Below are 55,730 nucleotides of genomic sequence, written 5' to 3'. Positions count from 1 at the left end.
CCGAAAATCCCGGCGTGCTCGAAAAGCTCCCCGAGGGCTGGCACGACACCGGCGACATCGTGGCGATCGACGCCGCCGGCTTCATCACCATCAAGGGCCGCGCCAAGCGCTTTGCCAAGATCGCGGGCGAAATGGTCTCGCTGTCGGCGGTCGAAGCCATCGCGACGGCGCTGTGGCCGCAGGCCGCTTCGGTCGCGGTGTCGATCCCGGACCAGCGCAAGGGCGAGCGCATCGTGCTGCTGACGACGGAGAAGAATGCCGAGCGCAGTGCGATGCAGGCCCAGGCCAAGACGATCGGCGCGTCCGAGCTGACCGTTCCCGCAACCATCATGGTGGTCGACAAGGTGCCGCTGCTCGGCACCGGCAAGACCGACTATGTCACCGCAACGACGATGGCCCGCGAGCAGGCATCCGCGCCGGACCGCGAGGTGGCGTAGACGAATGCGCGAGGCGCCTCAATCAGGCGACGCGCGATGCCCCGGAGTGGTTCTGCTTCACGGCATCGCGCGGACCTCGGCGTCCCTGACCAAGCTGGAACGGGCGCTCCAGGCGAGCGGGTTCACGACGCTCAACATCGACTATCCCAGCCGCAGCAAGCCGATCGCGGCCATCGCGGACGACATTCATCCGGCGGTCGCCCGTTTCGCCGAACGTGACGCGCCGCTGCATTTCGTCGCGCATTCGATGGGCGGCCTCGTCGCGCGCGCCTACATTGCAAGACACCGCCCGGGCCGGCTTGGCCGCGTCGTGATGCTGGGCACGCCGAACAGCGGCAGCGAGGTCGCCGATCTCCTCAGCGGATCCCGCCTCTACCGCGCGTTCTACGGCCCGGCTGGACTTGAACTTACGACTGCGATCCGTGCCCTGCCCTCTGTGGACTACCCCGTTGGCGTGATCGCCGGAAGCCGCTTCATCGATCCCGTCGCCGGCCTCTTGGTTCTGCCGAAGCCCAACGACGGACGGGTGTCGGTGCAGAGCGCGATGCTGGCCGGCATGACCGACCATATCGTCGTGAAGGCGTCTCACACCGGGCTTCCGCGTCACGCCGCCGCGATCGAACAGACGATCGCCTTCCTGCGCGACGGCCGCTTCCGCGCCGCCTCCGTCACTTGAGCAGGAGATAGCGGACCGGGTTGTCGTCGCACTGACCTGCGCCGCACTCCAGCACGGTGGACAGGAGATTTGCGGCAACCAGCAATGCGAAGATCGCGAAGACCGTGTTGGATGCGAGCCCGACCATGGGCGCATCCCCCTCTCGCTTGCCGGTCGCATCCTTCAGGACAAGGACCAGAGCGACATAGCACACGACGCCTACCGCGGCGATGAGCGCCCAGGTGTAGAAGTGCAGCCCGAACAACGCCGAGCCGTATCCGGGATCGCCGGGCGCCAGATGCAGAGACACCTGCCGGATCGCGATGAAGCCGGTGACGAGGCTGGCGATGAGGATCATCGCATAATGCGACGGACGCTCGCCGAGGCGCAGGTTGAACAGGAACCCCATGCCTATCGCGATGAACCCGGCCCGTTGCAGCAGGCACAGCGGGCAGGGCAATTCGCCAAGCGCAAGCTGATAGATGAACGCGACCGTCAGGATCAACGAGATCCCGAGCAAGCCAAGCGCATTCAGAATCGCGCCGACCGGCCGTTGCCTACTCGTATCAACGATGCTCATCTCGACACCGTCAGAAAGAGAATTTCAGCGGATCGGTCGCGTGATGGAAGAACGACGCGACGGTGACGGCAATTGTTGCGCTCCAGAGCAGATAGCTCAGTCCCGCGCGCGAACGCCAGACGCTCGCGCACCCCGCGAGCGCCAGCAAGAATGGCAAAAACATATACATGAGCGCGGGCTCCCAAGCGATTCGCGCTGTGCGCGCGCCGAGAAGACATACGTCAGCCCCATACGCCCCTCAAGAGCCCGCCTCGCTACGGCGCTCCTGCGCATAGCGCACCAAAGCCACGAAGCGGTAGATGCCGTGGACGAACTTGCCGTAGGGCATGGTGATGAACAATGCGAACACGGCGCCGAGGTGCAGCGCGAGCAGCGGCCCCATTGCGGCAGTCTCGCGCAGGATCAGCAACAGCATGCCGGTGAGACCGGTCAGGAACAGCATGGCGATGAAGCCGACATCCATGCCGTAGCGGTTCTCGTCGAGCAACGCCGGATCGCGCTGCATCTTGGCCGCGAACAGGCCGATCGGCCCGATGATCAGACCGATGCCGCCCAGCGTGCCGAGCACGACCGGCAGGTCCCACCAGGGATACGGCGCCTCGCGCCCCAGCAGATAGTGATAGAGCGTCGCGACCGAGGTTGCGGCAAAGCACAGCAGGAAACCGTAGAAGGTCAGGTGATGATAGAGCTTGCGCCGGTCTGTCGGCCGATCGTCCTCGTTGTAGCAGCCGACGCCGCCGCCATGGAGATAGCGCAGCTCGCCGGCATCGCGGATCGCCTGGAAGATCGAGCCGCCATCAGCGCGGCCGCCAATCGGGGACCCGATGTCGCGCCAGAAAGCGCGCACACTCATGGCCAACGCGAGAATGGCATAAAGAAACGCGACGCTGAACAGCGCAGCCATCGCATTGTGCGGCATCAATTTGTAGAACGCACCCGGACCGGTGTGAACACCGAACAGCACGCTGCGGTCGTTGAGAGCGGCAAAGCCGAGGATAAAGGCCGCCATGCTGAGCGCGGCGATGATGCTGATGACGAGACCGTTGCGCGCGAAGGCACCGGACAGCGCCGGCGGCCAGGCATAGGCCGCGTAGGACTCGGCGCGCGCCACCGCAAGCGTCTTGGGAACGTTGACATTGAACTCGTGCGGCGGCGAGAACTGGCAATCGACGTAGCAGGCGCCGCAGGAATGGCAGAGATTGGCGAGGTAGTTGAGATCGCCGTCGGAGAAGGCCCGCCGCATCTCCATGGCGGGAAATACCGCGCACAGTCCCTCGCAGTAGCGGCAGGAATTGCAGACCGTCATCAGACGGTCGGCCTCGTCGAGGATTTGGGTTCCGTGCATGGCTTTACTTCGTCAGGCCGTTTGCCTCGAGCCATTTCTGGATCAGGCCCGCGACCTCGAGGTTGTTCTTGTCCATCATCACCATATGAGAATTGCCCTTAATGCCGGCCTGCGGGAGGTCGACGACGTCGACGCTGCCCCCGGCGACCTTGATGGCGTCCGCAAAGGCGATGCCGTTGGCACGGATCTTGGGCCAGCGCGAGTCGCGCTCGATATAGTCGCCATAAATGATGAGGGTCGGAATGTTCTTCAGCACATCCGCCTTGGCGGGGTCGCCGATGCCGGCCGGCTCGATCGCGATCAGCGCCTTGACCTTGTCTGGCCGTGCCTGCGCCACCTTGAAGCCGAAGCTGCCGGCCTGGCTGTGGAACAGGATCACCGAGGGGCCGACGCGATCGATCTCGGCGATATAGGCAGCGACGGTCGCATCATCAGTCGTGGTCCAGCGCGGCACGTTCTGCTTGACGAAGTTCTCGTAGCCCTCGACCGGAAACTGGTTGCCCGGCAGCACTTTCCGCTTGGCGGGATCCATGTCGTAGGAGTTGGGTCCGTCGCCGATGCGGAAGCGCTCAAACGGATTGGACGTGGTGAGGAAAACCGGCTCGCTCTTGAAGATGTCAGGATATTGCGCCCAGCCTGCGCGCCCGCGCTCCACGGCGTCGGAATTGTAGACCGCCCATCCCTTGCGCAGAAAGTAGTTCAGCCAGCCTTCGCGGCCGTCGGGCGTGGTCTCGTAGGTGACTCCGGTCAGTCCGCCGCCATGCCACATCAGCAGCGGATAGGCCCCCTTCTCGTTGGCCGGCAGGAAGTACTGCACGTACATCTGCTCGACCTGATAGGTGCCGTTGGGATCGACCTTGGCCGGCACGCCGCCGGGCGTGAACATGACCTCCTTCACCGGCTTGCCGGAGATTTCGACCAGACGCCCACCGACGTGGAACGACCCCATGTCGCGCAGCGTGATGGGCTCGGCAGCGCGGGCGTGGCCGGCGATCAGCAGCGCTGTGATCGAAGCGATGGCAATGCGTGACATGGTTTCTCCCATCATCTTTCTTCTTGATCCCTAGTTCCTGGCGTTGCGCGCCGCTTCGCGTCCCGCAATCCGCCCGAACACGCTGCCGATGGTCATGCCCATGCCGGCCGCATAACCCTTGCCGAGCACATTGCCCGCCATGATCTCGCCGGCCGCGAACATGTTGGCGGACGGCTTGCCGTCAGCCATCAGCATGCGCGCCTCCTTGTTCACGCGCGTGCCGAGATAGGTGAAGGTGATGCCGGGCCGCACCGGATAGGCGAGATAAGGCGGCGTCTCGATTTTGCGCGCCCAGTGCGTCTTGGGTGGCGTGATGCCCTCGGTCACGCAATCATCCAGAATCGTGTGGTCGAAGGTGCCGGGCCGCACCGCCGCGTTGAACTCGGTGATGGTCTTCTCCAGCGCGGCCGGATCGAGCTCCAGCTTGCGGGCGAGCTCGGCAATCGTTTGCCCGGCGATCGGCGGAAACAGCGTCGGCATGAAGCTGGTCACGACCGTGGAATCGAAGATGATGTAGGCGATCTGGTCGGGCTGCGCCGCGACCAGCCGGCCCCAGATGGCGTAGCGCTTCGGCCAGATGTCCTCGCCCTCGTCGTAGAAGCGCTGGGCGTGCTTGTTGACGACGATGCCGAACACGACGGAGTCGTGACGCGTGATGATGCCGCCGTCGAATTTCGGCGCGCGGGCGTCGATCGCGACCGCATGACACTGCGTGGGGTCGCCGACCTCCTGCACGCCCTTGTCCAGCAGCATCTTCAGGATCGAGCCGCGGTTATATGGCGTGCCGCGGATCAGGAAATTATCGGCGGCCTCGCCCCAATATTGCTTCAGCCATTCGATGTTGGCCTCGAAGCCGCCGGCGGCGGCAACCAGCGACGTGGCGCGGATCTCGGTCTCGCCCTTGATCGGTCGCTTGAGGCGCGCTGCGAGGAACGTGCCGTCCTCGATCACGAGGTCGGTGACCTCGGCGTCGTATTCGACATCGACGCCGAGCCGCTCCGCCGTCAGATACAACGCATTCAGCATCGCGCGGCCGCCGCCGAGGAAGAAGGAGTTGGTACGGCCGAGGCTCAGCGTGCCGCCGAGCGAGGGCTGCCAGCGCACGCCCTGCTCCACGATCCAGTTCAGGATATCCTTGGACTCCCGGATCATGTGGCGCGCGAGTTCCTCGTCGGTCTGCCCGCCGGTGACCAGCAGCAGATCCTTCCAGAACTCCTCCTCGGTGTAGGGACCAGTGAGGATTTCGGTCGCGGCGTCATGGGCGCAGCGCATGTTGCGGGTGTGGCGGGTGTTGCCGCCGCGATAGAATTTTGGCGCGCCTTCGAGCACGAGGACGGAGGCACCGCCGCGCCGGGCGCTGATCGCCGCACACAGTGCCGCGTTGCCGCCGCCGATCACCAGCACGTCGTATTTATTGCTCATGCCGTCTGCCCGATGCGACGAAGTTAGAGATATTCTGCCCGCCGGCCGGCACGGATCAACAGCGCCCGCCATTGCGTACTTTTGTATACAAAGATATACAGAGACGTCGCAAGCGACATCTCTGCATGGGCAGGATGCGCCTGGCGGTCGACGAGGATGCATGGCCAAGCGCCCGGCAAAGACAAGCGGATCAATCGGGCGCGGCGGCGGCGTGGCACTGGGCGAAGCCGTGTTCCGCTCGCTGTGCGAGGCGCTGCAGGCCGGCAACTATCGCGCCGGGGACCGTCTCCGCGAGGAGGAGGTCGCGCAGCGGCTCAAGGTCAGCCGCACGCCGGTGCGGGAAGCGCTGGGGCGCCTTGCGGCACGCGGCTTCGTCGAGCCCGCCGGCGGCCGCGGCCTGATCGTCCGCAACCTCGACATCTCGGAGGTGCTCGAGCTCTACGCCATGCGCGAGATCATGGAAGGTGCCGCCGCGCGTCTTGCCGCCGGGCATGCCTCGGCCACGGAGATCGACGCACTCAGGGATCTCGAGCAGGCCTTTGTCGAGGCGTCAGAGACCGACGCCGCCGAGATGGCTCGGCTCAACCGCGCCTTCCACGAGGCGATCTGCCGCGCGGCGCGCAACCGTTATCTCGACAACGCCTCCCGCGAGTTGCAGGACTGGATCGCCCTGCTCGGCCCGACCACCTTCACAGTGACAGGCCGCCCCTCGACCAGCCACGGCGAGCATCAGGCGATCATCGACGCAATCGCCGCCCGCGACGGCGACAAGGCCGAGCAGCTGGCGCGCGCGCATATCCGCGAGGCGCTGCGCTGCCGGCTGAAATTGTTGCAAAAGCAATAGGCCGATCGCCGACGCGATCACGCCTCGAACACACGTATCAGCAGCCAGTAGCCGCCCAGAAGACCGATCACGGCGGACATCGTGTAAACCAGCCGCGCCGCCCGCGCCGGCTCCGCCCGGTCGACCGCAGTCAGCCTGTCCAACACGCCAAGCGCCGGCACCATCAGCGCGACGATCGCGATCTGCCCGATCTCGACACCGATGTTGAAGGCGGCCAGCGCCGGGACGATCGCATCCGGCGGCAAGCCGATCTCGCGAAGCGCGCCGGCGAAGCCAAAGCCGTGGATCAAGCCAAACAGAAAAGCCACGCGCCAGCGCTTGTCGACGTCACGCGAAAAGAAGTTCTCGACCGCCACGAACACGATCGAGACCGCGATCGCGGGCTCCACGATGCGGCTCGGGATGATCAGGACATCCAGCGCTGCCAGCGATAACGTCAGGGAGTGAGCAATAGTGAAGGCGGTGACGATCTTGATGACCGGCAAGAGCCGGCGCGCCCACAATACGACTGCGATCAGAAATGCGATGTGATCATAGCCGAGAAGAATGTGTTCGATGCCGGCCAGGAGATAGCGCCGCATAGTCGAGAGCAGCGACGGGGGCAGCGTCGAGAGCGTAACCGTCGTATTGCCGGCGTCGAGCAAGGCCTGCGTCTCGGACTTGCCCAGCGCGATCAGCACCACCTGGCGCGCGGTCTTGTCCTTCTCGGTCAGCACCGTGGAGCGATAAACGATGTCGCCGGCCAGGTTCGCGCAGGCGAATTTGTTGCGATAGATGAGGCCGTCACCATCAGGCAGGATCGCGGCATCATCCGGCGGGCAGGCCGTGCCGCCGCCTGTCACGGCCAGGTGCCTGTCAAAGTAGGCAAGGATGACGGCCCTCACCGCTTCCACCGCAGCCGGATCGACCGCATCCTGCCTCACATCATAAGTCTTCGCGCCGATCAGGCGATCGACATCGCTGCCCTTCAGCCCGAGCTCGACGGTCACCATGCGGTCGCCTGTCAGCGCGACACGAGCCGTCACGAGGTTGATCTGATGCGCCTCAGCCGGAAGGCAGAGCAGGGCCAGGAGCCACGGCAACAGCGGCCACCTCACGATCCCGCTCCATCGCCTTCACGCCAGCACATCCGCGACGACCGCCTTCAGGACATCCCGCACGTCGGTGGGCTTCAGCCGCACCTGCAACCCACGCTGGCCGCCATTGAGGTAGACCAGGTCGTGCAAGAGCGCGCTCTGCTCGATCACGGTGCGCACCGGCTTGCGCTGCCCGAACGGGCTGATGCCGCCGACCTTGAAGCCGGTGACACGCTCGGCCTCGGGCGGCTTCATCATCTGCGCCGACTTGCCGCTCGCCGCCGCCGCGAGCTTCTTCATCGAGACCTCCTGGTCCGACGGAACGACCACGCAGACCGGCTTGCCGTCCACCAGCGCCATCAGCGTCTTCAGGACACGTGCCGGATCTTCGCCCAGCGCGGCGGCCGCCTGCAGCCCGATGCTCTCGGCGTCGGGATCGTAGTCGTAAGCGTGGACGGTGAAGGCAACACCGGCGGCGTCAAGCGCGCGGGTGGCTGGGGTGACTTTGGACATGGGCGATGTCTAGCATCGGTGCGGCACGGCGCGAAGGGATGGCAGCGCGGGGTTTATGCACGCCATATCCTCAGGTGTCGTCCCGGCGAAGGCCGGGACCCATACCGCGTGATCTTTCCATTGCGGATGGTCGCAGTCCCGAACGACTACCCTCCGCCAAACTGCTCCCTGGGGTTATGGGTCCCGGCCTTCGCCGGGACGACACCGAATGTTTGGCGGCCTTGCGCCACCCAAAGGCGGCGAGCCAGCCCCCTACTCCGCCGCGTCGCGCATCTCCGCGCGCTCGGCCCTCGCCGCGCAGAACTTGAACTCCGGAATCTTGCCGAACGGATCGAGCGCGGGGTTGGTGAGCAGGTTCGCCGCCGCCTCCGCGTAGCAGAACGGCATGAACACCATGTTCTCCGGCACGTCGCGGTCGGAGCGGACCTTGACCTCGACGGCGCCGCGGCGGGTCTCCAGGCGAATGAAATCGCCCGGCGCGAGCTTCTTCTTGCGCATGTCCTTCGGCGACATGAAGGCGACCGCCTCGGGCTCGATCTGGTCGAGCACCTGCGCGCGGCGGGTCATCGAGCCGGTGTGCCAGTGCTCCAGCACGCGGCCGGTCGACAGCACCATCGGATATTCGGCGTCGGGCAGTTCGTCCGGCGGGACGACCTTCGCCGGCACGATCTTGCCGCGTCCGCTCGCGGTCGGGAATCCCGTGGTGAAGATGATCTCGTTGCCGGGCTTGTTCGGATCGTCGGCTGGATAGGTGACGGCGCCTTCGCGCACCAGCCGCTCCCAGCTGATGTTCTTCAGCGACGGCATCAGCTCCGCCATCTCTGTATAGACGTCGCCGGGCCCGGCATAATTCCAGGGCAGGCCCATGCGCTTGCCGATCTCCTGGATGATCCAGAGGTCCTGGCGCGCATCGCCCGGCGGCTTGATCACCTGGCGCGCGAGCTGCACGCGGCGGTCGGTGTTGGTGAAGGAGCCGTCCTTCTCCGCAAACGCGGAGGCCGGCAGGATGACGTCGGCGTGGAAGGCGGTCTCGGTGACGAAGAGATCCTGCACCACGAGATGATCGAGCATCGCGAGCGCATGGCGCGCATGCTGCAGATCCGGGTCGGACATCGCGGGGTTCTCGCCCTCGATGTACATGCCCTTGATCTCGCCGGCATGGATCGCGTTCATGATCTCGACCACGGTCAGGCCGCGCACGGGATCGAGATCCTGCTGCCACAACTTCTCGAAAGCCCCGCGCATGTCGTCGCGGCCGACCGGCTGGTAGTCCGGCAGGAACATCGGGATCAGGCCGGCGTCGGAGGCGCCTTGCACGTTGTTCTGGCCGCGCAGCGGATGCAGGCCGGTGCCGGGACGGCCGACCTGGCCGGTGATCAGCGCCAGCGCAATCAGGCAGCGCGCATTGTCGGTGCCGTGGACGTGCTGGCTGATGCCCATGCCCCAGAAGATGATCGAGGATTTTGCCCGCGCATAGGTGCGCGCGACCTCGCGCAGGGTCTGCGCCGGGACGCCGCAGATCGGCTCCATCTTCTCCGGCGTGAACTCCTTGATCTTCTCCTTGAGGTCCTCGAATCCCTCGGTGTAGCCGGCGATGTACTGGTCGTCGGTCAGGCCCTCGGTGATGATCGTGTTGATCATCGCGTTCAGCATCGCGACGTCCGAGCCCGGCTTGAACTGCAGATGCCTGGTCGCATGACGCGACAGCGACTGCCGGCGCGGATCCATCACGAACAGTTTTGCGCCGTTCTGTTTGACCGCGTTCTTGATGAAGGTCGCGGCGACCGGATGGTTCACGGTCGGATTCGCGCCGATCACGATGATGACTTCGGCATCCATCGCGGCGGAGAACGGCGCCGACACCGCACCGGAGCTCAGGCCCTCGAACAGCGCCGCGACCGACGAGGCGTGGCACAGGCGCGTGCAATGGTCGACATTGTTCGAGCCGAAACCGGTGCGCACCAGCTTCTGGAACAGATAGGCCTCTTCGTTCGAGCCCTTGGCCGAGCCGAAGCCGGCCAGTGCCTTCACGCCCTTCTCGTCGCGGATCTTGACGAGACCCTTGGCGGCGATGTCGAGCGCCTCTTCCCAGCTCGCTTCACGGAAATGCGTGAACGGATTGGCCGGGTCGACCTGGTCGTTGGCGTCCTTCTTCGCATTCGGCAGCCGCACCAGCGGCTTTGTCAGGCGATGCGGATGGTGGATGTAGTCGAAGCCGAAGCGGCCCTTGACACAGAGGCGATTGTGGTTGGCGGGACCGTCACGGCCTTCCGCATAGATCACCTTCTCGTCCTTGACCTCGTAGGTCACTTGGCAGCCGACGCCGCAGAACGGACAGAGCGAGTCGACCTTCTTGTCCGCGTAAGTCACGCGGGTCTGGTTCTCGTCGAGCATCACGGCCGGCATCAAGGCGCCGGTTGGACAGGCCTGCACGCATTCGCCGCAGGCGACGCAAGTGGACTCGCCCATGGGATCGTCGAAATCGAACACGATCTTGGCGCCATGGTTGCGGTAGGCCATGCCGATGACGTCGTTGACCTGGACCTCGCGGCAGGCGCGCACGCACAGGCCGCACTGGATGCAGGCATCGAGATTGACGCGCATCGCCGGATGGCTGGCATCGGTCTCCCAGCGCTCGGCGGCGGGGAAGCGGCTTTCGGTGACGCCCGTGGTCTCGGCCCAGTGCCAGAACTTCGAATCCGGATCGTGCGAGGTCTCGCGCGCCGGTTGGTCGGCGACGAGCAGCTCCATCACCATCTTCTGCGCGGCGGTCGCGCGGGCGCTCTCGGTCTTCACCTTCATGCCGACCGACGGCGTGCGCTTGCACGATGCAGCCAGCACGCGCTCGCCCTCGATCTCGACCATGCAGGCGCGGCAATTGCCGTCGGGGCGATAGTCGGGCGCGGGCGAATAGCAGAGATGCGGGATGTCGCGGCCTTGCCGTTTTGCGACCTGCCAGATCGTCTCGCCAGGTTTGGCTTCGACCTGTTTGCCGTCGAGCTCGAACGTAATCTTCGTCATTCGGCCGCTTCCTTGAACTCGTCAGGGAAATATTTGATCACGGAGGACAGCGGATTCGATGCCGCCTGTCCGAGCCCGCAGATCGAGGCGTCGCGCATCGCCTGGCTCAATTCTTCCAGCAAGGCACGGTTCCAGACCGGCTTCTGCATCAGCAGCGCCGCCTTCTGGGTTCCGACGCGGCACGGCGTGCACTGGCCGCAGCTCTCATCCTCGAAGAACTTCATCAGGTTCAGCGCAGCCGCGCGCACGCTGTCCTTCTGCGACAGGATGACGACCGCGGCCGAGCCGATGATGCACCCGTATTTCTCCAGCGTGCCGAAATCGAGCGGAATGTCATCCATCGATGCCGGCAGGATGCCGCCAGACGCGCCGCCCGGCAGGTAAGCATAGAACGTGTGGCCGTCGGCCATGCCGCCGCAATATTCATCGATCAGCTCGCGGATCGTGATGCCCGCGGGCGCGAGCTTCATGCCGGGATTCTTGACGCGGCCCGAGACAGAGAAGCTGCGCAGGCCGTGACGCTCATGGCGGCCATGGCTCTTCCACCAGTCGGCGCCCTTCTCGACGATGTCGCGCACCCACCACAGCGTTTCCACGTTGTTGATGAGCGTCGGCAGGCCGAACAGGCCGACCTGGAACGGATAAGGCGGCTTGTGCCGGGGCAGGCCGCGCTTGCCCTCGATGCTCTCGAGCAGTGAGGACTCTTCGCCGCAGATGTAAGCACCGGCGCCACGCCGCATATGCAGCGTCGGACCGCCGGCGGGCAATTTTGCGATCTCGCGCTCGAGGATCTCGCGGGAGGCCGGATATTCGTCACGCAGATAGATGTAGATGTCGGAGGCCTGCACCACATGCGCGCCGATCAGCATGCCCTCGATGAAGCGGTGCGGATCGGTTTCCAGATAGTAGCGGTCCTTGAACGTACCGGGCTCGCCCTCGTCGCCGTTGATGGCCATCAGCCGCGGACCGGGCTCGCCCAGCACCGCGCGCCATTTGCGTCCCGTCGGGAAGCCGGCGCCGCCGAGGCCGCGCAGCGAGGCGTCGTCGAGCGCCTTCAGGAGGTCATCCCTCGACAGCTCGCCCGAGCGCAGGCGGCCCAGCAGCTTGTAGCCGCCGTCCGCGACATAGGCATCATAGCCGATATATTTGGGCAGATGCGCGTGGGTGTCGCCGGCCTTCGCCGCCGCCATCACATTGGTGACGGTCGCATGATCGACGAAGTTGTGTCCGACTTCCGCGGCCGGCGCAGTGTCGCAACGGCCGACGCAGGGCGCGCGCACGACGCGGATGCCGGGCCCCGATGCGCTCTGCAAATCCTCGAGCAGCTTCTCGCCGCCGAGCATCGCGCAAGTGAGAGAATCGCAGACGCGGATCGTCAGCGGCGCGATGTCGGGCTCGCCTTCCTTCACCACGTCGAAATGCGCATAGAACGTCGCGGTCTCGAACACCTCGGCGAAGGAGAGCTTCATCTCGTCGGCGAGCCCGGCAAGGTGCGCGGCCGAGATCTGGTGATACTTGTCCTGGATCAGGTGCAGATATTCGATCAGGAGGTCGCGCCGCCGCGGCCTGTCGCCGAGCAACTGCTCGATCTCGTGGGCGGCGGTTGGATCGACCTGCCGCCCCTTGGGCGTGGCCTTGGCTCGCTTCCGTCCCTCGCCCGGATGCTCGAACGAACGGACCTGCTGCACGTCGTGGCTCATCGATTCGTCTCGATCTCGTCTTTTAGAACGGCTCCAGTTCTAGCTTCTGGCATGCCAGATGCCAAGCGAATTATCATGCTCGCGGAAGCATTTAAGCGCAGCTCAAGGGCAACCCTGGATCGCTGCCCGGACACGGCATTGCCGTTCGCCCAACGCGCCAACTGATCAAACGAAGCCTGAATTGGTCTGGAGATCAATAAAGGCTTCCTATGCTGCGATAGCGAAATCGTATCGAGCTCCCGCGCCGAGGCTACAGGTGACCCTCCATGCCCCGATACTGATGGGTCAGCTCTTGCCCATGCACTCCTCGATATAGAACCAGCGATCGTCGCCCGCGAGGCCCTTGGCCTTCACATCCTTGCGGCACTCCTTGAGCTTCGGCTTGTTGGCACTCCACTTGGCCTTCATGTCCTTGAGCTTCTGCACGGTCAGCTTGATCTTGCCGGGCTTGGCCTCGGTCGCGGCGGGCGGCGTTACGGCCGGTGCTGCGGCGGTCTGTGCGGATGCGGATTGCAGGGCGCCGGCGACGAGCAGCATGGCGGCGGCACAAACGAGTTTACGAACCATCGAATTCCCCCAGGGGTCATTTTGAAACAAGCGAAACGAGCGGCGGGAGCGCGCGCATGGTGCGCTCCCGCTCGCGATGAATGGGCGATCAGAAAATCTTGACCGCGCTCTCCAGCGTCTTCCAGACACCCCAAGCCAAGGGAACGCCGACGAAAGCCCAGAACAGCGCCGCCTTGGCGTCAAGCCCGCCGAAGCCGATGCCGTAGGAGCCATGTGGCCCCGCGGCCGCCGCGCTGGCGCTCGCCGCCTGCAACTTGGCGACGTCGGCATCCTTCATGTGCCACTTCGCATCGACCGGCTTGACCAGATAGTTGCAGATCAGGCCCGCGATCAGCATCGCGCACAGGATGTACATCGTCGTGTTGTAGAGCTGGTCGCGCGGCACGCCGGCCGCGAGCTGGAACTCGCGGATGTAGTTCACGACGACCGGGCCGATGATGCCGGCCGTCGACCACGCCGTCAGCAGCCGGCCGTGGATGGCCCCGACGAACTGGGTGCCGAACATGTCGGCGAGATAGGCCGGCACGGTGGCGAACCCGCCGCCATACATCGACAGGATGATGCCGAAGCCGAGCACGAACAGGAGCTTCGAGCCCATCGCCGCAAAGGTCGGCGCCAGCGCGTAGAGCACGATGCCGAGGATGAAGAAGGTGTAGTAGGTGTTCTTGCGCCCGATCTTGTCAGACAGCGACGCCCAGAAGAAGCGGCCGCCGATGTTGAACAGCGACAGCAATCCGGCGAAGCCGGCGGCGATCGCCGCGATCTGCGCCTTTTGCCCGGCATCAAGCGCGTTGAAACCGACGTCCGGCAGGCCGATCAGCTTGCCGCCGAAGATTTCCTGGAGCATCGGCGAGGCCATGCCGATCACGCCGATTCCCGCCGACACGTTCAGGCAGAGCACCCACCAGATCAGCCAGAACTGCGGGGTCTTGTGCGCGTCGTTGAGATGGACGTTGTTCTTCGAGATCATCGCATTGGCCTTGACCGGCGGGGTCCAGCCCTCGGGCTGCCAGCCGGGCGGCGGCAGGCGATAGCGGAATGCGCCGATCATCATGAACACGAAGTAGATGACGCCCATCGCGACGAAGGTCTCCCAGACGCCGACCGAGGTCGGGGTCTTGAAATAGTTCATCAGCAGGTTCGCCAGCGGCGCGCCGATCATGGCGCCGCCCCCGAAGCCCATGATGGCCATGCCAGTCGCCATGCCGCGGCGATCCGGGAATCACTTCACCAGCGTTGACACCGGCGAGATATAGCCAAGGCCGAGGCCGACGCCGCCGATCACGCCCGACCCCAGCCACAACAGCCAGAGCTGATGGGTGTAGACGCCGATCGCACCGAGGAACAGGCCACCGCACCAGCACAGCGCCGAAACGAAGCCGGCCTTGCGCGGACCCACGCGCTCCAGCCAGCCGCCCCAGACCGCGGCCGCGATACCGAGCAGCACGAAGAACAGCGTGTACATCCAGCCCATGCTGGCGACCTTCCAGTCGCAACTGGTCGTGAACAGCTCCTGCAACAGCGAAATGTCACCGCAGGTCTTCGGCGCAGTCACGCCGATCGCGCGCGACAGCGGCAGCCAGAACACCGAGAAGCCATAGGCCATGCCGATGCAGAGGTGGATGCACAGCGCCGCCGGCGGCACCAGCCAGCGATTGAAACCGGCTGTCGCGATCGTGCGTTCACGATCGAGAAAGCCGGAGGCACCAACAGGTGCAAGAACGGTATCGGCAGTTGACATAAGCATTACCTCCAAAGCGTGGCCTTACTGGCGCATCGGTTTGAGACCGGTCGCACGCGCGCTTGGCAGCCGCGCATGACCGGTCGAACTTCATGCCGAAGTGGAATCGTCTGGTGCGCATCTCGTCATGTGCACCGAGCAAGCAGCTGAGCGCGGGTGATGTCCCTTCGCCTCGCGAGCAGCGTTGCAGTGACGGCTATCGCGCCCTCATCCCCCTCAACACCCTGTCTTGGGATGAGCAACGCCCGTGCCAGAAGTCGCGCTGTGATGAATCAATGACTTCCCGCAGCGCAAAGTACTGCGCGGGACAAAATGTCCTGAAATCCCCGGACAAAATGTCCAATCAAGCCGCCTCGGGCAGCCACACCGTGAATGTACTGCCGGAACCGACGCGGCTCTCCGCCGTGATCTGTCCGCCCTGGCGCTTGATCAGCGTCTGGCTGATGGAGAGGCCCAGCCCGGTGCCTTGCCGCCGTTTCGTCGTGTAGAAGGGATCGAAGATCTTTTCGATCACCTCAGTGCTCATGCCGATGCCGGTGTCGGCGACCTCGATGGCGACGCCTTGATGGCCGTCGCGCTCGGCATCGAAGGCGCGGAGCGTCAGGGTTCCGCCATCCGGCATGGCGTGGATCGCGTTGACGATCAGATTGACCAGCACCTGCTGCAGCTCGTTGCGGTTCATCAGCACCAGCCGGCTGGCGCGGTCGTCCCTGACGACGGCAATCTCGGTCTTGTTCAGGAGATGCTGCACCAGCGGCAGACAGTCCGAGATGATGCTTGCCGGCGCATGGCGCTCGACATAGCCGGCATATTCCTCCGGCCTTGCAAACTGCAACAGCTTGGTCACGATCTGGCTGATGCGGTGAATCTGCTCGTCGAGCAGGCGGAACTCGACCCTCGCCTTGTCGGCATCGGCCCCGAACACGCTGCGGATGACGTCGAGATTGCCCTGCATCACCGCGATCGGATTGTTGATCTCGTGTGCGACGCCCGCGGTGATCTCGCCGATCGCAGCCAGCTTCTCCGACATGATGAGCTGCTTGGTGGTTGTCTCGAGCTTGAGATTGGCGTGCTCGAGGTCCCGGGTCCGCTCCCGCACGCGGACGTTCAGCTCCTCGTTCCATTCCCGGAGCTGCCGGTCACGTTCCTGGATCTGGTCGAGCAGGCTGTCGAGATGAACCGCGACGCGGCCGATCTCGTCACCCGAGACAGGCATCTTGGTGCGGGCGGAGAGGTTCCCCCGCTCCACCTCGCCGATCGTCGCGGTGACGCGCTCCAGCGGCATGAAGATCGAGCTCGCCCAGCGCAGAAAGATCGGTACGGTCGCGGCCGTGATCGCGATGAACGCCGCGATGACGATCACCAGCGTCTGGTATTTGGCTTCGCTGAAAGGCTTTTCCAGAAAGCCGACATAGAGCATGCCGACGCGTTTGCCGTAACTGTCGACCAGCGGCTCGTAGGCGGAGATGTACCAGTCATTGACCACAAAGGCGCTGTCGAGCCAGGTGCGTCCCTCGCCCAGCACGGCCGAGCGTACCGCCGCCGAGACGCGCGTGCCGAGCGCGCGCCGTCCCTCGAACAGACGGACGTTGGTCGAGATCCGCACGTCCTCCAGGAACAGCGTCGCGGTGCCCTGGCTGCCCTCCGGCAGGCTTGCCGCGCGATAGACGAGGTCGTTGATCGTGTCGATGAATTCGAGATTCTGGTTGAGCAGCGTGCCGCCGACCAGCGCCGCGGCGCCGCCGTCGGGCAGCATCGCGCGGCTCGCCGCATGCACGACCATGCCGCGCGTCTCCGTGCTGCGGTCGGTCGGCACCGCGTTCGGCGTCGGCACGAGGTCGAGGCGCGCGCGCTCAGCCAGGGTCGGCGAGATCGCGGCGAGCTCGTCATTGCCGAAAATGTCGATGCCCGTCGCCGGGACCTGCCCCGACAGCGCCGACATGATGATCGGCCAGTCATTTCTCGGTTGGTGCTGCAACGGCGGCGATGAGGCCAGGATGTCGCCGCGGACGTTGGTCAGATACAGGAAGTCGAGACCGATTTCCTTGCGGGTCTCGTCGAGCAGATCGCGCAGGGAGCCGCGCGCATCCGGCGCCAGTACCTCCTGGAAGCGGGCCGACAGGCTGAGCGCCCGGAGCTGGACGCCGGTCTTTTCGAGGATGCGGGCGAGATATTGGTGGGCGATGGTGAGATCGCCGTTCACCTTGGAGATCAGGGTCGCGTCGAATTTTGCGTTCCAGCGATAGATCGCAACGCCGAGCAAGAGCGGCAGGATGACCAGCATCGGCAACAGCGCGATCGCGAGCAGGCGGAAGCGGACGGAGCGCCCCCGCACGGGTTCATCGCTGCGGCGGGCCGCATCAGACATCCCACAACGCGCATTTGCGGTCGATGGTCTTGCGCGAGATACCGAGCCGCCGCGCCGCCTCCTCGCGATTGCCATTGACCTCTTTCAGCACGCCGAGAATGTGACGGCGCTCGAGCTCCGCGAGACTGTCGGCGGGCGCGGACTGGCCGTCGTTGCGGGGACCGGCGAAGTCGTCGGGGAAAGCGCCGAGAATCAGCGTCCGCTCGATCAAATTGCGCAGCTCGCGCACATTGCCCGGCCAGTCATAGCTTGCGAGCGCCGCGCGCACCGAAGCGTCGATCGGGACCGGCGGCATGCCGAGCTGAGCCGACAGCTTGCTCATGAAGATGGCGGCGAGCTCCTGCACGTCGTCGCCGCGATCCTTCAGGAGCGGCAGGTGGATCTGCATCACGTTGAGGCGGTAGAACAGATCGGCTCGAAAGCGGCCCTTCTCGACCTCCTTCTGAAGCTCGGCATTGGTTGCGAAGATGAAGCGCAGGTCGACCGGAACCTCGCGCTCGGAGCCGACGGGACGGACGCGGCGATCCTCGAGCACGCGGAGCAGCTTGCTCTGCATCGGCAACGGCAGCTCGCCAATCTCGTCGAGGAACAGCGTGCCGCCATGCGCATACAGGAACAGGCCTTCGCGTCCGGAATCGGCGCCGGTAAAGGCGCCCTTGATGTGTCCGAACAGCTCGGCCTCGATCATCTCGGGCGGGATCGCCGCGCAATTCACAGGCACGAAGGGCTTGTCGGCGCGGTCTGACAGCGAGTGGATCGAGCGCGCTGCCACTTCCTTGCCGGTGCCGGATTCGCCGGTCAGGAGAACCGAGGTCGGCAGGCGCGCGACGCGTGCGATGGTCTCGCGCACGCGCAGCGTCGGCGCCGACTGTCCGATCAGGTTGTCGCGCAGGAAGGTGCGGTCGGACGAGGCGCGCAAAGCATAGCGCAGCACATAGTTCTCGCGCTGGAGGCGGACACGGTCGAGGCATCTCGCCACCGCGTTGAGGATCTGGTTGGAGCGGAACGGCTTGAGCACGAAATCGGCCGCGCCGGCGCGCAGGGCCTGGATCGCAGTGTCGAGGTCGGCATAGGCGGTGATCAGAATCGCGTCGGCGAAAAAGCCGACAGCGCGCTGCTCTGCGAGCCAATCGACGCCATTCTTGCCCGGCATGATGTTGTCGAGAATGACGACGTCGTAGCGATTGGAATCGAGCTTGCGCGATGCCTGATCGGTGTCGGCCGCCTCGTCCACCAGCTTGCAGCGCGGCGCAAGCGTGCGCACCAGGAAATTGCGCATGCCCGGCTCGTCGTCGACGATCAGGATGGAGGCCTGCGACAGTGCGCTGAACTCGGGACCCGTGGCCGTCTTGCCGAGCTTGACGGCAGGCTCGCGGGCGGCCGCGGAACCTGCAGCTGCGCTCGCCTTCGATGTTGAGAGATTCATGCCCGACGTCTTAGGTTTGAGATCATCCACCGCAACCGGCCTTATCGCACTGCAGCGAAGCTCCGGCCGTTCCCCGTGGGAGCACCATAGTCAAGCGTTGCGGCGGTGAACATTCGCCTTTCTACGGGCCGTCGCTCTTTTCGACCAGGAACACGATGCGCGCCTCGTTGCGCTCGGTGATCTCGACCTTGTCGCCGGTTTCGCGGATCAGGTTGGGGATGTCGATCACCGAGAGGGGATCGGTGCAGTGGACCTCGAGCTGGTCCCCTGCCTTGAGCGGCTTGAGCGCCTTGCGGGTCTTGAGGGCCGGTAGCGGGCATTTCAGCCCGGTGAGATCGAGTGTCGTCCTGGTCATCGCGGCAACATGGCGGGGCGGGCCGGCGGCGTCAACGCGTGGGGCATCAGATCAGGCCGGCATAGGGCAGGAAGCCGACGCTCTGCCCAGGCTCGACGCCCGTGACGGCTTCACCGAGCTCGACCAGGCCGTCGGTCTCGACCAGCGACGACAGGAGCCCCGCACCCTCGCGCGGAAACTTGGTTACCTCGAGCGCACCGTCCTGCCCCTTGCGCAGGAAGACGCGGACATATTCGCGCCGGCCTTCCTTCTTCCTGTAGGTGAAGGCGGCACGGACAGGGATCGGAACGATCGGCTCCGGGAGAGCACCGGCCAGCGCCAGCACGGTCGGCCGCACCACATGGACGAAGGTGACGAAGCTCGCGACGGGATTGCCGGGCAGGCCGATCAGCGGCGTGCCCCCGATGATGCCCATCGCCACGGGACGGCCCGGCTTGATCGCCATCCGCCACAGCACGAGCGAGCCGACGCTCTCGACCGCCGCCTTGACGTGGTCCTCCTCGCCGGTCGAGACGCCGCCGGTGGTGAGGATCAGATCATGACCACCTGCCACCTGCTTCAGGCCGCTCGCAAGCGACGTTCGCTCGTCGCGCAGGATGCCGAGATCGCTGACCTCGCAGCCGAGCCGGCGCAGCATTGCCATCAGCATGAAGCGATTGGAATCGAACAGCTGCGAGGCCTCGCGCGGCTCGCCGGGCGAGGCCAGCTCGTCGCCGGTCGAGAACACCGCGACGCGGAGGCGCCTCACGACGTCGAGCCCGACAAGGCCGAACGCCGCAGCAAGGGCGACATGCTGCGGCCGCAAGCGCTGGCCGGCGCGCAGTGCCACGTGTCCCTTGGGAATGTCCTCGCCGGCAGGACGGACATTCGCGCCCGGCTTCAGCCCCGGCGGCAGCACGATCCGGCCTGAAGCATCGATGCGGACATCCTCCTGCATGAAGACGGTTTCGGCGTCCGGTGGCATCGGCGCCCCCGTGAAGATGCGTGCGGTGTGGCCAGGCTTGATCGGTGCCTGCGCAAGACCGCCGGCCTGGATGCGGCCGTCGAGCGGGAATGCCTGCTCCGCAGCTTGCGGAAGGTCCGCGTTGCGTACGGCGTAACCGTCGACCGCGGAGTTGGTGAACGGCGGCAACGGCAGGGGCGCCGCGATATCGCGCGCCAGCACGCGCCCGTCGGCATCGACGAGCCCCACGGTTTCCAGATCGACGATCGCGTTGACGCGCGTCGTGATCAGGCCAACGGCCTCGTCGACCGACATCATCGGTCCGCCGAAGGCAAAGCAATCGTCTGACAGTTGCGCCATGGTGCCTCGTCAGCGTATCGCGGCGCTCTTCGCCACCGCTTCCTCGACCGGCATCGCCGCGCGCAGCAGCAGCGCGGCCACAGCGGGGATATCATCGAGATGGACGGTCGGCAGCCGGGTTTCAATGGCGGTGTCGGTCGCGATCCCGGCAATTCCGGGATCGTCCGGAAACAGCAGCGGCTTGCCATTGGCGGCGCGATGCACCTCGATCTTGCGATGCGGCTCGCGCTTGAAGCCTTCGACCACGACGAGATCGACCGCCGAGAGCTTGCTCAATAATTCCGGCAGCCGCGGCTCCGCCGCGCCGCGCAATTCATGCATCAAGGCCCATCGATTCGACGAGGCAACCAGGACCTCCGCCGCCCCGGCCTCGCGATGCCGCCAGGAATCCTTGCCGGGCACGTCGACGTCGAACTGGTGATGCGCATGCTTGATGACGGAGACGCGCAGGCCTTGCGCGTTGAAATGCGGGATCAGCCGCGTCAACAACGTGGTCTTTCCCGCACCGCTCCAGCCTGCAAGGCCGATGACGTTCATAACCGTTCGATCTCCGCCAACGGCTCGCTAGCCGATGGAACCCGCCGGCCTATCCCCGTCATTGCGAACGAAGCGAAGCAATCCAGACTGTCACCGCGGATATAATTCTGGATTGCTTCGCTGCGCTCGCAATGACGACGAGGCGGCATTTCGTTCTCTCCCCGCCATGCTTATATCGGCTTGACCCGAATGTCATGCTAACGTCGCGGCCATGATGAAGATCGACAAAGCCCCGGTGCCCCTGATCGTCCCCAACCCGGACGACCCGCGCCTGACCCAGAGCGTGGCCGGCACCGACCAGACCGGCGCCAGGGTCGAGATCAAGGTGCCGATGGAGCGGCCGCTGACGCTCTACCTGAACTCCCAGGAGATCGTCACCATGATGACGATCGGCGACTATCCGGAATATCTGGCGCTCGGCTACCTGCTGAACCAGAACATGCTGAAATATAATGACGTGGTCACAGAGGTCGAATACGACGACGACCTTCAGGTGGTGGTGGTGCGCACCGAGCACCACACCAATTTCGAAGCCAAGCTGAAGAAGCGCACGCAGACTTCGGGCTGCGCGCAGGGTACCGCCTTCGGCGATCTCTTGGAGGCGGTCGAAAGTGTCGCGCTGCCGAAGGCGGAGCTGCGCACCTCCTGGCTCTACCAGATGACGCAGACCATCAACACCATGCCCTCGCTGTACCTCGAGGCCGGCGCGATCCATGGCTGCGTACTGTGCAAGGCGGGCGAGCCGCTCTGCTACACCGAGGATGTCGGCCGCCACAACGCCGTCGACAAGATCGCGGGCTGGATGTACCGGCACGGCGTCGATCCCTCCGACAAAGTCCTCTACACCACGGGGCGCCTCACCTCGGAGATGGTGATCAAGACCGTGCGAATGGGCATTCCGATCCTGGTCTCGCGCTCCGGCTTCACTGCCTGGGGCGTCGATCTCGCGAGACAGGTCGGGCTGACGCTGGTCGGACGTACGCGCGGAAAGCGCTTCATTGTGCTCGCAGGCGAGGAGCGCATCGTCTACGACCAAAACCTCGCTTATGTCGAGGAAGAATCAGCCAAGCACAAGCGCAAGGGTGAAGGTGGTGACGACTGAGATTCCGCCAACGAATGTTCCGCCGACTCTTGGCGTGCTGCTCGCCGGCGGCCTCGCGCGGCGCATGGGCGGCGGCGACAAGCCGATGCGCACGATCGGCGGCCGCACCATTCTGGAGCGCGTGATCGCGCGCCTGAAACCTCAATGCGGCGGGCTGATCCTCAACGCGAACGGCGATCCCGCGCGTTTCGCGGCCTTCGGCCTGCAGGTCGTCGCCGACGATGTGCCCGGCTTTCCCGGCCCGCTCGCCGGCATCCTCGCCGCGCTCGACTGGACCGCGGCGAACCGGCCCGACATCGCATGGGTGCTCAGCGCCGCCGGCGACTGCCCGTTCCTGCCCCGCGATCTGGTCGCACGCCTGCACGAAGCGCGGAGCCGGGAGAACGCGCAGCTCGCGGTCGCGGCTTCAGGCGAGCAGACGCATCCCGTGATCGGCTTGTGGCGTGTTGCCCTGCGCGACGAGCTGCGCCACGCGCTGGTCGTCGAGGACCTCCGCAAGATCGACCGCTGGACCGCGGGCTATCCACTTGCGACGGTGACCTGGCCGGCCGAGCCGCTCGATCCGTTCTTCAACGCCAACACCGTCGACGACATCGCCGAAGCGGAGCGGCTGGCCGCGCTGGATGACGTATCCTAGCGAACTTACGAATTGGGAAACTCGTTGAGGAGCTGCATCCAGATGATCGCGAACGCGATCAGGCCGCAGAGGCCGACGGCTGTGGTGAATCGCGGGAGACGCCCGATGGCGACCAGCAGCCAGGCCGGCAGGAAGAACAGTCCGAAGATCATGCCGAGCGGGAACACCGCGAGCCATTGAAAGCCGGAGCCGTCGCCGGGCGGGACATGGGCGATGAAATAGAAGGTATAGAGCCAGAACAGCGTGCCGGCAGCCGCGACGACCGCGGCGATCTTGCGGAAATTGATGGGTGCTGACGCGGTAATGGCCTGGCTCATGCCCCTTGGTCGCGGCGACGGCCGTTGGCGTTCACGGGCATCGAACCGGGCCGAGGCCGGCCGCGACTACTGATCGGGACATCCCCCCGGATGAGCCATGGCCGATTCTCTTCTGAATGCCATCTTCGCAGTCGTCGACTTCGTGTTTGACGTTTCGACGGCGATCGATCGAACGAAGCGGCTGAGCCAGCAGGCCACCGGCAGCGACAAGATTATCGAGGTCCCTCCTGATCCGAAGCCGCTGCCGCCGGCCGCCCAGCGCGCGCTCGCCGAAGCCGAGGAACGGGAACGCGCAAGAGAGCGCGCCGCTCAGGCCGCCAGCGGCACCGACCAGGCGTCGTAGCCGTAGACCCAGCTCGTATCGGTTCGCTGCTTCAGCCAGATATTGGCGCGCGAGGTCTCCTGCACCCGCGTTGTCCGCCCTTTCCGCGTCGCCTCGAAGCGGCGGAAGGCTCTCGCAACACCGTCGCGATCGACACCGTCGAGGCAGCGTGACAGCACGGCCGCGTCCTCGATCGCCATGGCCGCGCCCTGCGCCATGTAGGGCGTCATGGGATGGCAGGCATCGCCGAGCAGCGCCACCTTGCCGTCGGCCCAGCGATCGAGCGCCTCGCGGTCCATGATCGCCCATTTGTGCACGTCGGGACACGCCGCGAGCACTTTTCCGACCTGCGGATGAAAGCCTTCGAACGATGCGCGCAGATCGCGCACATCGCCCTTCGCCGACCATGACTCGATGCGGAAATCCGGCTCGGGCTGGCTGGTGACGAGATAGACCTCGCTGCGGTCCGGCTTGACGTAATAGATCACGATGTGACGATCCTCGCCCCACCACTTCGTGCAGTCGTCGATCTTCTCCCCGCCGAGCAGTGCGGCCGGATATGTGGTGCGATAGGCAATGCGGCCGGTGAACCTGGCCGGCGCGGTGTCGAACAGGATGTCGCGCACCGTCGAATGCACGCCGTCCGCGCCGACCACGGCATCGGCAACGACGCTGGTGCCATCGGCAAAGGTCAGCCGGACGCCATCGCCGGTGTCATCCAGGCCGACCAGCTTGTGATTGAGCCTTATCAATTCATTTGGCACTATGCTCGCCAGTGCCGCGTGCAGATCGCCGCGGTGGGCGAGCAGATAGGGCGCGCCGAACTTCTCTTCCGCGCTCTCACCAAAAATCATGTCGAACTTGATGTCACCGCTGCGCCAATCGCGATTATTCCAGGAGCGCGGATAGAACGACTGGCTGCGCATTCGCTCTTCCAAGCCCAGCGCGCGCAACACCTTCATGGCGTTGCAGCCGATCTGGATGCCGGCGCCGATGCGGGCGAACTGGGAGGCCTGCTCGTAGACCATGACGTCGACGCCGACACGGCGAAGTGCTGCGGCAGTTGCAAGCCCGCCCATGCCGGCACCGACGATCGCAACCGAAAGCGGCCTTGCCATCGCGTCCCCCACCCTCTATCGCGCAGCTTGAATGCCGCGTCGTCGATCTAGAGCATGATCCGGAAAAGTGTGAAGCGGTTTTCCGAACAGATCATGCTCAAACAAGAATCTAAAGCGCGTTCACGCGCTTTAGGCCGGCCGGAAGCCCGCCCGCTCCAGTGCCGCACGCGCCTTGTCCGAGCCCAGCGCATCCAGAAAGGCCTGCACCGCCGGTCGCTGCTTGCGCGCCGTCACCAGCGCGAAGTCATAATGCTCTTCCGCGAGCGGAATGAAACCGAGGCCGGTCGCATGGGCGACCGGCGCAATGGTCATGCCCCAGTCGGCGCGGTGCTGCGCGACAGCCGCGGCAACGGCGTTGTGCGAACGCGGCTGGTTCCAATAGCCTTCCGGGCGCGCACCGCCGAGCAGCCGGTCGATCAGGATGCGCGTGCCCGCGCCCTGGTTGCGGTTGACCATGATGCAGGCGGGGTCAGTGAGCGCGGCGGCGACAGCCTCCTTCGCACCCAGGCCCTCGAACCGCGTGTCGCCCTTGCGGAAGACGATGCCCTGCATGCGCCGCCAGCCGGGGACGAGTTCGAGCCCCTCGACGAGATAGGGCGTGTTGTAGGTCTCGCTCTTGTCGTCGAACAGATGGATCGGCGCGAGATCGCATTCGCCGCGCTTGGCCGCCGCAAGGCCGCCAAGGCTACCGACCGCGATCGAGCGCACCGTCAGGCCGGCATGCGCAAGCTGTGCGGTAACGAGATCGAGGCCGGTGCAATGGCTGCCGACGATGACGAGATCGGGCACCCGCACATGCGGCGTGAACAGCGTCACCTCGGTTTCGGTCCCGGCCGGCATCTGGTCGGCGAGCGCGTCGATGCGCAGGAATCCGTCCGCCTGTGCGAAAGACGTGATCGCACCGGAGCCTTTGCCGGAGGGATAGGCGATCAGGCCATTCATGCCCTCGACCAGCGAGACCATGACGAATTCGGTGCGGCCAAGCTCGGAGGCGATGCGAACCGGCACGGTCGCGCCGACCTTGGCATCGGAGCGCGGCGGCAGGCCGGCCATCCTGCGCAGCACCGGCACGATCATGTCGTGGAAGGTGAACATCGCCGAGGTCGGAAAGCCCGGCAGGATCACCACCGGCTTGCCATCGCACACCGCAAGGCACAGCGGCTTGCCGGGCTTGAGCGCGACGCCATGCGCGATGATGCCGGGCTGACCGAGCCGGCCGATGATGCGATGGGACAGATCGCCCGCGCCCTTGGACGTGCCACCGGAGAGCACCAGCATGTCGGCATCCGCCAGCGCGCTGCGCATGGCGGCTTCGAGCTTGGCCTCATCGTCGGGAATGGCGCCGAGGAAGATCGCCTCGCCGCCGTTCTCGTCGATCGCGGCCGCGACGATCGCGCCGTTGGTGTCGTAGATCGCAGCCGGCGCGAGCGCCTCGCCTTGCTGGACCAGTTCGTCGCCGGTCGAGATCACGGCGACCCGCGGTTTTCGCGCGACAATCACTTGCGCGATGCCGCAGGCCGCCAGCATGCCGATCTCGCGCGAGCCGATGATCGTGCCGGCGCGCAGCAACGCCTCGCCGCGCGCGATGTCGGAGCCGGCATAGGACACGAACTGCCCGGGCGAGACGGCGCGACGTACGTCGATCGCATCGGAGCCGGCCGGCTGGGTATGCTCGACCATGACCACGGCATCCGCGCCGCGCGGCAGCGGGCCGCCGGTGGCGATCGGTGTGGCGGTGCCCGTGGCGACCTGCATCCTCGGCGCGGTGCCGCACTGAATGGTCTCGGCGTTCAACGCAAGGCGCCTCGGTGCACCTTCGCCGGCCGTCGCAAGATCGGCCGAGCGGACGGCAAAACCGTCGACGTTGGAACGATCGAACGGAGGAACGTCGATCGGCGCAGTGATGTCCTCGGCGAGTGCCGAACCGAGCGCAGCAGCGAGCTTGCGCGCCTCGCTGGGAAGCGCCCGCGGGAACAAGGCCGCCTCGAAGCGCGCCAAGGCTTCCTCGCGCGAAAGGATCGTGAGGAATTGCTCCTGTTCGAGCGCGCTGCGGTCGGACGGTTTTGGGATCATGGTCATGCCGGAACCCATATCACTCCCGCATCAGATAGGCATCGACGGACGTAGCCGCTGCAAATCCTTCGTGGCTGGCGGGAATGATCAGCCATGCATCCGCACGGGCCATGGCCTGGAGCGGCCATTCGCCCACGGCAAGCGGCATCCAGGCATGATGTTCCTCGGCCAGCAGCGCGATTTCGGCGATGCCGACCGTGGACGCGATTTTTCGCGCGAGCGGCAGAGTCGTTTGCCGGCGCGGCTGCCGTGCCGACAGACGATCGATGAGCGGAAGCACCAGCGCCAGCCATGCCGCCAGCGCATGATCCGGCGAGCCGGGCAAGGCAACGGCGGGAACCTCGCCAAGCCGTCCGACCGCAGCGGTGCGGCCGGGCTGAAGCGCAATGCCATGGGCGAGCAACTCGCCGCGCCCGGCCAATGCCGTCACCGCGGCATCGTGGCGACCGAGGCCACTGCCGCCGACCGTCAGCAGCAGGTCGCAAGCGGAGGCGTCGAGCACATCGGCGATCGATGCTTCATCGCGCGCACCGGCTTCATGCGTCCGCACATCAAGTCCCGCGGCATTAGCCATCCCGGCGATCATATGCGCCGTCGTCGTCGCGCCCGGCACGTTGACGATGCACAGCCGCGGTCGGCGCACGCTCAGCCCGTTCACCGCCGCGACGCCAGCAAGCGACAGGTCCACCGGACCGACCGGGTATCCCTCCGCGCCGGCCGTCGTGCCGGCGGCAATGTCGCTTCCAGCGCGTCGGATGCCCTGCCCCGGCAACCCCTCCGCCAGCACCTGCGCAAGCGGCCCCGATACCTCCACAGCGTCGGCATCGAGCACACAGTCGCATCCCTGCGGCATGGCATCGCCGGCATCGACCCAGACAGGGGCCGTCGCCAAAGGCAGCGGCGCATAGGCGGATGCACCGACGAGATCGTTGGCGCACAGCGCCCAGCCGTCTGCGGCCGCAATGTCGTGAGGCGGATAGGCCACCAGCGGCGGCGCGCCCGCCGCGACGCAGCCAATAGCCTCGGACAGCGGCAATGCGATCGGCGCGACCGGATCAACGCCTCGCAGCAACGCAGCGAGCGCGGTGTCGAGCGGCGTCAGCGATGGCGGCAGGCGCTGGGTCATGCGCCATGATGGACCATGCCTCGCCCGGTTTGGCAACCGCGGGAGAGGATCTCAGCCGCCCGTCTTGTCCGCATTTGGAAAGAACAGCTGCTGGCCGTCGACCTTGTAGGCGGCGATCGCGGCCTGTCCCTCCGGCGAGATCAGCCAGTCGACGAAGGTTTGCCCCAGCTCCTTCTTCACGTTCGGGAACTTGTCGGGGCTCATCAGCATCACGCCGTATTGGTTGAGCAGCCGCTTGTCGCCTTCGACGACGACATTGAGATCACCGCGATCGCTGAAGCCGATCCAGCTACCGCGGTCCGACAGCACATAGCCGTTCGCGGCGCGCGCGGCCTCGAGTGCCGCGACCATGCCCTGCTTGGCCTCGCGATACCAGGCGCCCTTGGCGGCAGCGATGTCGATGCCGGCGACGATCCAGAGCGCGAGCTCCGCAGCGTGTGTGCCGGAGCGATCGCCGCGCGTCACGAACGGCGCGCCCTTGGCCTCGATCGCCTTCAGTGCGGTCGCGATGTCCTTGCCCTTGACGCCGGCGGGATCGCTCTTCGGCCCGACCAGCACATAATCGTTGTACATCACGTCAAAGCGCTTCACGGCAAAACCGTCGGCGACGAATTTTTCCTCCTGCGGCCGCGCATGCGTCAACACGACGTCCGCCTCGCCCTTTCGCGCGCCGTCGAGCACTTCGTCCGCACGCCGCGCGATCACCCTCACGTCGATACCGGTCTTGTCACGGAAGATCGGCAGCAGATGATCGAGCAGGCCGGACTCCTGCGTCGATGTCGTCGTGGCCAGCACGATCGCACGATCCTCCGCGAAGGAGGCCGCAACGCCCACAGCAAGGCCGCAGAGAAGCGCGAATGCAACGGACAGGCGGCGAGCGGCCATGAGCTGGTTCCCTTCGATACGGCGGGATCATGATGATCGATTGCGCCGCACTCGTGACGCCATCGCGCTGTCGTTCGGGAAATTTCGGCAAGGCACGACGCGGCATGGCGATTGCAAAACCGCCGATCGCATGCACGTTCACGACAGCCGCAAGGCCCGCACCATTCGCGCGCTTCAGGATCGTTCACCAAAGCAGAAATCGCGCGCGCGGATGTGTTGCAAAGCAACGAGATGATCGGGCATGGTTCCCGCGGACACTAATTGAAATGCAGAATTCCACCTGCGACGAACGTCCAAAAAGAAGCAAGAATTTGCATAGGAATGCAGGATGGAATTCCTGACGACCAGCGAAGCCGCCGACTATCTCCGGCTCGGCGAACGCAAGCTCTACGAACTCGTCACCACCGGTGCGATCCCCTGCAGCAAGGTGACCGGTAAGTGGCTCTTCCCCCGCCACGAGCTCGACCTCTGGGTCCTCTCGGGCCTCGCACGTCCGGCGGGCATGCTGACCACGGAGCCGCCGCCCGTCATGGGCGGCAGCCAGGACGAGCTGCTGGATTGGAGCCTGCGCGAATCCGGCTCGGGCCTCGGATCGATGAGCGAGGGCAGCGCGCGCGGGCTCGAGCGCCTGCAGCGCGACGAGGTGATGGCCGTGGCCATGCACTTCCACAGCCTCGATGCCACCGGCAATCTTGGCACCGACGCCAGTGTGACGGCGCTGCAAAACGCTCCGGACCTGCATGACGCGCTGCTGGTCGCCTTCGTGCGGCGCGAGCAGGGTCTCGTGCTGCCGCCGGGCAATCCGAAACGGCTGCGCGGCCTCGCCGACGTGCTCGCGGCCGGCGCCAGGATGGCGATGCGACAACAGGGCACAGGTGCGCAGATGCTGCTCGAGGCGCTGCTGAAGCGCGCGGACGCCACGACGCGCGATTTGCGGCGGGTGGAGACGCCGGCCCTCACCGGGCCGGATCTCGCCGAAATGGTCCGCGCCGGACAAGCCGATTGCGGCATCGCGACGCGCGCGGCGGCGCGCTCGGCCGGCCTCGATTTCGTGCCGCTGGTCTGGGAGAACTTTGATCTCGCGATGCGGCAGCGCAGCTATTTCCGCCCTGCGATGCAGGCGCTGATCCGGCTTCTCAGCGAAAGACGGCTGCGCCAGCGCGCGGAGGAGCTGACCGGCTACGACCCCTCGCCGGCGGGACAGATCCGCTTCGCGGCCTGACATTGACGCCCGCCCCAAAATAGTTGCAAAAGAAACCAATTCAGCCGGGCCGTACCCGGCAAAAGCAACGCCCGGCCAACGCGCCGGATCAGGGGAGGACAAACGTGAAGCGAGCGAGATTTGGACTGCCGGTCGCGGCCGCCCTGACGGCGGCCCTGCTGCCGGGCGCTGCCATGGCGCAGGTGTCCGACAACGTCGTCAAGATCGGCGTGCTCACCGACATGAACGGCCCGGCCTCCGCGCCGACCGGCCAGGGCTCGGTGACGGCGGCGCAGATGGCGATCGACGATTTCGGCGGCACCGTGCTCGGCAAGCCGATCAGCGTCGTGATCGGCGATCACCAGCTCAAGGCCGACATCGGCGGCACGATCGCGCGGCGCTGGTATGACGTCGACCAGGTCGATCTGATCGTCGACGTGCCGGTCTCGGCCGTCGGCCTCGCGGTGCAGAACGTCGCCAACGAGAAGAAGCGGCTGTTCATCACCCACTCCACCGGCACCGCCGATTTCCACGGCAAGTTCTGCTCGCCTTACGCGATCCAGTGGGTGTTCGACACCCGCGCGCTCGCGGTCGGCACCGCGGATGCCGTGGTCAAGCGCGGCGGCGACAGCTGGTTCTTCATCACCGACGACTACGCCTTCGGGCACTCTCTTGAACGCGATGCCTCCAGCGTCGTCACCGCCAATGGCGGCAAGGTGCTGGGTTCGGTGCGGCCGCCGCTGGCAACGCCTGATCTGTCCTCCTTCGTGCTGCAGGCGCAGGCCTCCAAGGCCAAGATCATCGGCATTGCCGCCGGTCCCCCCAACAACATGAACGAGATCAAGACCGGCTCGGAGTTCGGCGTGTTCAAGGGCGGCCAGCAGATGGCGGCGCTGCTGGCGCTGATCACCGACATCCACGGCCTCGGCCTGCAGGCCGCGCAAGGCCTGCTGCTGACCACCTCGTTCTACTGGGACATGGACGACAAGACGCGCGAATGGTCGAAGCGCTATTTCGCCAAGATGAACAAGATGCCGTCGATGTGGCAGGCCGGCGTCTATTCCAGCGTGATGCACTATCTCAACGCCATCAAGGAGACCGGCACCGACGACCCGCTCAAGGTCGCGGCAAAGATGCGCGAAAAGCCGATCGAGGATTTCTTCGCCCGCAACGGCAAACTGCGCGAGGACAATCTGATGGTGCACGACCTCTGGCTGGTGCAGGTGAAGACACCGGAGGAGAGCAAATATCCGTGGGACTATTACAAGATCCTCACGACGATCTCCGGCGACAAGGCGTTCGGGCCGCCGGACCCGGCGTGTCCGCTGGTGAAGAAGTGATTCCATTGTCGTCATTCCGGGGCGGTCCGCAGGACCGACCCCGGAATCTCGAGATTCCGGGTTCGCGTCTTCAACGCGCCCCGGAGTGACGATCGCTTTAAGCGATCGTCACTTCACCACGCCGATCTCGCGAAAATACTTCATCACGCCCGGATGGATCAGCTCCACCTTCGGCGCGGCCGCGACGGTGTTCGCGGCCGTGGTCTCGCAGGCCTGCGCGAGTGTCTTGCAGAATGTCGCCTCATTGCCGTGCAGGGTCCTGGCGAGGCGATAGGCGATGTCGTCGGGCAGATCCTCGCGCGTCAGCACAAAGCTCCACGAGCCGAGCGAGGCGATCGGCTCGGACTGCTTCGGGTAGCTGCCGGCCGGAACGGTGAGCGGCTTGAGGAACGCATGCTTGGCGCGGATACGTGCGATCTCTTCAGCACTCGGCGCGATGAACCGCGCGCCTGATGCGCTCGCGGCCACTGCGGCAAAGCCGGGCCAGCCGATGCCGGCGCCCCAGAGCGCAGCGACGCGGCGGTCCTCGACCATCGCGGGGCCGTCGCCGGCGCGGTCGAGATAGACAGCCTTGAAGTCCTCGTCCTGCTTGAGGCCGAGGCCATCGAGCACATAGCGCGCCAGGATCGGCAGGCCCGAGCCCTTGGCACCGAACGCGACGGGCTGTCCGACGAGATCGGCAATCGTCCTGTAGGGACTGTCGGCGCGCACCACGAACATGCCGGGGTTGGAATAGATCGCCGTCAAGATCTTCAGCCGCACCGGCGCGCGGCCGATGCCGGCGAAGGCCTCATAGGCCGGCTCGCCCGCGACCAAAGCGAGATCGAGCTCGCCCTTCTCCAGGAGCGGAATGTTCTCGTTGCTGCCCTTGGTGTTGCGCGGGGCGATGGTGATGACCGGATCGGCTGCGTTCATCACCTCGGCGAAGGCGTTGCCGTAAAGCGGGAAGCCGCCGCCGGGCGTCGCGGTGCCAAGGCTGAGTGTCGTGGCGGGAATGGCGTTGCCTCAGGTTTGGGCGGCGGCGGGGCTGGCGAGCAGCGCCGCGGCGAGAAGAATGGGAAAAGCGAATCTCATGGTCGTTCCCGGCGGGCTTGCGTCAACACCGACTTGCGGCGATGTAGGCAGCCGCCTGTTTTTGTGAAAGCATGCAGCCCAACGACAATAGAACAATGGGAGGCGTCATGTTGCGAATTTTGCGTCACGGTTTGTTTGGGCTCGCGGCCCTCTTAGGTCTTTTCAGCACCACCCCTCCCGCCGCCGCGGCCTATCCCGACCGTCCCGTGCACTGGCTGATCGGCTTTGCCGCCGGCGGCCCGGTCGACATCGTGGCGCGGATCATGGCGCAGGCGCTCTCGGATCGCCTCGGCCAGCAATTCATCGTCGAGAACCGCACCGGCTCCGGCGGCAACATCGCGGCCGCGGCCGCGGTCAACGCAGCCCCCGACGGCTACACGCTGCTGTTCGTCGCGCCCAACAACGCGATCTCGACCTCGCTCTACAAGAAGCTGCCGTTCGACTTCCTGCGCGACACGGTGCCGGTCGCGAGCATCATGCAGCTCACCAACATGCTGGTCGTCTCCAACGCGTTTCCGCCGAAGACGGTTCAGGAGTTCATCGACTATTGCAAGGCCAATCCGGGCAAGATCTCCTATGCCTCCTCCGGCAACGGCACCTCGGTGCACATGTCGGCCGAGCTGTTCAAGGCGATGACCAAGTGCGACATGATCCACGTGCCCTATCGCGGCTCGGCGATCGCCTTCCCCGACATCATCTCCAACAAGGTGCAGCTGATCTTCGACAATCTGCCGTCCGCGCTGGAGCAGGCGAAGGGCGGCAATGTCCGCGCGCTCGGGGTCACCTCGCCGCAGCGCTGGCCGATCGTTCCCGACGTGCCCGCGATCGCCGAGACCGTGCCGGGCTTCGAATCGGTCGGCTTCTACGGCATCTCGGCGCCGAAGGGCTCCCCGAGCGAGGTGATCGAGATCCTCAACAAGGCCGTCGGCGAAGCGCTGAAGGACCCGAAGGTGATCGCACGGCTGACCGAGAATGGCGGCATCCCGAGGCCGATGACACCCGCCGAGTTCGGCAAGCTGGTCACCGACGAGACCGAGAAGTGGCGCAAGGTGGTGGAGTTCGCGGGGGTGTCGGTGGATTAGGGCGCGGGCCCACCGCAGGGTCCGTCGCTCGCCGGCAAGATGTTTGAGGGGGCCAACAGGCCCTCTCAAACAAAAAGTGCGAAAACAACCCCATGCACAGTAGAAGACGTGAGCAATCACAGGGGCTTAAGGAAGCGCCAAAATGGGCACCGGCCGGATGATCGTCAGGTCGGTTTGACTCGTCGGGCAAAACCGTGGCAAAATGCCATTATTCCGAATCCAGCAATCATCCGGCGAGCAGCGCTTTTGCGCGCAGCGCCCCGCGTTCCCCTCGTTCGCAGCACTGTGTTTGACGCGTTGTCCTGACGCGAACCGAGGACCACTTCGCTTTGAAAACGCTTGAGGATTGCACCCCCGCCTCAGGCCCTGTAAACGAACCGCGCACCGTTGCCGGCCGCACTCCCGCGGCCGTCCCGCGGCGGGGCCTGTAGCTCAATGGTTAGAGCCGGCCGCTCATAACGGTCTGGTTGCAGGTTCGAGTCCTGCCGGGCCCACCAATGAAATCAATAACTTACAACAGGTTTTATTTCCTTGAAAATTTGGGGCACAGTTTGGGGCACAGCTTTTGTTCACGAAATGTATAGCTCGCTTAAGTTGCGTTTTTTCTCTTTTGCGCCTTTTTCTCTCGCCGAATTGCGTCGCTCTTTTCTCGCCTTCTCCTTATGAGTCTTTCCAATTCGGACTCGCCCTCGCGATCTTCGCAATCCGGCAAAACATCACTTTGACGAACCTCATCGGACCGAAAGTTCTTTGGTGCGACCTTGCACAGCGCACGCATCCGCTCGATCGCAGCGAGAGTGGTGAAGTGCTTATTGGCGATCAGCTCTACCTCTAAGCGCCCCTTCTCGATTTCCTTCCGGAGTCCTTTGACCGTTAATCCCCCGGCGGGAAAAGCCAACTTCAGAGCGACGTCCAATCTCAGAGGGGCGTCCCGAGAAATCTTCTCCGTTTTTTCGTCCATTGTCTCGCGCCTTCCGGAACGGCCGTGTCCAAGCTGGAGTGGAGCCATCCATTGTTCACTCCGCGCGGATCGGGCGACCCGCTTGAATACTATAGTCTGTAGCTCTTTAGTCTTCGGGGCAAGACTATGAATGCGTGAAAAAACCAAACGCCTCCTTCGGACAAATCATTGCTGACTTGAGGCTAGCTGCCGGGCTCTCCCAAGAAGAGCTCGCTGAGCGCGCAAACATTCACCGAACGTACGTCAGTCAGATTGAACGAGGTTTGAAATCGCCGACTCTTGTGATGATCTTTCGGCTCGCGAAGGCACTGGGGACCATCCCTAGTAAGATCTTTAAGCAGCTCGAAAGCGATCTCGGTATGTCCTAGCCCCGGGCACAAACGATCGTGCGAGCGATCGGAGTTGATATAGCGCCGATGTGCTAATACTACTTGTAGTTCAAGAGTTTATTTGATTCGCCAGACCACGGCGGCAACTGGGGCTTCTCGTTTCCCGACAATCGGTGCCATCGCAACACAACTTAATAGCCGCCGGGTAAGTCTGCCGTGGAACTCAGTTATCTTACGAGCCGCATCCGCGAGGTCGCAATGGATCATGGAATAGCCACCGCTGCGCTTGGCCCCGATCTAGCGCAAAGCCTTCGAAGTATCATTGCAGACATGCGTGAGGCCATGTACTTAGGCGAGCTAGCTGACTTGCCGGAAATCATAATGGAAGGCGAAACTGTCAAGCTGAGGTTTCTTCTTGGACCAGGCACATGGCTCGTCGTGGAGCCCATCGGCATCAAAGCAATGACCATCGAGAGCTGGCGGCAATCTCACCGCGTCAAACTTCTTCAGATTGCAGGTAGGGGTTGATCTCGAGATGAAGACAGATCCCAACTGGGCCTCACCACCAGGCGAAACGATCCGAAGATTGCTTGCGGCCCGTGAGGTCTCCTCCGAGGAGTTGGCTGATCGAATAGGCCTCCGGAGTGAGCAGTTTGAAACTTTGATCTCGGGACAATCGAGGATCACGTTAGCAATCGCTGAAGCGCTGGCGGAAACCCTGGGCTCCTCTCCCCGCTTTTGGCTTGCGCGTGATAAGAGCTATGTCCGAGAACTTGCACGGTTGGGCGCTACTAAGCCCGCCGATGAAGAGTCTTGGGCAGCGACCATGCCGACCAAGAGTATGAAACGATACGGCTGGTTGCCGCAAACAGCTCGCGGACAAACGCTGCGCTCACACTTGCTGGCGTTCTTTGACTGCGCAAGCATTCAAGAATGGGGCGTTAGATATTCGAGCGGCGTTGGCGAGGTCGCCTTCAGAACGTCATTGGCTTTCCCGGCTGACGGTATGGCAACCTTGGTTTGGTTGCGCGCTGGCGAAAAACAGGCCGAGTTGCTGGGCCTTCGTAAATACAACGCGCAGGGCTTCAAGAAACTCCTGCCCGCACTGCGAAGGCTCTCCGTATTCAAGCATCCGAAGAGCTACCTCGCCCGTCTCCAGTCGGCCTGTAGCGAGGTTGGCGTAGCGGTCACCAGTTCACGCTCACCCGATGGATGCCGCGCCAGCGGCGCGTCTTGGTTTAACCGAAACGGGAACCCAGTTATCCATCTTAGCTTTCGTCACCTGTCAGAAGATCACGCTTGGTTCACGTTCTTCCACGAAGCCGGGCACGTTGTGTTACACGGACAGAGCCACATCGATGGTGAAGGCGCTAGCATCATAGCTGCCGATCAAGCGGACCAAGAGGCCGAGGCAAACGCTTTTGCCCAAGATATATTGTTACCGCGCGAGGTTCGCGAGCGCTTGATAGCCGACCGGCCTTCTCGTTCGGCCATACTTGCTGCAGCGAAGGAATCCCAAGTGACGCCGGGCATCGTCGTTGGACAGTTAGAGAACGCTGGAGTTCTACGCCACGGCAAGATGTCGTTCCTGAAACGGCGATATCACTGGGAGTCGGACCCGTACATACCAATAGTCCGCGGTTAGCCCCGAAAGTACTCGTACGTGCCGGGACTTTTCTGCCAATTACACAAGCTGTCTTCGATCACTTGCTTTCCGACCTTTAGATAGTCGTCAAGTGCGTCGGCCTTTGCTTGGAGCGCTCTCGCCGATACAGACTGGTTTCCATCGGCAATCAGCATGGACGACTTTTTCAAATCCAGCTCTGGCGAACCTGTTGGACCAAGAGCTGGCTAGAAGAGATGTTTTGCGACCTTTTTGGCGTAACTGCAGCGGGTCCGGCCTATGCTTGGTCCCACTATCATCTTTGCGTAAAGCGAGGCATTGACCCGTTCCAAACTCCGCTCACCATTGGGACTACGCATCCGGCGGACGATGCTCGGATGCGAGCTCTCATAATGATGCTCCGTAGAACCGAAGCCTATAGGGTGGATGCCGCCATGATCGACCGAGCCTGGCGAGAGTTTTGCAACGTGATGAATTACCGCGCTTTCGCGGAATACCGCCAATGCTACGCGGACGGCTTACTCGCACAAATCGTCGATGCGGCCTACCAAGGCATTCGAGCTATCGGCGTGACCCCGGCCTCCGACAATCCCAAAGCGCCGATTGTTGGGCTGCTCAATAGTGCATGGACCACATTCTGGAAGTCCCCTGCCGACTATCAAAAGTGGGAGGCGGAACGTGTCCAAGAGCTTAAAGACACGCTCAGCGAGAAGCGTTGGGCCTCCTGAGCGGCCAGACCTAGCGAATCGGCAGCGGCGACGAGTGAAGAATTCGCACTCGTTGTGTGGGACGTGAACAGCACCGCTAGGCCTCGCGCATCTAATCCTTAGTTCCGGATTGCTAATCCGGGAGCAGGTTTTCGGCATTTCACCGATTTCCGTGACCCGACCGTGACCCGAGCCGCGCAGCCGACGAGCGTGTCATCAAACCGACAGACGCGTTGGGCTGCTGCTTGGCGCCGAGGCAGACTCCGATTGAGGCAGACTCTTATCGAACGAGAAACCACAGAAGAGACTGCGAGACCAGTTGTCTAACATCAGGCAATGTGATTGGAATTGGGATGAAAGCGCACTCTCACCGCAATCCGGATTCGCGTTTTGCGTGCGCGAGCAGCAAGATCACCGCGGCTTCTTGCTGGAATAAAAGACTATCGTCGTAGGCCCTAGCTGGTCGCTGCACCCCTGCAAAGCGGAGCCCTAGAAAACTGCGCTCCACAAGTTTTAGTCGCAGTGCAGGGCTACCCGAAATCATTCGCCGGCAGATCGACGACGAGCACACCTCCCCGGATTCACAAACCTGGAAGCCGCCGGTCCGCAAACAGCGCGCGGCGCACCTTTTGCGGGACAAGGTTGCCACCATTGGACTTCCCGTGCTCAATGGCGAGCCAGAAGGATCGCGCCCCTTCATATTGGGCCGTTGAGACGGATCATATGATCATACCCTCATTTCAGCTTGCTCCCCAGCAGGAAGGGTTCCTGAACAGCTTTCTTGAGCGAAATGATGCACGAACTCTGCTCGTGGCAGCGCCCGGCATGGGTAAAACGGTAACATCCATTATGGCTGCCGGCCGGATGTTGGCACGAGGATTAGTAGACCGTGTGTTGCTCGTTGCTGGCCACCGTGCCCTGATAGACCACTGGCAGAGCCTCCTCCAGAGCGGTGCTTTAGGGCACGAGACTGCCCCGGGATCCGCATTCGTAACCACAACGTACGCTGCTTTGAATAGAGACCCAGATAGGATTTGGACGGATGTCGCACCAAGAACCCGATGGCTGTTTCTCTTTGAAGAAGTAAATCTAGCCGGTCCTGACGTCGAAGCCATCGCGGCTGACGCACTTAACCGCTTCCCCGGTTCACGGGCGCTTTTTGTCACGAACGAGGCACCGCCGATTGCGGTGGACACCCAATTCACATTCCAGTTCTTTGGGCGCGACGCACTCTCTGAACCAAACACGCAATCGAGGCTGGAGCAGTCTGCTCCTAGCGTCGGGTTATTGCAGAGGGTTCAGCAGAAGCTAATCCACCTAGATGATCTTTCCTGGCGAGAGTTCGAGCAACTGATAGCCAATATGCTCGAGGCCGAGGGCTATTGTGTTGAACTAATGAAGGGGTCAAAGGATGGCGGCGTTGACGTCGTTGCAATTAAAGACCTAGGCGACACTGGACTATTCAAGTCCGTTTGGCAGGCGAAGAAGCATCGTCTTGACCGGAAAGTTGGGCTCTCGCTCGTGCGCGAGTTGGCCGACACGCGGCAGGAACATGGAGCGAGCAAGGGTATCATCGTAACCACATCGTTTCTGACCAGTGGCGCTCTTGAGCGCGTTGAGCGCGATCAGTATCAACTCGGGAAAGTTGACCGGACCGATCTTGACCGGTGGATAGAGAGAACCCTTCGAGCTGAATGACACAAGCGAATGAACCTGATCGAACGGCTGCTTGATTTGGCGCTGTACGGGATTGCGGTGATAGTGCACTCACTCAGCCCCTTTTTGCACGTTCAAATGCTCATGATTCAGCGCAATGCATTAGGTACACTGGACTGCCCCCTTTAAGTGAGACACGGTAATTGCGGTGACATTGATTACGGTGACGGTGCAATCCAGCACTGTCACCGTATTTACCGTCACCGAGCGGAAGCCTGCTGCGCGGTATCCTCTCGACTTGGGCCTCTCGCGCGATTGGATCGAGGCAGATGGGTAAAGACGGTCTAACCCTTGCGTGTCGGATCGTGGGATGGCCGGCTGCGCTTCATTGCCGGCAGGGACGGAATCGCTTACGCTGCAGAGCCTATCTCGATCGTACGGCTTACCGCGATGGAGAAAAATATGACGACAAAGCATCCAAATTCAAGCCTTGTTGAGATGCGCGATGACCTCAGCGAAGTCACCGCGGTGAGCGAACAGTCATTGCCACGCTTATCTCGCGTGCTGTTGCGGCTCAGATCCAAGCCCGTTCGTTCTCAGAGGCAAGCATCCGTTTTGGCGCGATTGTCCAGGGCAGCCGCATTTGTGCTTGTCGGGTACGCGGTTCTTGAGGTCGTGCCGGGGATATTTGACTCGACCCAGCAACGCGCGCTGCACCGAGCTGCCGTGCACCGCGACGACAGCGTCATCCGCACTGGTGTGACCACACAGTTTAAGCGCTCTATCCTTCTCCACTATCGTGACGTGCACGGTACGTTGCACCTACTCTTGGCTGACGAGGACCGCGTCAGCAAGTTCGTCAACGACACGCTGATCTACCTCGATACGGAGAGTCAGCGAATAAGGGCGAAGACGGCGGTTCGGATTAATGCGCTTCTTGCTGAGGCCTTCGTGGATCGCGATGCTTGCATTGCGGCCTATGCGGATTGGTACTTCGCGTGGAGCCGATCCTGGGCTCTCCTCAAGGAAGCGTCCGTAGGCGGCTTGTCGGGCGCTCTACCCAGTAACGTGCAAGGGATCCTTGAGGGAAGTCGTAACGCGGTCGAGGCTTATCTGATCCGGAATTATCAGCGGTTCGTGCTTAGGCCTGAGTTCCGAAATCCCGTCCTCGAAGCCGGTCTCGCCCGCTTTCTGGCCGGGGCACACGAAGAGTATCTCACCGTCATCACGACGCTTGATGACCGCGTTCAGGATTATCTGAATCGCGAAACCCAGCACCTTGAACGTCTCGGTCCGCTGGCCAAGTTGGACGTTTCGCTGGCATGGGACCAGCAAAAATGGAAAGCACCGCGCGCCGCGGTGGATGACGAACCATTCTGGACGGCTCTTAGGGGAGCAGGGGCCGCTTCCGTCTCGGCCCTTGTCGCCCGGAGCACCGTGCCGGCTGTTGAACGGGCCGTCTCTACCATCTTCGCCAAGGCCGCGACCAAAGCTGTTACGGCGATGCGGCCGCAGATCATTGGGGCCGCCGCAGGGACGATGGTTGAACCAGGTCTCGGTACGGCCGCGGGCTGGGCTCTGGGGGCGGCGGGCGGCGTTGCCATAGACTATCTGGTGAGTAAGGGGCAGGAGTGGCTCGATCGACCCGAGTTTGTACGTGCAAATGGTCAGGCGTTGGACGCGACGGTTCAGGAATGGTCGCGTGTCATGCAACGGGACCTGTTCGTGGCAGTCGATGCGTGGTTTGAGGACACTCGCGGCGTGGTTGCCGAATTCAAGATTCAGAGAAAAATCCCGACCGGTTAACGAGAACCTCTGCTCTGGACTCTTCGCCAAAGGCACCCGATCGCTCTACCTTCGTGCTGCGTGGAGCCGCTGACAGCGCTTGGGAGTCGTTGAAATTGAACAGGACTTTTTGCGTATCCGCGCGCGGCGAAATGCGAATCCGGCAATGCGGCGGATTCATTCTGGCCGCAGGCGAGATGAGTGCGCGGACCGGGGGAATTGATGCAAAGGCTGTAGCCGCATCCGAACGGATGTAGCCGATGTTACGGATGCCAGACGAGCGCTATATCCGAACTGACGGCTGGGCATTCGACCTTCCCGGGACGACATTCTCTCCGGAGTGCAGAACCCGTCCGATCGCGCGGAGCGATTGCGATGAGGGAGGCTACGATGGATTTTACGCGGATGTCGGATGCAATCCGGCTGCATCACGCCTCTCGTCACCACGATGGGTACGATGGCGCGGACGATTTGGGCCCTGCATCGAGAGCTCCGTTCGTGGCTGACCCGGTCGGCGGTGGCGCCCTGTTCCATCGTCCCGGCCCGTTTGCTGGTCCTGGAGCATATGCCGCGAGCGCGAACAGCCAGCATAAAGACTCCGACCCGGTTCAATCCAAACATCCCCCATCGGGGGGCGAGATGGGCGGCCACGCCGGCAACCACGCTGCAGCGGGCCCGGATGTTTCGTCCACGAAGCCTCCTGCCGGCGCATCCCTTCCCGAGAAGGGCATTGCTTCGGTCGAGAGTGGGGCGAATACGGCAGGGAACGGCGGGGATGGCCATTTCTACGGAGGTATCATTCACGCGTCCCTGTTGATCTACGAACCGATCAACATTTCGATCAGCATGGAATACGGCTCGGTCGCCCTGGCCAACCAGTCCAACAATTTGAATGTCGATCAATCCGCTTTTCAAATGGCCGGCGTCGGCGGCCATGGCGGCAATGACAACATTGCAGCGGGTGGGAGCATCAGTACGTTTTCAGGCTCCGGCGTGATCGCGAGCGGCGACAACAGCGCCGGAAACGGCGGCAGCGGCTATTTCTCGGGTGCGATCGTGGACGCTCCCGTGGTGATCTATCATCCGATCAATATTGCCTTGGCGAGCTCGGGCGGCACTGCACATGCAAGTCAGTCGAACACGGTCGACATCGACCAATCGGCTACGCAGATCGCGGGCGTCGGCGGAAGTGGCGGACATGGCAATGTGGCCGCCGGCGGCAGCGTCATCACGCTCGACCCCAGTTGGGGATCGAGCATCTCTGACGTTCAAACGGGCGGAAGCCAGGCCGGCAATGGCGGTGACGGCATGTTCTACGGGGAACTCGTCCATACCTCGTTTGTCGTGTACAACCCGATCAACATCGCCATCGCGGGCTATGGCTCCAGCGCTTACGCGGTCCAGATAAATGATGTCTCCGTGGATCAATCCGCGGTTCAGATCGCTGGCATTGGCGGGCACGGCGGCAACGACAACGCCGCAGCGGGCGGCCATGCAAACCTTCTCTCCCATCATCTGTGGGGCGGGTCCGATACGATCGCGACCGGTTCGAACAGCGCAGGCAATGGCGGCAACGGCTATTTTGCGGGCAGTCTGGTCGACGTCAGCGTCGCGATCTATGCACCCATCAACATAGCAATCGCAGGTCCACATTCGACGGCCGTGGCCGATCAGGTCAACAACGTGCACATCGACCAGAGTGCGACCCAGATCGCCGGCGTTGGCGGGGACGGCGGTTACGGCAACCTCGCGCTAGGTGGCGATGCCGCGCATCTCCTGTCGGATCTTCACCTGGTGGCATAGCGAAACGCCGCATCGCTCGCATTGCCGATCGCATCGCGGCACGCGCCGTCGCCGCTCTCCGCATGCAAAGCCCGCGCAGAGGCGCCCTCCCCTGACGGAAATGTCGTACTTTCGTACGTAGGCCCACCAAACCGGATGGTGTTCGATTTGACATCTATCGCTCTCGCGCACGGGCGGATCAGACTTGCCGTGCGCGTCCGCCTGATCGGGATGGATGTTGCACGACAGCCAACAAAACGACGGAGGCCTCAAATGATGCCAAAGGCAATCAACATCTCGGATACGATCAAATTCAAATCGATCGACACCGGTGGTCAAAGTGCCGGAAATGGCGGCGACGGTACCTTCAAGGGAGCCATCATCAGCAAGCCGACTGTCAACTACGATCCGACCAACAAGGCGGAAGGCGCCGACGTGCACGTGAGCACCGGCGATCACGTCAAACAGACGGCGGATTGGGATGCCGGCGGCGCCAACGCCAAGGCCTCGGTGTTCTCCAAGGCTCATGGCGGAGACGCCGAGTCGAACGGCAGCCAGAAGTCCTACAGCGGCTACGATACCTCCAAGGTCTACGCCAATACGGATGCCACCCAGATCAACAAGCTCGCGGTGGACCAGCACCAGGAAGTTGTCGCCGGCATCGGCGGCGATGGCGGAGACGGCAACTTCGCATGGGGTGGCGGAGTGACCTTCCATCTCGACACGCTCTGACGAGCCGCTCGTCCGACTGGCGGGACCGGCTGCCGCGGCCGCCGGTCCCGGATTTCGCGCCAAAGATCTACCGATGCGGTTGCCGGATTGCGTTGACCAGCAGTCAAGTGCGCCGGACCTCGATTTCAGGCGGTGACGATCATGTTGATGCCGCCCATTCGGTTGCCCATCCTGCCGCAGATCCGGACGCCACTGCACACAGCCCTCCGGTCCTGCGTGGGACCGCTGGGTCTCGTATTCGCATATAGCTGCAGTTACAATCTGCTACTGTTTGCGCCCTCCATCTATCTTCTTCAGATCTACGACCGGGTGTTGTCGAGCCGGAGCGGCGACACGTTGCTCCTGCTCACGCTCATAGTCGCGATCACAGTGGTCGTCGGCGGCGTGTTCGATGCATTGCGGCGCGCCGTCCTTGGACGCCTCGGCGCCTGGCTCGACGATCGCCTTCGTCCATGCGTGCTTTCGGCCGGCCTCGAATCGGCGTTTCGCAGCGATTGGACGCAAGCGTCGGGCGCATATCGGGACCTCACCGTGCTGCGCCAGTTCGTCGAGTCCGGTTCATGTACGATGCTGTTCGACGCGCTCTGGGCGCCCTTGTTCCTCCTTGTCCTCGTTCTGATCCATCCCCTGCTTGGCGTGGTGGGCGCCTGCTGCGTCGCCTTCCTGTTCGCACTCACGGTCGCCGGAGAGCTGGTCACGGAAGACGCTTTGCTCAGGTCCAGCGCCGCGCTCTCCAGAAGCTACGGTCGCCTTCAGACTGCCGCGGGCAACATCCACATGATCCGCGCCATGGGAATGTTCGATAGCGCTGCGCGCATGATCCACCGTGACGCGCAGCACGCGCGCAGAGAGCACGATGTGGCGCTCCGGCGAGGCGAGATCGTCTCACTGGCCACCAAGCCGGTTCGCGCGCTGTCGCAGGTCTTGATCATGGGGGCTGCCGCGTGGCTCGTCCTCGATCACGGGAAAAGTCCGGCAATCATCTTTGCTTCGACGCTGATGTTCAGCCGGGCGCTCGCGCCGGTCGAAAGTGCGGTCGCAGGCTGGAAATCACTCGTGACGGCCGTGAACGCCTGTCAGCGGCTCGGCGCACTTCTCGCCGCATTCCCCGTCGCCCGGCAGGAGAGCGCGGGGGTTTTCCCGCCGCAGGCGCGAAGCGGCCTCGTCGTCGACAATGTGGGCGTATGGCTTGCGGGGACCGACCATCTTCTGCTGAACGGCGTCTCCTTCAGCCTCATGCCCGGAGAATGCCTTGGCATCATCGGTCCGTCCGGGTCAGGCAAGTCCTTGCTCGGCCAGGTGATCGCCGGGCTGTCGATGCCGACGCATGGCCGTGTCCTCCTCGACAATACCGACGTCTCGCTGCTTCGCGAGGGCCGAAACGGCGACGGCCTCGGATATCTCCCCCAGGACATCAATCTGATCGGCGACACCATCAACGACATCATCGCACGCCTTGAAGATGCGGACCGGCGGAAGGTCGTCGAAGCGGCCAAGCTCGCCGGAATCCATGGGGCGATCATGCGCCTGCCGCAGGGTTACGACACGGTGGTTCACAGTGAAACAATCTTCTCACGCGGGTATCGGCAGCGCCTCGGTCTTGCCCGCGCCTTTTTCGGCAGCCCACGCCTCATCGTTCTCGACGAACCCAACGCCAGCCTCGACTACGGGGGCGAGCGAATGCTCCTGGATGCCATCGAGCGCATGAAGCTCGCAGGCGTCATCCTTGTCGTCGTCACTCACAGGATGGGTCTCCTCGCCGCCACGGACAAGATTGCCATCATGGAAGACGGTGCGGTCGCCGCGTTCGGCGACAGCGAGGACATCTTTGAACGGCACCTGAGCCGACCCCAGGTTACTTCGCAGGTTGCGCCATGAGCTGGAATTCTCTCACCATCTGGAAGCATCCTGCCGTCTCGAGACTTCCCATGATCTGGGACCGGCTCATGCGAGCGCCGGCGCGCCCCCCGCCCGCCCGACGATCTGGCGTCCTGGTAACCGCAATCGACGATTTCGAGCCTCTGGAATTTCCGTGGTGCTCGACGCCTACGCCGACCTCGCCACGCGGAAGGCTTCGCGCTATCACCGTCGCGGGCAATCTGCTGGTGCTCTGCTTCATGCTGGGGCTTGGTACATGGGCGAGCCTCGCGCCGCTCGAGAGCGCCGCGATCGCGTCCGGCGTCGTGGAATCGGAATCGAGTCGCAAGACGATCCAGCATCTGGAAGGCGGCATCGTCAGCAAGATCCTGGTTTCGGATGGCGATATCGTGCGCAGCGGCCAAACGCTGATCGCGCTGGAGGACACCCGGGCGAGCTCGGAGGTGCAGAGCCTTCAAGGCCAATTTTGGGATGCAGCTGCTCGTGCCGCTCGGCTTCAAGCCGAGCAGCAGAGATTCGAGAGGATCGCAATTCCGGACGCGCTGGAACAGGACAGCAGGCAGAGCGGAGTGGCCGCCGCCGCGGTGTCGGCGCAGCAATTCATTTTCCAGGCGCGCCTGCAGGTTCACGAGTCGCAGCTTGCGGTCATTCGCGAACGAAGGCGTCAAGTCGAGAAGGAGATCGAAGGTCTCACGGCGCAGGAGAGCGCCACCGGGCAGCGGATCGGCATCGTCCGGGAGGAACTAGATATGGTCACGACCCTCGTCAACAAGGGGCTCGAGCGGCGGCCGCGGCTTCTGAACCTGCAGCGGGAGCTGGCCGACGTTGAGGGCCGCCGCGGCGAGATCGCCGCGCAGATTTCCCGCGCCGCGCAAGTCATCAGCGAACAGCAGGCCACATTGTTCAAGCTCGAGAGCGAGAGGCAGAACGAGATCGCACAGTCGCTTCGTGAAGCACAGAACCAGATATTCCAGCTCCGCGAGCGGTTGTTTGCGGCCAGGGACCAGCTATCGCGAACAGAGGTCAAGGCGCCAGAGGACGGCGTGATAACCGATTTGCGGATTCATACAGCCGGCGGCGTCATCGGAGCGGGCGCTCCGCTCATGGACCTGGTGCCCCGGCAAGACCGTCTCATCGTGACCGCGCGCCTGAGGCCCGAGGATATCGATGTGGTTCATCCCGGCCTCAATGCCGAGGTTCACCTCCTACCGTACAATCAGCGTCGCGTACCTCGCCTGAAGGGAACTGTCGTGCACGTGTCCGCAGACCGGCTCCTCGACAAGCGTACCGACCAGCCATACTACGCGACCAAAATCCGGATCGACGACGCGCAGATCGTCGCAAACGACATCCAGATCGTCCCCGGCATGCCGGTTCAAGTGTTCATCACGACAGGGCGCGGTACCGTGGCTCTCTACGCGCTCAGGCCCCTGCTCGACAGCTTCCGTGGTGCATTTAGAGAGGACTAGGTCTCCTGCATCGGACCTGCGCCGGGTTCGTGATCGCGACCCTGCGCCGGCAACCGGCCGCGCCAGCGGAGCACGGCTTCCGTCCGATTGTGCGCAGCACATTTCCGCATGATATGCTGGATGTGCATTTTGACTGTGCTTTCCGAGAGGTTCAATTTGGCGGCGATCAGCTTGTTGGGCAGGCCGAGCTCCAATTCCGCCAGAACCTGTTGCTCACGAGGCGTGAGATCCGTCACGCTCCTTTCGATAGTCACTCCGGCTCCCTCGTTCACAAGATATGCGCGCGCAAGCCTGCGTGCATCCGGCGCCTCGAAATCCGGTATCCTGTTCATCCCGGCGACAGGCAACGGCCTGTAGACGCCGCCGACGAGGACAAGGCGCAGGCCAGCTATGGCGATCTCGATCGGCAGCGAGGTAGAAAGAAAGCCGCGTACGCCCCGCTGCATCGCGGCCTGCACGGTCGGCTCGTCGTCATGGTTTGACAGGATTGCAACGGCGGCGTTGGGACAACACTCCGCGACGAAGGCGAGACTGCCCTCAACCGAGGGATCGTCGATGGGCTTGTCTGCGATACTCAGCACCACCAGACGAACATCGCGGGTTGACGTGCAGTCCAGGCTTTCGACCGTTGCCATGTCGAGGATCTCGAATTCCGCCAATTCCCGCCTGAGGACGTTCAGAATACATGTGCGAGGCAACAGGAGCGGTTCGACGATCACCAGAACCGGAAAGTGAAGCGATCCATCGAGCCGCTTTGAGGCGTTTGTTATGTCGTCCATGATTTCCTCGAGATGAAAAGAGCTTCCGCGAAATTCCCATTCCGTATTGCGTCTCCCCTGCTGCTGCATTCATCCTGAATGATCATCACGAGAGTGGCGCTGTACCGCCGCCAGTGCCTTATGCACTGCGGCTTTGCCTGGCGCCTGGGTGGAAATTCTTTCCGCTCAAATTCATTTCGGCGCGTACCGCGCGCTGACGCAGTCGACGCATTCCCTAATTGCAGATATTTCGATACGCCGTTGACGCCGCCGACCCCGACTTGCCGTCGACGACATATGCTTCATCCTCCTTCACGAGATAAAGAAACGGTCTCTCTGCTGTCTCGCCGCCTGATGCGCTTCTTCCTTTCACACGCCCGCAAATCGTATCCACGGGGCGTCCAAGCGTGTTCTTTCGCATCGTGCGCTTCATTTCGGTAAATTCGGTCGATCCTGGATCCTCCATCTTCGCCGCGACGGTGACCTTCGCCTTTTCCAGGACAGGATCTGATACTTCCGCGGGCCGTTCGGATGCCGGGACGCTGATGGCCGTCCGCGGTGACGCCGCTTTGGCGAGGTCGACCGATCCGCTCTTCTTTGGAGATGATTTCTTGCCGGACCTTTCCGGAGTTGCAGAATTCGATTTGACGATCACGGGATCCGGCGCCAATGCCGTCGGCGTTGGCTGCGCGGGTCGGGCGACCGCAACCCGGTCGAAACAGGGTCGTGACGCACATCCAAGGAAATACCCTCGGGAAGGCGCGAACCAGCCAAAGCCGATCAGGACTCCTGCCAGCACTCCAACAAAAAGCAGTCCCATGCGATTCCCTCCCCGGGAGCTCGGCTCGCACTTGCAAGTAGGACTAATTCCGCGCTGGTGATCCATCTGTTGCGCAAAAGCGTTAAACGCCCATTAAGCGCGCAGTCGTCTGGCCCATGCCTGGATCGGCGGATCAGAAAAGCAAGCATGGCCCGATTTGGTCGGCTCTTGGCCCCCTCTGCAACTTGCGTGTTCGAAGGTCCGCTTTGCACCACCAAAAGCTGCCGATCACCGGCTTATGGCCCTCAGGCCAATTCCAGAGCACCGCACCAGTTTCGCACCAGAAACGGCGTGAAGAAACGGAACGAAGGCAACTGGGATCGAGCAAGACCGCAGAAAGATCAACGAAGCTGACCAATATTCTCCCGCTCATAACGGTCTGGTTGCAGGTTCGAGTCCTGCCGGGCCCACCACAATGCCGTGCCCGGATTGATATCGTTGATTTTTTAAGCCTCTAATTACCACCGCGCCACAGGTGGTAACGACGGTTGTTCTAGGCCCGTTCCTTTTCGAGGTGCAAATGCACGAGTTCGCTTTGCCCCACCACTTCGTCGGATGAGGGCCGCGTCCACTTCGCCATCGCACGCGCCGCTAGCTTCTTGCGGTCGGCCTTCTTGGTGTAGAGCTGCGCCATCTGATAGCCGCTCCATCCGAACGTCGCGTTAAGTTCGGACTCCGTTGCGCCGGACTCGGCGGCGATGGTCGCGCTCGCCTTGCGCAGGCCGTGCGCAGAATAGCCCTTCTCGTCTGAACCTTTCTTCGACACCGGAATCCCGGCGGCCGTGACCGCCTCGCGGAAGGCATTGCCGAGCCCTTCCTTGGTGTAGTGCGTGCCGTCGTCTTTCGCGATGACGGCGAGACCGGACGATGGGCATGCGTTGATCGACGCCGCCAAGGCGGGATGCACCGGGACATAGATCGGCATGGTGCCGCCGCTCTTTTCAGTCATCAGATGGACGATGCCGTTCCGGATGTGCTGCTTACCAAGCCGCGCTGCATCGCCACGGCGCAGACCGATGTACAGGAATACGTCGAACATCAACCTTTCTTTGCTGCCAAGTGGCCAATGCTGTTCGAACTGCTCGATCAGTTCAATCGGCCATGCGAGGTGCCCTTCGCCATCGCCGCGATTGACCTTGATGCCGTTGGTCGGATTCTTGTCGTACAGCTCATGCTCAACCGCCCACTTGAACAGAGCAGCCATGGTGTTCTTGAAATGGCGGCCTTGATTGGATGAGCGGTTCGAAATGCCTTGTTCTATTTTGGCCCGAGTAATAGCGCTTATCGGCAGATCGCCCGCCGCGACCTCTACCTGCTTCAGGATCGGACCACGTTGTTTCCGTGTCCCCGCGCTCAGAAGCTCGCCCCAATCGCGCGAATGGCGGTACAAGTTGATCAACCAGCCTACCGAGCCCTTGCCATCTTTACCGATCAGCGGTGCGGGCGCGACCGTGCCGCGCACCGCAGCGTGGTATGCGGCCATGAATTCTTCGCTCCGGTATAGACCCTTGATACGGATACCTCGGCCGCGCTGACGCGATGACAGCTTAACGTAAAATGCCAACTTGCCGTGCCGGGTACGATGGCGATGCAGGAATGGCAATGTGGGCTTCGGCATGGTGATTAAAACTCACAGTTTGAAATCACGGTGTTTAAGTTCTTCGGGTTCGGGCTTCCCGTCGCAAGCCGTCTCCGCAATCAAGATTCGGATGGTGCCGTTGGGCAAGACTTCCACCGCTACAGCACCCTCGGCTTTCGCGGCCTTGGCGGCGCGGCTGATGTCAGCAAGTGTGAATCTGGCCGCCGTCTTGCTCATCTTGAGTTTGCGCCTCGTCTTTCAAACCCAGCGCTTTAGTTGAGTGATGGTCACGACACGAACGCTGATCCTTGAACGCCGGGGAATCCCGGCTCGGCCCATAATTTCCAAGCCTTTCCCTCGTGCATATGTCGGATCGGCGTATATCCGAGCCGAAACAGCACCGCGTCCACGCTTTGCCTTTCCATGTCCACGAGCGTCGTAGCCATCGACTCCAGCGTGCGGTCAAACTGAAGCGCGCGCTCAATCTGGAATTCGGCTTCCTGAGATTGAGTGCGGCCGGATGCTATCGCCAACTGGTCGATGATCCGCTTCGTCTTTGCGGTCACCTTCAAACCGAGCGCGACCCGCTCTTGGCCTACTGCCCTCTTGGTGGGGCGCCCGATGCGCTTTGCTGGTTTTGCCATCTTCCTCATCAACCCCGACCGGCCATTTCTTTTCTTACGATCACGAGAAACAGTTGTCAACGATGCCGCGAGGGTGGTACCAATATTTTCTCTTGATCCTGAGAAAGGCTTCCGCCATGCAAAAGCGGACCAAGCGACAAATGCCAAGCGCCGCCAGCGTCGCCGCCCTTCTCGCAGGACATCCCGTCAAGTCGCAGCGCGGAAATTTTCTCGTCCGTTGTCCTATTCATGACGATTGGAATCCATCCCTCTCCCTTCGCGACGGAGACAATGGCCTCCTCGTTTACTGTTTTGCGGGCTGCGATGCGCTCGACATTCTCTCCGAGATTCGGTCTCGTTCAGGCCACACAGCAGAGCCTGTCGATAAATCGCCGAGGCCTGCGAAGGGATCGAGCACCTACGAACGCGGCCAGCGCAGCAAGGCGCGTTGGCTATGGTCGTTGCGGCTGCCGATCGCCGGTTCCATCGCGGAAAGGTATTTGCGCGTGCGCGGCATTGTCTGCCCGCTGCCGCCGACGCTGGGGTTCTTGCCGCCACGAAGGCCCGAGCATCATCCGGCGATGATCGCAGCCTTCGCGCTGCCCGAGGAGATGGAGCCGGGAATACTTCGGAATCCGCGCGACGTTGAAGCGGTACACCTGACCTTGTTGCGGCCGGACGGCACCGGCAAGGCTAAAATGATGCCGGAGAACAAGTCCACCAAGATCATTGTCGGCCGTTCCAACCTTCCCATCGTCATCGGCTCTGCGAACGACCTTTTAGGCCTCGCGATCACCGAGGGCATTGAAGACGCGCTCACCGCGTATCAGACCACTGGGCTCGGTAGCTGGGCCGCCGGTTCGGCGGCCCGGCTACCTGGACTCGCTGCCGCCGTCCCGAACTTCGTCGAAACGCTCACCATCTTCGTGGACCCGGATAAGGCTGGGCGGGACAACGCCCAAGCGCTCGCTGCCGCGCTTCGGGGCCGTCGCATAGAAATCGTGATGGAGGGGACATGACCAAGGCGCCCGACATCAATGCGACGCTGACGGCTCAAGGCCCTGATGCCGTGCGTGCGCGACATGATCAAGCGCACCGTAAACAGGGCGCGCTGATCCTCGACGACGTCCTACGATTTCTACGTCGCTTCGTCAGCTACCCCTCCGGGCACGCCAGCGTCGCCCACGCGCTCTGGATCGCCCACACCCACCTTATGTCAGCTTGGGAATCGACTCCGCGTCTGGCGTTCCTGTCGCCAGAGCCGGGCAGCGGTAAGACGAGGGCGCTGGAGGTGACGGAATTGCTGGTGCCGAATCCGATCGCCACCATGAATGCGTCTCCAGCGTACCTGTTTCGCAAATGCGGTGGCGACGATGGTCCACCAGTGGTCTTGTTTGACGAGATTGATACGGTGTTCGGCCCACGGGCGAAGGAGAACGAGGACGTCCGAGCATTTCTAAACTCCGGACACCGACGTGGCGCAACCTTCGGCCGGTGCGTGGTGCACGGCAAATCCGTGACGACCGAAGAGATAGCGTCATACGCCGCCGTGGCGCTGGCCGGTCTGGGTTGGCTTCCGGACACAATCACGAGCCGCTCCATCATGATCCGGATGCGGCGGCGGGCACCAGAGGAAGTAATTGAGCCGTTTCGTCGCCGCGTCCACGCAACAGCAGGCGAGAACCTTCACCGACGGTTGGCTGCATGGGCTTGCACGATTGTCGATCAAGCCGAGGAAGCGCGACCTGTGATGCCTGCCACTGTTCAAGATCGCAACGCCGACTGTTGGGAGGCACTACTTGCGGTCGGCGACCTTGCCGGAGGTGTCTGGTCAAAGCTGGCGCGCGAAGCAGCCGTCGCACTGGTCGCCGCAAATCGCGCCGCTCCACCGAGCCTGAACCTTCGCCTACTCTCGGACCTACGAACCGTCTTTGTAACCAACTTGTTGGCGGCCAGCCAAGCGAGCCCCGAAGGGCTCTCCACCAAGCGAATACTGGAGGTTCTGCACGCGCTGGAAGACGCCCCGTGGGGAGATAAGGGTAAGCCTCTCGATGCCTATCAGCTATCGGTAAGCCTGCGCGACTACGACGCTGGGCCGAAGAACCTCCGACCCTATGAAAGCAACCAGTGCAAAGGGTACCACCTTGCCGATCTTGCCGACGTTTGGCGACGCTACCTCTCTCCCATGCCCGCAGAAGCCGTCGCAGCCGTCCCAGTCGTAACAACCGAGGCATTTCAACGATATTTTGAGACGGCTCCGACGGATGCCGCTGTCCCCAGCGATGGCGGGTCGTCCCAAGCAGACGGAGAGTCACGGCGGGTCGAGGAAACCGATGGGACGGCTGGGACGGCTGCGACGGGTTTCCGGAGGATAGGAGAGAGAGCGGGCTCAAGATGAGCAAGCGATCACCAAGAAAGTTTGAGCGCCGCGAGCGTGACTTCTACCCGACGCCATTAGCGGCGGTGTCGCCACTAATTCCTCATCTGCGTGGCGTCCGCACGTTCGCCGAGCCCTGCTGCGGCGACGGAAAACTGGTGCGACATCTGGAGTCCTTCGGCCTCCGCTGCGTCTATGCGGGCGACATTGCGAGCGGGCTGGACGCGCTTGCGCTTACGGTCGCGGACTGCAACGGCGCCGATGCGATCATCACCAATACGCCCTACTCCCGTGAGCTGATGCACAGGCTGATCGAACACTTCCGGCGTATTACGCGGATGACGTGGCTGCTGTTGCCAGCCGACTGGATGCATAACCGGCAAGCTGCGCCCTTCCTGCCTTCCTGCACCGATGTCGTTTCGGTCGGCCGTGTGCGCTGGTTCGAAGGGACGAAGATGAGCAGCATGGAGAACTTCGCTTGGTATCGCTTCGACGCTCACCATTCGGCCGGTCCAATTCTTCACGCCCGCGATTCAGCTTCCCTCTCGTCGCGTGTCGGCCTCTGCGCTCATTGCGGTAAGCCTTATCGGCCGCGACGGTCCGACGCCCGGTTCTGCGGCGATACTTGTCGGCAGCGTGCTCATCGCAATCGGTTAGTCGTGACAAGCCGTGACGTACGAGGGTGAGTGTCTGATGCATGAACGTGCCGGGCCGGACGCCCGGCAACACGCAAGCGAGAACTGACCATGGACTACGTGCCAACCGTGTGCCTTTCGAACGATGAGGGGGTCTCGCTGCTGCGGAAGTTGGGCGAACTGGACTGGGTCGTGGGAATGTACACGACGAGCACAGGCAAGCTCAGACGGGTTCGACGGGGCTCACCTCGCGAGGCGACTGCCTACCACGCCTTCAGCGCTGCCATGATCGATGCACTTCACAGCTTCGACATCCCCGGAGAGTTCAGCCAATGGCTCATTCGCAACCATTGTGAGCACATCGAGGCGTGGCTTTACCAAGAAGGCCTACGAGCCGCCTGATGCTCACCCGCGCGCCATCCCGCCGCCGCCAGCGCAACGCCAAGCGCGAGAGAAACCGGCTGGCGAAAATCCGGCAGCGCGCTCGCGAGCTGAAGCACATCAAGCTCTACCTGATCAAGGCGGGCGAAGTCGTGCATGAAGGGCTGCGGCTGCGCAACATCGATGCGGGCATGACGCCGGACGAAGCCGAGAAAGCCGCGCGCAACAAGAAAAGGGTTCGTGCCGATCTCGAAACCATCGTCGCTCAGTGGGCGCTGAAGTATCAGCGCGAGCGCGGGCGAGGCTGATAGGCGTAAACGCGGAAACGTCATCGCTGACGTCCGACCGTTCCGGACCGGGTGTAAGCTCACGCCCATGACCGACATCCGCAGCAAACCGTTCATACCACCGAGCCGAGCCGATCTCGCCGCAGATTGGCGTCGCTCATTCGTCAACGATGCCACCGTCGCCGTGTTGAGCCGCATGCGGAAAACTTCCGCCGACGAGATCAGGCTCGAATTGCGCGGGCCGGTCTCGCCGATGAAGGTCGCTGACTTTCCCGGCGGCAACACCGTCACGAAGATCATGACGTTGGCACCCGACTCCGCATTCGCGGAAATCATGGGACTTGGCGACAAGATCGATCTCAGCGGCATTGCACAGTTTTCAATAGCATCGCCGACGAGTTTCTCCGAGGCGGTATTTGTCGAAGAGGGCTTTCCGATCCCGACCGCGCAAGGCGTATTCGAAGGCCAGTTGATCGGGCCGGTCAAGAAGGTCGCGTTGATCGCGCCGCTGACGAACGAACTGGAAAACCTGTCCGCGCCCAACGCCAGCGTCGTGATCTCGCGCCTATTGAAGATCGCGGTCGGCAACGGCGGCCTCAAGGTTTTGCTCTCCAGCGATCCAGAAACCCCCGCCGCGCCCGCCGGTTTGCTGAACGGGATTCCGCCGATTGCGGCCGGTGCGTCAGCGTCCGATGATCTCGACGCCTTGGTCGCGGCGATCTCTGCCGCTGGCATCGACACCAGCTCCGTCGCTTTCATCGTCGCTTCGAAGCAGGCATCGGCGCTGGAGAAAATGCCGTGGCCAAATTTCAAACGCAGGGTGATCGAGGCCCACACGCTCGCGCCCGGCACTGTCATTGCCATCGCGGCTGACGGCTTCGTCGTCTCTGGCGATGGCGAGCCGACCGTCGATACCAGCCGAAGCGCGGTGCTGCACATGGCCGATCCACCCGAGATGATCTCGACACCCGGCACACCGGCAACGGTCGCAGCTCCAGCGATTTCGATGTTTCAAACCGACAGCTTCGCCTTGCGCTGCATCGCTCGGATGACGTGGAGCGTCGCGCCCGGTAGCGTCGCTTGGCTGGAAAACGCGCAGTGGTGACCAACATGGATGAACGCGCACGAGCAATCTTCGACGAAGCCCGCGCGACGCTCGCGCGCACCGCTCACGTCAAAGTCGAGTATCGTTCGCATCGAGACGATGGCTATTCGTCTGACTGGGCCAAAGGCATGCCGCCGAAGCCTGCACCGCCGACTATCGAGGAGGTGCGGCGGGAGATAGCCGCCGCGCTGGCCGAGCACGACGAGGTCTGGCGCGAAGTCCACGGCGCGGTGATCGCACAGGAGCGAAAGCTGTGGCGCGACGAGGTTGCGAGGATGACCGAGGAGATTGGACTGTTGCGCAGCGGTCTGGCCGTCGCCAAGGCGCATGATGGTCAAGGGCGCAGCGAGGTAGTTGAGGTGCCGCAGCTTTTGGAGCGCCGACGTGCATGACCGGGACGATAAACCCAGCGCGGTCGCGCTGAGCATCCTGAGGGCCGCAACGGTCGCGGAGTTGAAGGCCGACGCCGAAGAGCTGGCCGTGTTGTTTGCCGCGCTGGACGAGCGCGAGCGCGAGCGCATGTTGGCGCTGCTGTTCGGCTCCGCGGTCTGTCGTTAAACGATGCGCGGGCTGGCTGCCCGTCTAGCGGCACAAAAGGGGGTCAGGCGGGACAGTCCGGAATCGTCAGCGGCCGCAGCTCCGAGCGCGGCGGCGGCTGCTCTGTCACCTATCTGGGTGAGAACATTCGCGAGGGGAAATCTATTGGCCAGAAAACCTCCCACGCTCACGGTGATCGACGCAGCATCGAAGCCGAACCCGCTGGCACCGCCCGCCTCCCTCGGCGAAGCGGGCACGAAGCTCTGGCACGCCATCCACTCAGACTACGTAGTCGATGACGCGGGTGGACTGGCGATGTTGGCCCAGATTTGCGCCGCCACGGACCGGGTCGCCGAATGCGCCGCGACGATTGCGCGCGACGGTCCAGTCATCCGCACCAAGGCGGGCCTCAAGGATCACCCGCTGCTGCGGCATGAACTCGCCGCACAGTCTTTCATCGTGAGGTCGTTGCATCGGCTTGGTTTGGACATCGAGCCTTCTCGTC

Annotated in this window: 56 protein-coding genes, 1 tRNA gene and 2 pseudogenes (2 of these 59 only partly in view); 30 read left to right on the top strand and 29 right to left on the bottom strand. The window is 63.3% G+C overall.

Annotated features, from left to right (window positions below):
- Positions 1 to 437, top strand: the 3' portion of a protein-coding gene (locus XH79_RS19740; protein ID WP_271582711.1) for an acyl-[ACP]--phospholipid O-acyltransferase. Its footprint begins 2,968 nt before the window's first position; the window shows 437 of its 3,405 coding nt (coding positions 2,969–3,405); its start codon lies beyond the left edge, outside the window; its stop codon occupies positions 435 to 437.
- A 4-nt stretch (positions 438 to 441) separates the two neighbouring features.
- Positions 442 to 1,113 carry an alpha/beta fold hydrolase gene (locus XH79_RS19735; protein ID WP_271582710.1) on the top strand — a complete coding sequence of 224 codons (672 nt, stop codon included), beginning with the start codon at positions 442 to 444 and terminating at the stop codon, positions 1,111 to 1,113.
- Here the strand turns inward: XH79_RS19735 and XH79_RS19730 are convergent.
- The 5 genes from XH79_RS19730 to tcuA all read right to left on the bottom strand — a co-directional run bounded on the left by XH79_RS19730 (position 1,106) and on the right by tcuA (position 5,472).
- A complete protein-coding gene (locus XH79_RS19730; protein ID WP_271582709.1) occupies positions 1,106 to 1,672 on the bottom strand; it encodes a disulfide bond formation protein B in 567 nt (188 codons plus the stop codon). The genes XH79_RS19735 and XH79_RS19730 overlap by 8 nt on opposite strands.
- Positions 1,673 to 1,682: 10 nt before the next feature.
- The gene (locus XH79_RS19725) at positions 1,683 to 1,841 is read right to left on the bottom strand and encodes a DUF5993 family protein (RefSeq protein WP_271582708.1); all 159 of its coding nucleotides are present in this window, start codon (positions 1,839 to 1,841) and stop codon (positions 1,683 to 1,685) included.
- A gap of 69 nt (positions 1,842 to 1,910) precedes the next feature.
- Positions 1,911 to 3,017: a tricarballylate utilization 4Fe-4S protein TcuB gene (gene tcuB / locus XH79_RS19720; protein WP_271582707.1), complete on the bottom strand. Its 1,107-nt coding sequence runs from the start codon at positions 3,015 to 3,017 to the stop codon at positions 1,911 to 1,913.
- 4 nt (positions 3,018 to 3,021) lie between these two features.
- Positions 3,022 to 4,050 carry an esterase gene (locus XH79_RS19715; RefSeq protein ID WP_271582706.1) on the bottom strand — a complete coding sequence of 343 codons (1,029 nt, stop codon included), beginning with the start codon at positions 4,048 to 4,050 and terminating at the stop codon, positions 3,022 to 3,024.
- Between the two features lie 30 nt (positions 4,051 to 4,080).
- Entirely contained in the window at positions 4,081 to 5,472 is a 1,392-nt protein-coding gene (gene tcuA / locus XH79_RS19710; RefSeq protein WP_271582705.1) for an FAD-dependent tricarballylate dehydrogenase TcuA, read from the bottom strand.
- Positions 5,473 to 5,632: 160 nt separating this feature from the next.
- On the opposite strand from tcuA, the gene XH79_RS19705 reads away from it, so the two are divergent.
- Positions 5,633 to 6,316 (top strand): GntR family transcriptional regulator, encoded by a 684-nt coding sequence (locus tag XH79_RS19705; protein ID WP_271582704.1) that lies wholly within the window; start codon positions 5,633 to 5,635, stop codon positions 6,314 to 6,316.
- Positions 6,317 to 6,333: 17 nt separating this feature from the next.
- Here the strand turns inward: XH79_RS19705 and XH79_RS19700 are convergent, their stop codons facing one another.
- From XH79_RS19700 to mobB, 11 genes and pseudogenes are all read right to left on the bottom strand, one after another.
- Positions 6,334 to 7,413 carry a HupE/UreJ family protein gene (locus XH79_RS19700; protein ID WP_271582703.1) on the bottom strand — a complete coding sequence of 360 codons (1,080 nt, stop codon included), beginning with the start codon at positions 7,411 to 7,413 and terminating at the stop codon, positions 6,334 to 6,336.
- 18 nt (positions 7,414 to 7,431) lie between these two features.
- On the bottom strand, positions 7,432 to 7,905 hold the full coding sequence (gene ybaK / locus XH79_RS19695) for a Cys-tRNA(Pro) deacylase (RefSeq protein WP_271582702.1): 474 nt from the start codon (positions 7,903 to 7,905) through the stop codon (positions 7,432 to 7,434).
- Positions 7,906 to 8,157: 252 nt separating this feature from the next.
- Complete coding sequence (gene fdhF, locus XH79_RS19690; protein WP_271582701.1) at positions 8,158 to 10,926, bottom strand: formate dehydrogenase subunit alpha; 2,769 nt, start codon at positions 10,924 to 10,926, stop codon at positions 8,158 to 8,160.
- Positions 10,923 to 12,626 carry an NADH-ubiquinone oxidoreductase-F iron-sulfur binding region domain-containing protein gene (locus XH79_RS19685; protein WP_271582700.1) on the bottom strand — a complete coding sequence of 568 codons (1,704 nt, stop codon included), beginning with the start codon at positions 12,624 to 12,626 and terminating at the stop codon, positions 10,923 to 10,925. The genes fdhF and XH79_RS19685 overlap by 4 nt, the downstream gene beginning before the upstream one ends.
- Positions 12,627 to 12,911: 285 nt before the next feature.
- On the bottom strand, positions 12,912 to 13,193 hold the full coding sequence (locus XH79_RS19680; protein WP_271582699.1) for a hypothetical protein: 282 nt from the start codon (positions 13,191 to 13,193) through the stop codon (positions 12,912 to 12,914).
- An 88-nt stretch (positions 13,194 to 13,281) separates the two neighbouring features.
- A pseudogene (locus tag XH79_RS19675) lies at positions 13,282 to 14,934 on the bottom strand (OFA family MFS transporter).
- 343 nt (positions 14,935 to 15,277) lie between these two features.
- Positions 15,278 to 17,302, bottom strand: a complete 2,025-nt coding sequence (locus tag XH79_RS19670) for a sensor histidine kinase (protein WP_212346827.1) — start codon at positions 17,300 to 17,302, stop codon at positions 15,278 to 15,280.
- Complete coding sequence (locus XH79_RS19665) at positions 17,295 to 18,728, bottom strand: sigma-54-dependent transcriptional regulator (protein WP_212346828.1); 1,434 nt, start codon at positions 18,726 to 18,728, stop codon at positions 17,295 to 17,297. The genes XH79_RS19670 and XH79_RS19665 overlap by 8 nt, the downstream gene beginning before the upstream one ends.
- 121 nt (positions 18,729 to 18,849) lie before the next feature.
- Positions 18,850 to 19,083: a sulfurtransferase TusA family protein gene (locus tag XH79_RS19660; RefSeq protein WP_018643991.1), complete on the bottom strand. Its 234-nt coding sequence runs from the start codon at positions 19,081 to 19,083 to the stop codon at positions 18,850 to 18,852.
- A gap of 46 nt (positions 19,084 to 19,129) precedes the next feature.
- Positions 19,130 to 20,386: a molybdopterin molybdotransferase MoeA gene (locus tag XH79_RS19655; RefSeq protein WP_271582698.1), complete on the bottom strand. Its 1,257-nt coding sequence runs from the start codon at positions 20,384 to 20,386 to the stop codon at positions 19,130 to 19,132.
- 9 nt (positions 20,387 to 20,395) lie between these two features.
- The gene (mobB, locus tag XH79_RS19650; protein WP_212346832.1) at positions 20,396 to 20,923 is read right to left on the bottom strand and encodes a molybdopterin-guanine dinucleotide biosynthesis protein B; all 528 of its coding nucleotides are present in this window, start codon (positions 20,921 to 20,923) and stop codon (positions 20,396 to 20,398) included.
- A 211-nt stretch (positions 20,924 to 21,134) separates the two neighbouring features.
- Here mobB and fdhD point away from each other — a divergent pair, with 211 nt between their 5' ends.
- Together fdhD and mobA are read left to right on the top strand one after the other, a co-directional pair.
- Positions 21,135 to 22,025, top strand: coding sequence for a formate dehydrogenase accessory sulfurtransferase FdhD (gene fdhD / locus XH79_RS19645; RefSeq protein ID WP_271582697.1), 891 nt, complete (start codon positions 21,135 to 21,137; stop codon positions 22,023 to 22,025).
- Positions 22,006 to 22,662: a molybdenum cofactor guanylyltransferase MobA gene (mobA, locus tag XH79_RS19640; RefSeq protein WP_442869961.1), complete on the top strand. Its 657-nt coding sequence runs from the start codon at positions 22,006 to 22,008 to the stop codon at positions 22,660 to 22,662. Before fdhD ends, mobA begins: the two co-directional genes overlap by 20 nt.
- 5 nt (positions 22,663 to 22,667) lie before the next feature.
- Here mobA and XH79_RS19635 read toward each other — a convergent pair whose 3' ends face one another.
- The gene (locus XH79_RS19635; RefSeq protein WP_271582695.1) at positions 22,668 to 22,979 is read right to left on the bottom strand and encodes a hypothetical protein; all 312 of its coding nucleotides are present in this window, start codon (positions 22,977 to 22,979) and stop codon (positions 22,668 to 22,670) included.
- A gap of 97 nt (positions 22,980 to 23,076) precedes the next feature.
- On the opposite strand from XH79_RS19635, the gene XH79_RS19630 reads away from it, so the two are divergent.
- Complete coding sequence (locus XH79_RS19630; RefSeq protein WP_271582694.1) at positions 23,077 to 23,322, top strand: hypothetical protein; 246 nt, start codon at positions 23,077 to 23,079, stop codon at positions 23,320 to 23,322.
- Here XH79_RS19630 and XH79_RS19625 read toward each other — a convergent pair.
- The 4 genes from XH79_RS19625 to XH79_RS19610 form a co-directional block, all read right to left on the bottom strand.
- The gene (locus tag XH79_RS19625) at positions 23,289 to 24,419 is read right to left on the bottom strand and encodes an FAD-dependent monooxygenase (protein WP_271582693.1); all 1,131 of its coding nucleotides are present in this window, start codon (positions 24,417 to 24,419) and stop codon (positions 23,289 to 23,291) included. The two genes, XH79_RS19630 and XH79_RS19625, sit on opposite strands and share 34 nt — an antisense overlap.
- Positions 24,420 to 24,548: 129 nt before the next feature.
- On the bottom strand, positions 24,549 to 26,498 hold the full coding sequence (locus XH79_RS19620) for a molybdopterin biosynthesis protein (RefSeq protein WP_271582692.1): 1,950 nt from the start codon (positions 26,496 to 26,498) through the stop codon (positions 24,549 to 24,551).
- 13 nt (positions 26,499 to 26,511) lie between these two features.
- Complete coding sequence (locus XH79_RS19615) at positions 26,512 to 27,618, bottom strand: molybdopterin-binding protein (RefSeq protein ID WP_271582691.1); 1,107 nt, start codon at positions 27,616 to 27,618, stop codon at positions 26,512 to 26,514.
- Between the two features lie 51 nt (positions 27,619 to 27,669).
- Complete coding sequence (locus XH79_RS19610; RefSeq protein WP_212346849.1) at positions 27,670 to 28,503, bottom strand: substrate-binding domain-containing protein; 834 nt, start codon at positions 28,501 to 28,503, stop codon at positions 27,670 to 27,672.
- On the opposite strand from XH79_RS19610, the gene XH79_RS19605 reads away from it, so the two are divergent.
- From XH79_RS19605 to XH79_RS19595, 3 genes are all read left to right on the top strand, one after another.
- Positions 28,502 to 28,738 (top strand): hypothetical protein, encoded by a 237-nt coding sequence (locus XH79_RS19605; RefSeq protein ID WP_271582690.1) that lies wholly within the window; start codon positions 28,502 to 28,504, stop codon positions 28,736 to 28,738. The two genes, XH79_RS19610 and XH79_RS19605, sit on opposite strands and share 2 nt — an antisense overlap.
- Positions 28,739 to 28,831: 93 nt before the next feature.
- Entirely contained in the window at positions 28,832 to 29,725 is an 894-nt protein-coding gene (locus tag XH79_RS19600; RefSeq protein ID WP_271582689.1) for a helix-turn-helix transcriptional regulator, read from the top strand.
- Between the two features lie 104 nt (positions 29,726 to 29,829).
- Entirely contained in the window at positions 29,830 to 31,044 is a 1,215-nt protein-coding gene (locus XH79_RS19595; RefSeq protein WP_271582688.1) for an ABC transporter substrate-binding protein, read from the top strand.
- Positions 31,045 to 31,152: 108 nt separating this feature from the next.
- Here the strand turns inward: XH79_RS19595 and XH79_RS19590 are convergent.
- Positions 31,153 to 32,118 (bottom strand): annotated as a pseudogene (locus XH79_RS19590) (TAXI family TRAP transporter solute-binding subunit).
- A 107-nt stretch (positions 32,119 to 32,225) separates the two neighbouring features.
- Between XH79_RS19590 and XH79_RS19585 the strand changes: the two are divergent.
- Both XH79_RS19585 and XH79_RS19580 read left to right on the top strand, forming a co-directional pair.
- On the top strand, positions 32,226 to 33,200 hold the full coding sequence (locus XH79_RS19585) for a Bug family tripartite tricarboxylate transporter substrate binding protein (RefSeq protein WP_271582687.1): 975 nt from the start codon (positions 32,226 to 32,228) through the stop codon (positions 33,198 to 33,200).
- 421 nt (positions 33,201 to 33,621) lie between these two features.
- Positions 33,622 to 33,697, top strand: a tRNA-Ile gene (locus XH79_RS19580).
- A gap of 92 nt (positions 33,698 to 33,789) precedes the next feature.
- Here the strand turns inward: XH79_RS19580 and XH79_RS19575 are convergent.
- Positions 33,790 to 34,161, bottom strand: a complete 372-nt coding sequence (locus XH79_RS19575) for a hypothetical protein (protein ID WP_271582686.1) — start codon at positions 34,159 to 34,161, stop codon at positions 33,790 to 33,792.
- Between the two features lie 134 nt (positions 34,162 to 34,295).
- Here XH79_RS19575 and XH79_RS19570 point away from each other — a divergent pair, with 134 nt between their 5' ends.
- The 3 genes from XH79_RS19570 to XH79_RS19560 all read left to right on the top strand — a co-directional run bounded on the left by XH79_RS19570 (position 34,296) and on the right by XH79_RS19560 (position 36,135).
- The gene (locus XH79_RS19570; RefSeq protein ID WP_271582685.1) at positions 34,296 to 34,529 is read left to right on the top strand and encodes a helix-turn-helix domain-containing protein; all 234 of its coding nucleotides are present in this window, start codon (positions 34,296 to 34,298) and stop codon (positions 34,527 to 34,529) included.
- A 177-nt stretch (positions 34,530 to 34,706) separates the two neighbouring features.
- Positions 34,707 to 35,018: a hypothetical protein gene (locus XH79_RS19565; RefSeq protein ID WP_271582684.1), complete on the top strand. Its 312-nt coding sequence runs from the start codon at positions 34,707 to 34,709 to the stop codon at positions 35,016 to 35,018.
- A 7-nt stretch (positions 35,019 to 35,025) separates the two neighbouring features.
- Positions 35,026 to 36,135: an ImmA/IrrE family metallo-endopeptidase gene (locus tag XH79_RS19560; RefSeq protein ID WP_271582683.1), complete on the top strand. Its 1,110-nt coding sequence runs from the start codon at positions 35,026 to 35,028 to the stop codon at positions 36,133 to 36,135.
- Here the strand turns inward: XH79_RS19560 and XH79_RS43295 are convergent.
- Positions 36,132 to 36,290, bottom strand: a complete 159-nt coding sequence (locus XH79_RS43295) for a hypothetical protein (RefSeq protein ID WP_442869960.1) — start codon at positions 36,288 to 36,290, stop codon at positions 36,132 to 36,134. The genes XH79_RS19560 and XH79_RS43295 overlap by 4 nt on opposite strands.
- A 258-nt stretch (positions 36,291 to 36,548) precedes the next feature.
- Between XH79_RS43295 and XH79_RS19555 the strand changes: the two genes are divergently transcribed.
- From XH79_RS19555 to XH79_RS19525, 7 genes are all read left to right on the top strand, one after another.
- Positions 36,549 to 36,842, top strand: a complete 294-nt coding sequence (locus XH79_RS19555) for a hypothetical protein (protein WP_271582682.1) — start codon at positions 36,549 to 36,551, stop codon at positions 36,840 to 36,842.
- A gap of 648 nt (positions 36,843 to 37,490) precedes the next feature.
- Positions 37,491 to 38,519 (top strand): restriction endonuclease, encoded by a 1,029-nt coding sequence (locus tag XH79_RS19550; protein ID WP_271582681.1) that lies wholly within the window; start codon positions 37,491 to 37,493, stop codon positions 38,517 to 38,519.
- 309 nt (positions 38,520 to 38,828) lie between these two features.
- Positions 38,829 to 40,283, top strand: coding sequence for a hypothetical protein (locus XH79_RS19545; protein ID WP_271582680.1), 1,455 nt, complete (start codon positions 38,829 to 38,831; stop codon positions 40,281 to 40,283).
- A 477-nt stretch (positions 40,284 to 40,760) separates the two neighbouring features.
- Positions 40,761 to 42,065: a hypothetical protein gene (locus tag XH79_RS19540; RefSeq protein WP_271582679.1), complete on the top strand. Its 1,305-nt coding sequence runs from the start codon at positions 40,761 to 40,763 to the stop codon at positions 42,063 to 42,065.
- A 252-nt stretch (positions 42,066 to 42,317) separates the two neighbouring features.
- A complete protein-coding gene (locus XH79_RS19535) occupies positions 42,318 to 42,776 on the top strand; it encodes a hypothetical protein (protein ID WP_018643963.1) in 459 nt (152 codons plus the stop codon).
- 141 nt (positions 42,777 to 42,917) lie between these two features.
- Positions 42,918 to 44,654: a type I secretion system permease/ATPase gene (locus tag XH79_RS19530; protein ID WP_271582678.1), complete on the top strand. Its 1,737-nt coding sequence runs from the start codon at positions 42,918 to 42,920 to the stop codon at positions 44,652 to 44,654.
- 50 nt (positions 44,655 to 44,704) lie between these two features.
- A complete protein-coding gene (locus tag XH79_RS19525) occupies positions 44,705 to 46,123 on the top strand; it encodes an HlyD family type I secretion periplasmic adaptor subunit (protein ID WP_271582677.1) in 1,419 nt (472 codons plus the stop codon).
- On the opposite strand, the gene XH79_RS19520 is transcribed toward XH79_RS19525, so the two are convergent.
- The 5 genes from XH79_RS19520 to XH79_RS19500 form a co-directional block, all read right to left on the bottom strand.
- Entirely contained in the window at positions 46,120 to 46,902 is a 783-nt protein-coding gene (locus tag XH79_RS19520) for a response regulator transcription factor (protein WP_212346867.1), read from the bottom strand. The genes XH79_RS19525 and XH79_RS19520 overlap by 4 nt on opposite strands.
- A gap of 214 nt (positions 46,903 to 47,116) precedes the next feature.
- Entirely contained in the window at positions 47,117 to 47,701 is a 585-nt protein-coding gene (locus XH79_RS19515) for a hypothetical protein (protein WP_271582676.1), read from the bottom strand.
- Between the two features lie 493 nt (positions 47,702 to 48,194).
- The gene (locus tag XH79_RS19510; RefSeq protein WP_271582675.1) at positions 48,195 to 49,319 is read right to left on the bottom strand and encodes a tyrosine-type recombinase/integrase; all 1,125 of its coding nucleotides are present in this window, start codon (positions 49,317 to 49,319) and stop codon (positions 48,195 to 48,197) included.
- A gap of 12 nt (positions 49,320 to 49,331) precedes the next feature.
- A complete protein-coding gene (locus XH79_RS19505) occupies positions 49,332 to 49,517 on the bottom strand; it encodes a hypothetical protein (RefSeq protein ID WP_271582674.1) in 186 nt (61 codons plus the stop codon).
- A 50-nt stretch (positions 49,518 to 49,567) separates the two neighbouring features.
- A complete protein-coding gene (locus XH79_RS19500) occupies positions 49,568 to 49,924 on the bottom strand; it encodes a hypothetical protein (RefSeq protein WP_271582673.1) in 357 nt (118 codons plus the stop codon).
- A gap of 116 nt (positions 49,925 to 50,040) precedes the next feature.
- Between XH79_RS19500 and XH79_RS19495 the strand changes: the two genes are divergently transcribed.
- The 9 genes from XH79_RS19495 to XH79_RS19455 form a co-directional block, all read left to right on the top strand.
- Entirely contained in the window at positions 50,041 to 50,922 is an 882-nt protein-coding gene (locus XH79_RS19495) for a toprim domain-containing protein (RefSeq protein ID WP_271582672.1), read from the top strand.
- On the top strand, positions 50,919 to 52,301 hold the full coding sequence (locus XH79_RS19490; protein ID WP_271582671.1) for a DUF3631 domain-containing protein: 1,383 nt from the start codon (positions 50,919 to 50,921) through the stop codon (positions 52,299 to 52,301). Before XH79_RS19495 ends, XH79_RS19490 begins: the two co-directional genes overlap by 4 nt.
- Positions 52,298 to 52,966 (top strand): hypothetical protein, encoded by a 669-nt coding sequence (locus XH79_RS19485; protein WP_271582670.1) that lies wholly within the window; start codon positions 52,298 to 52,300, stop codon positions 52,964 to 52,966. Before XH79_RS19490 ends, XH79_RS19485 begins: the two co-directional genes overlap by 4 nt.
- Before the next feature lie 60 nt (positions 52,967 to 53,026).
- Positions 53,027 to 53,317, top strand: coding sequence for a hypothetical protein (locus XH79_RS19480; protein WP_271582669.1), 291 nt, complete (start codon positions 53,027 to 53,029; stop codon positions 53,315 to 53,317).
- Positions 53,317 to 53,604, top strand: coding sequence for a hypothetical protein (locus XH79_RS19475; RefSeq protein ID WP_271582668.1), 288 nt, complete (start codon positions 53,317 to 53,319; stop codon positions 53,602 to 53,604). The genes XH79_RS19480 and XH79_RS19475 overlap by 1 nt, the downstream gene beginning before the upstream one ends.
- Before the next feature lie 67 nt (positions 53,605 to 53,671).
- The gene (locus XH79_RS19470; RefSeq protein ID WP_271582667.1) at positions 53,672 to 54,688 is read left to right on the top strand and encodes a hypothetical protein; all 1,017 of its coding nucleotides are present in this window, start codon (positions 53,672 to 53,674) and stop codon (positions 54,686 to 54,688) included.
- Positions 54,682 to 55,080, top strand: a complete 399-nt coding sequence (locus XH79_RS19465) for a hypothetical protein (RefSeq protein ID WP_271582666.1) — start codon at positions 54,682 to 54,684, stop codon at positions 55,078 to 55,080. Before XH79_RS19470 ends, XH79_RS19465 begins: the two co-directional genes overlap by 7 nt.
- Positions 55,073 to 55,246: a hypothetical protein gene (locus XH79_RS19460; protein WP_271582665.1), complete on the top strand. Its 174-nt coding sequence runs from the start codon at positions 55,073 to 55,075 to the stop codon at positions 55,244 to 55,246. Before XH79_RS19465 ends, XH79_RS19460 begins: the two co-directional genes overlap by 8 nt.
- A 144-nt stretch (positions 55,247 to 55,390) precedes the next feature.
- On the top strand, positions 55,391 to 55,730 hold the 5' portion of the coding sequence (locus XH79_RS19455) for a P27 family phage terminase small subunit (protein WP_271582664.1). 44 nt of this gene lie beyond the right edge of the window; the window shows 340 of its 384 coding nt (coding positions 1–340); the start codon lies at positions 55,391 to 55,393; its stop codon lies off the right edge, out of view.

Origin of the sequence: Bradyrhizobium sp. CCBAU 45389 (genome assembly GCF_028128625.1) — a bacterium.
Classification (GTDB): domain Bacteria; phylum Pseudomonadota; class Alphaproteobacteria; order Rhizobiales; family Xanthobacteraceae; genus Bradyrhizobium; species Bradyrhizobium liaoningense_B.
The sequence above is the reverse complement of the archived record's forward strand: the minus strand, read 5'-3'. Positions and strand labels throughout refer to the sequence as shown.

What these genes read in the sequence shown, in the direction of transcription:
- XH79_RS19735 (WP_271582710.1), top strand. Translation starts at nt 442, where the DNA reads ATGCGCGAGGCGCCTCAATCAGGCGACGCGCGATGCCCCGGAGTGGTT.
- XH79_RS19730 (WP_271582709.1), bottom strand. Translation starts at nt 1,672, where the DNA reads ATGAGCATCGTTGATACGAGTAGGCAACGGCCGGTCGGCGCGATTCTG.
- XH79_RS19725 (WP_271582708.1), bottom strand. Translation starts at nt 1,841, where the DNA reads ATGTATATGTTTTTGCCATTCTTGCTGGCGCTCGCGGGGTGCGCGAGC.
- tcuB (WP_271582707.1), bottom strand. Translation starts at nt 3,017, where the DNA reads ATGCACGGAACCCAAATCCTCGACGAGGCCGACCGTCTGATGACGGTC.
- XH79_RS19715 (WP_271582706.1), bottom strand. Translation starts at nt 4,050, where the DNA reads ATGTCACGCATTGCCATCGCTTCGATCACAGCGCTGCTGATCGCCGGC.
- tcuA (WP_271582705.1), bottom strand. Translation starts at nt 5,472, where the DNA reads ATGAGCAATAAATACGACGTGCTGGTGATCGGCGGCGGCAACGCGGCA.
- XH79_RS19705 (WP_271582704.1), top strand. Translation starts at nt 5,633, where the DNA reads ATGGCCAAGCGCCCGGCAAAGACAAGCGGATCAATCGGGCGCGGCGGC.
- ybaK (WP_271582702.1), bottom strand. Translation starts at nt 7,905, where the DNA reads ATGTCCAAAGTCACCCCAGCCACCCGCGCGCTTGACGCCGCCGGTGTT.
- fdhF (WP_271582701.1), bottom strand. Translation starts at nt 10,926, where the DNA reads ATGACGAAGATTACGTTCGAGCTCGACGGCAAACAGGTCGAAGCCAAA.
- XH79_RS19685 (WP_271582700.1), bottom strand. Translation starts at nt 12,626, where the DNA reads ATGAGCCACGACGTGCAGCAGGTCCGTTCGTTCGAGCATCCGGGCGAG.
- XH79_RS19680 (WP_271582699.1), bottom strand. Translation starts at nt 13,193, where the DNA reads ATGGTTCGTAAACTCGTTTGTGCCGCCGCCATGCTGCTCGTCGCCGGC.
- XH79_RS19670 (WP_212346827.1), bottom strand. Translation starts at nt 17,302, where the DNA reads ATGTCTGATGCGGCCCGCCGCAGCGATGAACCCGTGCGGGGGCGCTCC.
- XH79_RS19665 (WP_212346828.1), bottom strand. Translation starts at nt 18,728, where the DNA reads ATGAATCTCTCAACATCGAAGGCGAGCGCAGCTGCAGGTTCCGCGGCC.
- XH79_RS19660 (WP_018643991.1), bottom strand. Translation starts at nt 19,083, where the DNA reads ATGACCAGGACGACACTCGATCTCACCGGGCTGAAATGCCCGCTACCG.
- XH79_RS19655 (WP_271582698.1), bottom strand. Translation starts at nt 20,386, where the DNA reads ATGGCGCAACTGTCAGACGATTGCTTTGCCTTCGGCGGACCGATGATG.
- mobB (WP_212346832.1), bottom strand. Translation starts at nt 20,923, where the DNA reads ATGAACGTCATCGGCCTTGCAGGCTGGAGCGGTGCGGGAAAGACCACG.
- fdhD (WP_271582697.1), top strand. Translation starts at nt 21,135, where the DNA reads ATGATGAAGATCGACAAAGCCCCGGTGCCCCTGATCGTCCCCAACCCG.
- XH79_RS19635 (WP_271582695.1), bottom strand. Translation starts at nt 22,979, where the DNA reads ATGAGCCAGGCCATTACCGCGTCAGCACCCATCAATTTCCGCAAGATC.
- XH79_RS19630 (WP_271582694.1), top strand. Translation starts at nt 23,077, where the DNA reads ATGGCCGATTCTCTTCTGAATGCCATCTTCGCAGTCGTCGACTTCGTG.
- XH79_RS19625 (WP_271582693.1), bottom strand. Translation starts at nt 24,419, where the DNA reads ATGGCAAGGCCGCTTTCGGTTGCGATCGTCGGTGCCGGCATGGGCGGG.
- XH79_RS19620 (WP_271582692.1), bottom strand. Translation starts at nt 26,498, where the DNA reads ATGACCATGATCCCAAAACCGTCCGACCGCAGCGCGCTCGAACAGGAG.
- XH79_RS19615 (WP_271582691.1), bottom strand. Translation starts at nt 27,618, where the DNA reads ATGACCCAGCGCCTGCCGCCATCGCTGACGCCGCTCGACACCGCGCTC.
- XH79_RS19605 (WP_271582690.1), top strand. Translation starts at nt 28,502, where the DNA reads ATGAGCTGGTTCCCTTCGATACGGCGGGATCATGATGATCGATTGCGC.
- XH79_RS19610 (WP_212346849.1), bottom strand. Translation starts at nt 28,503, where the DNA reads ATGGCCGCTCGCCGCCTGTCCGTTGCATTCGCGCTTCTCTGCGGCCTT.
- XH79_RS19600 (WP_271582689.1), top strand. Translation starts at nt 28,832, where the DNA reads ATGGAATTCCTGACGACCAGCGAAGCCGCCGACTATCTCCGGCTCGGC.
- XH79_RS19585 (WP_271582687.1), top strand. Translation starts at nt 32,226, where the DNA reads ATGTTGCGAATTTTGCGTCACGGTTTGTTTGGGCTCGCGGCCCTCTTA.
- XH79_RS19575 (WP_271582686.1), bottom strand. Translation starts at nt 34,161, where the DNA reads ATGGACGAAAAAACGGAGAAGATTTCTCGGGACGCCCCTCTGAGATTG.
- XH79_RS19560 (WP_271582683.1), top strand. Translation starts at nt 35,026, where the DNA reads ATGAAGACAGATCCCAACTGGGCCTCACCACCAGGCGAAACGATCCGA.
- XH79_RS43295 (WP_442869960.1), bottom strand. Translation starts at nt 36,290, where the DNA reads ATGCTGATTGCCGATGGAAACCAGTCTGTATCGGCGAGAGCGCTCCAA.
- XH79_RS19555 (WP_271582682.1), top strand. Translation starts at nt 36,549, where the DNA reads ATGATCGACCGAGCCTGGCGAGAGTTTTGCAACGTGATGAATTACCGC.
- XH79_RS19550 (WP_271582681.1), top strand. Translation starts at nt 37,491, where the DNA reads ATGGCGAGCCAGAAGGATCGCGCCCCTTCATATTGGGCCGTTGAGACG.
- XH79_RS19535 (WP_018643963.1), top strand. Translation starts at nt 42,318, where the DNA reads ATGATGCCAAAGGCAATCAACATCTCGGATACGATCAAATTCAAATCG.
- XH79_RS19530 (WP_271582678.1), top strand. Translation starts at nt 42,918, where the DNA reads ATGTTGATGCCGCCCATTCGGTTGCCCATCCTGCCGCAGATCCGGACG.
- XH79_RS19525 (WP_271582677.1), top strand. Translation starts at nt 44,705, where the DNA reads ATGATCTGGGACCGGCTCATGCGAGCGCCGGCGCGCCCCCCGCCCGCC.
- XH79_RS19520 (WP_212346867.1), bottom strand. Translation starts at nt 46,902, where the DNA reads ATGGACGACATAACAAACGCCTCAAAGCGGCTCGATGGATCGCTTCAC.
- XH79_RS19515 (WP_271582676.1), bottom strand. Translation starts at nt 47,701, where the DNA reads ATGGGACTGCTTTTTGTTGGAGTGCTGGCAGGAGTCCTGATCGGCTTT.
- XH79_RS19510 (WP_271582675.1), bottom strand. Translation starts at nt 49,319, where the DNA reads ATGCCGAAGCCCACATTGCCATTCCTGCATCGCCATCGTACCCGGCAC.
- XH79_RS19505 (WP_271582674.1), bottom strand. Translation starts at nt 49,517, where the DNA reads ATGAGCAAGACGGCGGCCAGATTCACACTTGCTGACATCAGCCGCGCC.
- XH79_RS19500 (WP_271582673.1), bottom strand. Translation starts at nt 49,924, where the DNA reads ATGGCAAAACCAGCAAAGCGCATCGGGCGCCCCACCAAGAGGGCAGTA.
- XH79_RS19495 (WP_271582672.1), top strand. Translation starts at nt 50,041, where the DNA reads ATGCAAAAGCGGACCAAGCGACAAATGCCAAGCGCCGCCAGCGTCGCC.
- XH79_RS19490 (WP_271582671.1), top strand. Translation starts at nt 50,919, where the DNA reads ATGACCAAGGCGCCCGACATCAATGCGACGCTGACGGCTCAAGGCCCT.
- XH79_RS19485 (WP_271582670.1), top strand. Translation starts at nt 52,298, where the DNA reads ATGAGCAAGCGATCACCAAGAAAGTTTGAGCGCCGCGAGCGTGACTTC.
- XH79_RS19480 (WP_271582669.1), top strand. Translation starts at nt 53,027, where the DNA reads ATGGACTACGTGCCAACCGTGTGCCTTTCGAACGATGAGGGGGTCTCG.
- XH79_RS19475 (WP_271582668.1), top strand. Translation starts at nt 53,317, where the DNA reads ATGCTCACCCGCGCGCCATCCCGCCGCCGCCAGCGCAACGCCAAGCGC.
- XH79_RS19470 (WP_271582667.1), top strand. Translation starts at nt 53,672, where the DNA reads ATGACCGACATCCGCAGCAAACCGTTCATACCACCGAGCCGAGCCGAT.